The organism is Micromonospora sp. NPDC005215 (assembly GCF_040607915.1).
Taxonomy (GTDB): domain Bacteria; phylum Actinomycetota; class Actinomycetes; order Mycobacteriales; family Micromonosporaceae; genus Micromonospora.
On sequence record NZ_JBEXHQ010000037.1, the window covers coordinates 1 to 54,288 of the forward strand.

Here is a 54,288-nt window from a genome sequence, read left to right on the forward strand (position 1 = left end):
CCCTGCACCTCGGCGTGCTCGCCCTCGATCTGCTCACGCCGCTCCCGCAGCGCCGTCTCGTCGGCCCGACCTGGCGGCAGCCCGCAGCCCCGCCTTTGGTGAGAAGTTCCGGCCCGGCTCAGTCGGCCGCCGGCTGCTCGGCGACGAGCAGCACCCGGCGCAGCAGGTCGGCGAGGTGTCGCCGCTCGGTCGCCGTGAGCGCGCCGAGCAACCGGTGCTCCTCCCCGCCCTGGATCTCCATCGCCCCGCGCCACGCCGCCTGCCCCGCGTCGGTGAGCTCCACATCCACCCGCCGACGGTCGACAGTGGACGGAATGCGGCGCACGAAACCTCGCCGCAGCAGGGCGTCCACCCGCGCGGTGATCGAGGCGGGGGCCATCGCGAGGTCCGCGGCGAGGTCCGAGGGCGCCGCCCGGCCGCGGCGGCCGGCCAGGGCGTGCAGGGTGTCGTACTCGTGGGCCGGCAGGTCGAGATCGACCAGGACCCGTTCCTTGACCGAACGCAGGTGCCGGGTCAGCTTGATCATCCTGGTCACCGCGCCCTCGACGTCCGCGTCGAGGTCGGGCACCACGGGAAGCCAGCGCTCGATGTGCCGGTCGGCGTCATCCGGAGTGATGGTCACCGCACCAGCTTACCTCAGCGTCGAAATATTCATTGCCGAAAGGTTCGGTGTCGAAGTATGTTGTGGTCATGGCTCACCCCCTGCGCATCCCCTCCTTCCGGCTGCTGTTCCTGGGTCGTACCGTCTCGGCTCTCGGCGAGGCGGTGGTGCCCGCCGCTCTGGCCCTGGCCGTGCTGCGGGCCACCGGCTCCACCGGGGCGCTGGCCGTGGTCCTCGCGGCGGCGATGATCCCGCGACTGCTCCTGCTGCCGCTGGGTGGTGTCGTGGCCGACCGGTTCGACGCGCGCCGGGTCGCCATGCTGGCCGACCTGGTCCGCTGTGCGACACAGCTCGCCGTCGGCGTGGAGCTGCTCGGCAGCGACCCGTCGCTGACCACAGTTGTCGTGGCGTCCGCGCTCGGCGGCACCGCGTCGGCGTTCGCCATTCCGACCGCGTCTCCACTGGTCGCCGGCACCGTCGAGCCGGCCGACCGGCAGCGGGCCAACGCCCTGATGGGGATGACCGCCAACACCAGTCGCCTCGCCGGGCCGGCGTTGGCCGGCGCGCTGATCTGGGCCGCCGGACCCGGCTGGGCGTTCATCCTCGACAGCGCGTCGTTCGCGCTCAGCGCCCTCCTGCTGGCGCTGCTGCGGGTCCGCCACGTGCCGGTGCCCCGCCGTTCCGTGCTCGCCGACCTGCGGCACGGCCTCGGGGAGGTGCGCGCCCGGGACTGGTTCTGGACCAGCCTGCTCGGGCACGGCGTGTGGAACGGCGCCGCCGCAGTGCTGATGACCCTCGGCCCGGCCGTCGCCATCGACCGCCTCGGCGGTGAGACGACCTGGGTGCTGCTGTTGCAGGCTGGCGCGATCGGGATGCTCATCGGCTCGCTGCTGGCCGGGCGGGTCCGCCTGCGGCGACCGGTGCTGCTGGCCAACCTCGGGCTGGCCAGCTACGCCGCGCCCCTGTTCCTGCTCGCCGTCGCCGCGCCCGCCCCTGCGGTGATCGTCTCCTACGCGGTGGCGCTGACTGCTCTCGGTTACTTCAACCCGGTCTGGGAGACCGTCGTGCAGCACCATTTCCCACCGGAGGTGCTGGCCCGCGTCACCTCGTACGACTGGTTGGTCTCACTGGGCGCCATGCCGCTGGGATACGCGCTGGCGCCACTGGCCGCCGACGCGTTCGGCGCGCCCGTCCCGCTGGCCGTCGCCGGCCTGCTGGTGCTCGTCTCCTGCGCGGGCACCTCACTCGTCCCCGCCGTGCGCCGGCTCACCTGGCCGACCACCCCGCAGCCGCAGGCGGCCGAACCCGCCGCTGTCCGCTGATCCGGGTCGTGCGCGGTGACCGCCCCACGCAAAAGGCCCCCGACCAGCGCCGGGAGCCTGCTTACGGGGTGGTCGGTCAGCCGGCGTCGCGGGTCATCGCGACGAAGCCACGCCACGACTGCGGGCTGAAGGTCAGCGTGCCGCCGTCGCGATCCTTCGTGTCACGCACGAGGACCACCCCCGGGAGGTTGTCGGCGACCTCGACACAGTCACCGCCGTTGCCGCCGCTCTTCGTGCTCTTACGCCACCGCGCACCGCTCATGTCCATGATGCTGCCGCTTCTCTGAGAAGGTCCAGGGAACGCCCTCGGGGCAGTGCCTCTCCGCGAATACGCTCCCACCGTCGTTCCAGGTTAACAAGCTCCGATGCCTGGTCGAGGATCTGAGCCTGTGCCGGGCCGTCGACGTGCGCGACCCGCGACCCGTCCGGCATGTCGGCGATGGTGAAAGGGCCGTCCAAACCGGGATAGCTGGGCGCGTCCGCCGGAACGATGTGGAGCTGGACGCTGCCCGTCTCGGCGTGCCCGAGCAGGCGGGCGAGTTGCGCCGCCATCAGGGCCCGGTCGTCGCCCACACGTCGCCGGAGCACCGCCTCGTCCAGCACGGCGATCAGCAGTGGTCCACTGTCCCGGGTGAGGATCGCCTGCCGGCCGATCCGAGCCTCGGCGAACTCCCCGACCGCGTCCGGTCTCAGCACCCCACCCGCCAGGGTCGCCCGCGCGTACGCCTCCGTCTGCAACAACCCGGGCACCCAGGCCAGTTGAAACGATCGCAGCGTCACCGCCTCGCGTTCGATATCGACCCACGGCCGGAACCACACCGGCTCGCGACGACGCACGACGTCCGGCCAAAGCGCGTCGGTGTCCTTTGCCAGCAACTCCGCGACGGTCGAGCGGTGACGGCTCTGCGGAATGTGGCCCGGGTTTGCCCATCTCGCGACGGTCTTCGGGTGCACGCCGATGCGACCTGCCAGGCTCTCGGCGGTGTGACCCGCCTCGGCGAGCGCCGCAACAAAGGCGTGGTTCATGCCGCCCCTCCCCTGGAACAAACCAACCGTCCGAAGAAGATTACACAACGCTGTGTGATTGTCCAGCAACCCTCGGCAAGGTGCTGTGTAGACGGCGTGGCCGGCAGGGACCCGAACCCGGCGGACGCGTTCGTAGCGGGGCCGCCCCGACGGGGCGGCCCCTTCCCAACGCCCAGTCAAGGGGGGACATCGATGCCAGCCGAGGAAGCCGGGCCAGCGCAGCCGACAGCCACCGGAGCCGCGATGACCGGCACACTGCGGGCCGGGGACGTGATCCTCCTGACCGCCGCCGCCAGTGTCCAGTTCCAGAAACCGATAGTCGTCCGGGTCATCCGCGAGTTACCCGACCGGCACACCTACCACGGTTGGCTCTGGCTCGACGCCTACGAGCTGAACCCGAAGGGCGAAGCGATCGCCCGGCGCGAGTTGTTCGTCATGCGTGCGGGCGTACAGATCCAGGTGTTGTCCCCGCGCCGCGCCGACGAGACCCGCCGGCCCGCACCGGTCCGGCGTTCCGGTCCGGTGGGGGTCGGCTGATGCCCCAGCGCCCTAAACACTCCCCGCTGCGGCCGTCGTGGCGCTGCCGGGTCTGCGGCATCCGGTGGCCGTGTTCCGCCGCGAAGCTGCGCCTCCTCGGCGAGTACCGCGAGGATCGGCCGGGCCTGTTGGCCCACCTGGCAGAGCTTCAGGAAGCAGCAGAAGCCGACCTCACCACGCTCAACCCGGGCGTCGCGTCGCCCGACCTCACCCCGCGCTTCGTCGGCTGGGCCGAAGCCCGCTGAGCCGTCCGGCCGACGACGGAGCGCGACCAAGCCCGCCGATCAGGTCGGGCCGTCGGTGCGCAGCCGCGCGTGCCGGTGCATGTCGTGCCAGCCGTCGGCGTGGCGCACCGACCCGCGGGCAACGCCCTCCTCGGTGAAGCCGGCCCGCGCGGCCACCCGGCAGGACGCCGCGTTGCCGGTTGAGTGCTCCAGGGCCAGCCGGTGCAACCCGGCTCGGGTGAAACTCCACCTGGTCAGGGCGAGCAGCGCCTCGGCGGCGATGCCCCGCCCGCGTGCGGCGGGCACCACCCAGTACGACACCTGCGCCGACGCCTCGGTCAGCAGCACGTCGCGCAACCCCACCTGACCGATGGGCCGGTCGTCGGCGTCAACGACGGCCCAACTGGCGGCTGTCTCGTCACGCCAACGGTCGGCCCACTGCGCGGTCCACGCCCGCGCCTCGTCGTCAGTGTCCAGACGACGGACGTGCCACCGCTGGATCTGCGGACAGTCGAAGGCGGCCCGGACGGCCGGAGCGTCGTCGTCGCGCCACGGCCGCAGCGCCAGCCCGGGGCGTACCGGAAGGTGGGGTTGCTCCTGGGCGGCGAGGCCCCCGGCGGGCAGGGCCGGCGTGACGAGCAGCGGCATTCGCCCATTATCGAGCCGACGGCCTCACTCCCCGGTCGGGCCCCCGGCGAGTTCGGCGACCACGTCGAGGTGACCGAGGTGGCGGGCGTACTCCTGCACCAGGTGGAACAACACCCGCTCCAGCGACGCCGGGGCCGCGCCGTTCCACCGCGGCCCCGGCGCGCCGACCTCCGCCAGGTCGTGCGCCGTCACCACCGCCGTGGTGTGCGCGCCCTGCGCTCGCAGCGCCGCCACCAGGTCCTCCCGCGTCTCGTCGGGGGCGACATACCAGCGGTCCTCGCGGCGGTCGCCCCACGGCTCGGCGACGTCCCGGCCCTGGAAACCCCACTCGATCCAGCGCCGCTCGACGTGGCGCAGGTGCGTGAGCAGCTCCAACGGGGTCCACCCGGACGGCAGCCGACTGTGCCGCAGCTCCGACTCGGCCAACGCCGACACCCTGGCCACAGTGGACTCGCGGAAGTAGTCCAGGTAGCGCAGGAAGACCTCGGTGCGGCTGCCGGCCGGGGCGGTGGGCTCGGGAAAGGCAATCACGACGTGGTCGGCAGGTCCCGGGCGCGCTGGCGTACACCCGCCCCGCCGTACGGGTAGTCACCCACCAGCGGGGCGCTCGCCTCGTCCAGCAGCCGCATCTGCTCGGCGTCGAGGACCAGGTCGGCGGCGGTCAGGTTGTCGTCGAGCTGCTCGGTGGTACGCGCGCCGAGGATCACCGAGGTGACCGCCGGTCGAGCCGCCAGCCAGGCCAACGCCACCGCCGACAGGGACACGCCACGGTCCCCGGCGACCTGGCGTACCGCGTCGAGCACCCGCCAGGTGCGCTCCTCGGCGTTCCGACCGGCGTACGCCTCGACGCCGCGCTGCGGGTTCTCACCGAGCCGGGTCGCGCCGGTGGGCGTGCTGTCACGCTGGTACTTGCCGGTCAGCCAGCCGCCACCCAGCGGCGACCACGGCAGGATGCCGATGCCCTCGTTCTCGCAGACCGGCACCAGCTCGAACTCGATCTCCCGGGCCAGCAGGTTGTACTGCGGTTGCAGGGTCACGATCGGGGTGAGGTTGAGGTGCTGGGTGAGCAGGGCCGCCTTCTGCAACTGCCAACCGGTGAAGTTGCTGACCCCGGCGTAGCGGATCTTGCCCGCGCGCACCGCGTCGTCGAAGAACCGCAGCGTCTCCGGCAGCGGGGTCAGCGGATCCCAGGCGTGCGCCTGGTACAGGTCCACGGCCTCGACGCCGAGGCGGCGCAGGCTGGCGTCCAGGGCGCGGGTGAGATGCACCCGGGACAGGCCGGCGTCGTTCGCCCGCGGACCCATCGGGAACCGCCCCTTGGTGGCGATCACCAGTCGGTCGCGCAGGTCGGGCCGGCTACGCAGCCAGCGCCCCACGATGTCCTCGGAGACACCGGTGGAGTAGACGTCAGCGGTGTCGACGAAGGTGCCACCGGCCTCGACGAACCGGTCCAGTTGGGCGAAGCTGCCGGCCTCGTCGGTCTCCGCGCCGAAGGTCATCGTGCCCAGGCAGAGGGTCGACACCACAGTGCCGGTGGCGCCCAGAGTGCGATAGCGCATATCGTCCTTTCGGTCCGAGTGACAAAGCCGATCTTCGCACCCGGTTGGGCCACCCGCACACGGAGGCCGCCGGGCCCCGGCACGGGCACCCGCGCCGCCACGTCGCCGGTCATCATGAGCGGGTGAGCGAGCCCGCGATCGACATCGACCGACCGCAGCAGCCAACCCAGTCGCCACCGCCGGCGCAGCCGCCGGAGCCGGGTTCGCCCTCCCGCGGCCCGTGGTTGGTCGCCGCCGCGACGACCGTGACGTTGCTGCTGCTCGCCGGTCGCTACGGCTATCACCGCGACGAGTTGTACTTCCTGCTCGCCGGCCGACACCTCGACTGGGGCTACGTCGACCAGGGCCCGCTGGTGCCGGCGCTGGCCCGGCTGCTCGACACGATCGCCCCGGGCAACCTGGTGGCGCTGCGTACCCCGTCGGCGGTGCTGGCCGGCGTCGCTGTGCTGCTGGTCGCCGCCCTCGCTGGCGAATTGGGCGGCGGCCGGAGCGCACAGATCGTCGCTGCGGTGCTGGCCGCGTTGTCCGGCATCGTGCTCGCCAGCGGGCACCTGCTCAGCACCACCACCGTCGACCTGGTGGTCTGGCTGGTCGCGGCGTGTTGTGCCGTGCGGCTGCTGCGCACCGGTGACAGTCGCTGGGCGCTGGGCATCGGGTTGGCGCTCGGTGTGGGCATGCTCAGCAAGCTGCTGCCGGCGCTGCTGGCCGTGGGCCTGATCGGCGGGGTGCTCATCGCCGGGCCCCGTCGGCTGCTGCGCGACCGCTGGGTGCTCGCGGCCGCCGGGATCGCCGTGCTGCTTGCCGCGCCGAACCTGATCTGGCAGGCGGCGCACGGCTTTCCGCAGCTCGGCGTGGCGGCCTCCATCGCCGACGGCGACAGCTCCTACAGTGGCCGCCTCGACGCGTTGACCCTCCAGTTCGTCATCATCAGCCCGTTCGCCGTACCCATCTGGATCGCCGGTCTCGTCGCGCTGCTGCGCCGACCGGCGTGGCGGGCGTACCGGGCGATGGGCTGGGCCTGGTTGGTGGTGGTCGGCATCGTGCTGATCGCCGGTGGCAAGGGCTACTACGACGCGCCGCTGCTGCTGGTGCTGACCGCCGCTGGCGCGGTGGTGACCGTCGGGTGGGCGGCGCGCGGGTCGGTCCGGCTGCGTCGGGGGCTGCTCGCGCTGGGCGCGGTGCCGTTCCTGCTACCCACCATCGTGCTGCTGCTGCCGGTGCTGCCGGCCGAGCGGTTGCCCGGTTTCGTGGTCGACGTCAACTACGACGCCGGCGAGACGATCGGCTGGCCGGCGTTCGCCGACTCGGTCGCCGCCGTCCATCGTGGGCTGCCGCCGGAGGAACGCTCCCGGGCGGTCATCCTGACCGGCAACTACGGCGAGGCCGGCGCGCTGGCCCGCTACGGTCCGGTCCGTGAGCTGCCCCGGGCATACTCCGGGCACAACAGCATGGTCAGCTTCGGCCAGCCGCCCGCCGACGCGGACGTGGTCATCGCCGTCGGCTGGGAGCGCCCCGACCAGCTCACCACCTGGTTCGACGAGTGCACGCTCGCGGGGCGGGTGGACCAGCGGGTCGAGGTGGACAACGACGAGAACGGCGGCCCGATCCACGTGTGCCGGGGGCTGCGGCGTCCGTGGGCGCAGATCTGGGACACCGAGGTACGCCACACCGGCTGACGATGGTCAGCTGGCTCCGCTGGTCAGCCAGGTCTGGATGCCGGCCAGGGCCTCGGGGCCGGAGTTGGCGTCGACGTCGCGGGCGAGGTCGGCGATCGTGACCGCGCCGAGCGCCTGACGCCACGCGTCCTCGGCGGCCCACATCGCGCGGGCGACCGGGCACGGCGTGGTGCAGGAGTCGGCCGGGGTCGCGAAGGGGCCGCGCTGGCGGATCTCCGTGCAGACGAAGGTCGGGCCGGGGCCGTCGACGGCCCGGACCACGTCGAGCAGGGTGATGCTCTCCGGCGCACGGGTCAGGACGTAGCCGCCCGACTTGCCCTGCACCGAGTGGATCAGGCCGGCGCGGGCCAGCGACTGGAGCTGCTTGGCGAGGTAGCTGCTGGAGACGTCGTGCAGCTCCGCCAACTTGGCCGCCGCGACGGGTGCGCTGCTGGCGGTGAGCACCACGCAGCAGTGCAGCGCCCACTCGACCCCGCCGGACATCTTCATGCGCTCACCCTAGCCACCCCGCTACTCGGACTAATTGTGTCCGAGTATAGTTCCCGGACAAGAGAGGTCCGAGTTTGTCTCGCGTCAGCGACCGGACCGCACAACCAGGGGAAGGTGCATGGGCATGAAGATCGCCGTACTGGGTGGGACCGGGCTCATCGGGTCGCAGGTCGTCAAGATCTTGCAGGCCGCGGGTCACGAGGCGGTGCCGCTCTCGCCGTCCACCGGGGTGGACCTGCTCACCGGGCAGGGCCTGTCCGACGGGCTCACCGGCGCCGAGGTCGTCGTCAACCTGACGAACTCGCCGACCTTCGACGACGCCTCCCCCGCCTTCTTCCAGACGACCATGGACAACCTCCTCGCCGCGGCCGGTCGCGCGGGCGTCGGCCACGCCGTGGTGCTCTCCATCGTCGGCGTCGACCAGGTGCCCGACCTGGCCTACTACCGCGCCAAGGTCCTCCAGGAGGACATCCTCAAGGCCGGTCCCGTCCCGTACTCGATCGTCCGCGCCACCCAGTTCTTCGAGTTCGTCGAGGCGATCCTGTCGTGGACAGCCGACGACACCACCGTCCGCCTACCCAGCGCCCCCGTGCAGCCCATGGCCGCGGCCGACGTGGCGCAGGCCGTCGCCGAGGTCAGCATGGGCGCACCCCTGCGCGGTGTCCGCAACGTCGCCGGCCCCGACGTCTTCGCCCTCGACGAGCTGGGGCGGATCACGCTCGCCGCGCGCGGTGACCAGCGCACCGTCACCACCGACGACAGCGCCGGCATGTTCGCCGCCATACCCGGAGCGGCTCTCCTCGCCGCCGAGGACGCCGTCATCGCGCCCACCACGTACCGGGAGTGGCTCAACCGTCAGGGCTGAGGTGCCCACCGGCCCGCACGCCGCCGTGGCGGTCGAGCACCACGGCGGCGTGCGGGCGCGGTCGGCAGGTCGATCAACGGCGCACCCGAAAGCGCAGGTGAAGCACCCGGTTGCCCTGAATCACCACGTCAGGATCCTCCAACAGGTGCTGCGCGTCGACCGACCCGAAGTAGCGCTTGCCGGACCCGAACACGACGGGTACGACGTCCATGCGCACCTCGTCGATCAGGCCCGCGGCAAGCACCTGGCCACCGACGTCGCCGGCGGCGACCTCGACCACGCGGTCACCCGCAAGCTGCTGCGCCTTGGCCACGGCTGCCTCGACCCCGTCGACGAAGTGAAACGGCGCCTCGGGGTCCCAGCCCTCGGGCGCCGGCCGGTGCGTCACGACGACCACGTGGTCGACCCCGCCCGGAGGCTTCCCGTCCCAGCCGTCCGTCATGTCGAAGACGTGGCGGCCGGCGACTGTCGCTCCGATCTGGTCCCAGTACGGCCGGGTGTAGTCGTAGGACGTCTGCGACACCTTCAACACGCCACTCTCGTCCAACGGGACGTCACCGCTGAGCAACCAGTCGAACAGCGGTCCGGGCTGGTCGTTCTCGTCCGCGACGAAGCCGTCCACCGACACCGAGCTGTACATGACCACCTTGCCCACGGGGCGCTCCTCTGTTTTGGGGTGCCCCCAAATTAGCGTGTCGTGAACTGTCGCTCCTGTAAGAAATCAATCCGCCGGCAGCGGCCAGCCGTCCATCGCGTGGCCGGGATGTTCGCGCATGAACCGCCGCCGGACTTCGACGTACCGGGTCGGCGTGAGCCCGGTGAACGCCCGGAACTCGTGGCCGAAGTGGGCCTGGTCGAAGTAGCCTGCGCCACCGGCGAGGTCGCCCCAGTCGACCGGTCCGGCGGGGTTGATCGCGAACACGGTGGCGGTGAAGCGGTGGGTGCGGGCCAGCCGCTTCGGCGTGACGCCGATGAGTTCCTTGAACCGCTGTGCCAGATGAGTGCTGCTGACACCGGCTGCCACGCTCAGGTCGCCGATCGCCACCGCCCCGCTGGTCGCCGCGATGACGCTGCTCGTATGGCGGACCAGCCCCAGGCCGGTGGTCTCGCAGAGCCGTCGCATCAGCTCCTCCTCGAGCAGCGTCAGCATCTCGTGCGGTCCGTCCGCCGTGGCCAGCCGGTCCCGCAGCTCAGCAACGGCGGGCCGGCCCCAAACCTGTTCTATCGTCACCGGCCGGTCACACAGCTCGGCCGCGGGCATCGGCAGGAACGGCGCCAGCCCCCACGGCTTGACGTGCACGCCGACGGACCGGGTCCGCAGTGGGTAGCCGAACTCCCACGCGCGGGTGGGCGTGGTGACCACGCAGCCGTCGGCGTACTCGACTGTCTCGATGTCGGTGCCGCCGCGAATGCGAAAGGGCGGCCCGAGGTTGACGATGAGCAGCGCCGACGGCGCGGGCGGCAGCGTCAACCGGGCGTACGGCGGCGCACCCTCCAGGTAGTAGAGGTCGTCGATCAGCCCGTCCAGCGGCGGTCGCGGCACTCTGGACACGTACTCCACGCCCACAGCATCGCCGACGCCCCGCCGGCATCGCGCGCCGGGATGGTCCAGCCGCGCTGCCGCCAATCAGGAGTTGGGCGTTACGCCGACGGTCGGGTGAGTTTGGCGGCCACGGCGTCGAGGACCCAGTCCAGGCCGGTCGCGAAGGACGCCTCGGCGTTCACCTCTGCGCCGTCGTGCACGGCCTTGGCCAGCGCCGGGAAGCGGCCCGTGGCCAACATTCTCGTCACGTGCGGGCCGGAGGCGCGCTGCCACTCGCGCTTGGACAGGCCCGTGGCGCGTTCGGCCCGCCGGTTCGCGATCTCGCGCCTGATCGCGCCGATGAGGTAGGCGCTGACAGTTTCCGCGGCGCGCAGGACGGTGTCGATGTCGGCGAGGCCGTCGAGGGCGGCCAGCTTGGCCTCGGTCACGGCGAGGCCGTTCGGGCCCAGAGTCGGACGGCCGCCGAGCAGGTCGGCCAGCCATTCGTGGCGCAGAGCGGCCTGCCTGGTGCGGTGGGCGAGGACGCGCAGCGTCTCCCGCCAGTCACCGGGCTGTCCCCCGGGAAGAATCTCGCCGTGGACCTCGTCCACCATGAGGTCGAGCAGCTCGTCCTTTGTGGAGATGTATCCGTACAGCCGCATCGGACCGGCGTTCAGCCGGGCGGCGACCTTGCGCAACGACACCGCCTCCAGCCCGCCCTCGTCGGCCAGCGCGATGGCGGCGGCGACGATCTGCTCCCGGTCGAGCGGCACGGGGGGATGCGGCGGCTCCGGCCGGTCCCACACAGTCATTGTCACTCCCTGCCGTGGCGATGCGCGGTAAGACCGCGATACAGTGTATCGCTATGAGACATCGTATCGCGGTGGTCGGGGGCGGCCCCGCCGGCCTTACCTTTGCCCGTGTCCTGCACCGCCACGGCCACCCCGTCGTCGTCCTCGAACGCGATGCCGCGCCCGACTCCCGTCCCCCGGGCGGCACGCTGGACCTGCACGAAGGACTGGGCCAGTTGGCCCTGGACAAGGCGGGTCTGCGGGCGGAGTTCCAGGCGCTGTCTCGTCCCGAGGGGCAGGCCATGCGCATCCTGGACGCTGCGGGGACCGTTCTGCGGGACTGGCGACCCGGTCCGGATGAGCAGGCCAATCCGGAGATCGACCGCGGGCAACTCCGTGACCTGCTGCTCGGCCCTCTCGACGTGCAGTGGGGGCGAGAGGTGGCGCAGGTGGTGCCGGGGACCGAGGACGGCGTCCTTGTTCATTTCGCGGACGGGCGGCAGGAGACGTTCGATCTCGTGGTGGGCGCGGACGGCGCCTGGTCCCGGGTCCGCCCGGCAGTCTCGCCGGTGACGCCGCAGTACACCGGCGTCACCTCGGTCGAGACCTCGCTCGACGACGTCGACACCCGCCACCCTGACCTCGCCCAGTTGATCGGCGACGGTTCGGTGGCCGTCTACGGCGTGAACCGATCTCTCGTCGCCCAACGCAACAGCGGCGGTCACGTCAAGGTGTACGCCAAGTTCCGCGCTCCACTGGACTGGCACGCGGAGCTGGACCTGGCCGACGTCGAGGCCGTGCGATCGGGCCTTCTGGCGATGTTCGACGGCTGGGCCGCTCCCGTCCTCGACCTGCTCCGCCACGGCAGCGCTTTCGTCCACCGCCCCTTCTATGTCCTGCCCGAATCCCACACCTGGGCCCACGTCCGCGGGGTGACGTTACTGGGCGACGCCGCCCACCTGATGCCACCGTTGGGGGCAGGCGCGAACCTCGCGATGCTGGACGGTGCCGAGCTCGCGGAGTCCATCGCTGCTGATCCGGCAGATCTGGACGAGGCCGTCCGCGCCTTCGAGGAACAGATGTGCGCACGGGCCGGCAGGTGGGCGAAGATCACGACGGCCGGTCTGGAACGCCTCGTGAGCCCGGACCCCGCCGAAGCCCTCGCTCTCTTCGACCAGGTCCAGCCGTCCTGACCGCCCAACAGCTCGCCAGGGCAGCACGGTCTCGTCGCAGTTCCTGCCGCGCCGACTCGGCCTCGTGGTCCCCGGCGAGAACGGCAGCGGCAGGCCGTCTCGTCGGCGTTCGCCTGGAAACCACGGGCAGTCCTCGTGGGTCAGGGCCACGAAGACGAGCTGCCGATGTCTAGAGTTCGCGTCGTGACTGACACCGGGGGCGAGGTCGACAAGCGTGTTGCCGAGGCGTGGGCGCGGATCGAGGCTGGCCTCGGTCGTGTCCTGCCGTCGTCCCTGCGGCAGCTCAACGCGCCGGCCCCGGCACACGCGATCGACGCGGTGGAAGCCGCCTTGGCCATCACCCTGCCGCCGGATTTCCGCGCCAGTCTCCGCGTTCACAACGGGACCGACCCCGGCGCGACACTGCCGTCCCCGGAGCCCAGCCCGGTGCCGCTGACCAATCTCTGCGACACCGACGAGATCATCGAGATGACCCGGATGTGGCGCGACAACCATCATCCGGAGCCGGACTGGGACGATCCTCAGGTCTGGGCATACCTTGTCGACCGGAAAACGCTCTGCCTGAGCGGGCCGGTGCGGCCGATCGTCGGTTCGCCGGGCGCGGTGGTCGTGGGCGACATGAACGGCGACGTGCAGTGGCTGCTTGACTATGATCCGGCTCCGGGGGGCACACCCGGGCAGGTGGTTCGGGTAGATGTCGAATGCGCCTCGTGGGACGTGCTGGCTCCATCCTGGACGCAGCTGCTTGTCCGCTACGCCGAAGACCTGACACTGTGCACGGCCGACCCGGACAACCCGCCTCTGCAGATCGATCCCCTCCTGGGACCGGCGTGCGAATGGGGCAGCACCCCGTCGGCCTCCTGGGGGACGCGTCCGGCCTGGCTTCGGGACGTGGAATCTCGCAGCCCGTACACCTGATGCCCGCCGGCGAGACCTGAACGGGTTCGCTGCACGCCGTGTCGAGCGGAAGCGGTGGGCTAGGCCCGGGACCGCCAGTCGTGGGCCAGGATCGCGAAGACGAGTTGGTCAGCCCACTCCCCGTCGAACAGGTAACTCTCGACATGGCGCGCCTCCTGACGCATGCCGAGCCGGGCCATGAGACGGGCGGAGGCAGCGTTGCGCCCGTGGCACCGACCGTAGACGCGGTGTAGCCCGAACTCGGTGAAACCCCAGTTCAATATCGCGGTGGCGGCCTCCGTGGCCAACCCGCGACCCCCATGGTCAGGGTGGAAGACGAACCCGATTTCAGCGGTCCGGTCGCGCTCGCTGCGCCACACCAACTCCACGATCCCGATCGTCCCGGCGTCGGTGACCACGGCCGACGTCAGGCAGTCACCCTCCGCGCGCCACGCGTCCTCGCCCGCCATGGCGAGCACCGACGCTCGCGACTGTTCACGGGTACGCGGCTCGGCGCCGAGCATCCAGCGAACGACGTCGGGTCGGCGCTGAAACGCGTACACGTCATCGAGGTCGTCCACCGTAACTGGACGCAGGGTGAGCCGCGCGGTCCGGATCGGGTAGCTCGGCTGGAACATCAGGCGATCGTAGAGACCAGCGCGCCGTGCTCCGGTGCCGGCCCGTGACTAACAAGATCCACGAAAACGGCGCTAGCGATGATCTTGATGATTGTCCGATCTTGGCTCGAACCGTGGAGGACCAGCGGGGCAATAACGATCGTTTTCGCCCCCGTATGAATCGGCAGCCGCATACGCCGCGAACCACCCCCTGAACCGGTAGCAAAACCATGTAGCAAAACTGGTGGGTAGCACAAGAACCTCAACCACCGTTTTCGCTACGTTGAAGCCTCACCGCGCTGGGAGGTCACCATCAAAGATCACGTCATCCTCAGCGACGACCCAGCCGCCCGCGAGAACCTCATCGGGCTGGCCCGGGTATCCACCGACGCACAGGAACTCGCGCGCCAGATCGACGCCCTCAAGACCGCCGGCTGCGCCCGGATCTACCTCGACAAGGCATCCGGCAAGAAGGACACCAGCCGTCCGGGCCTGACCGCCGCCCTCGATCACATGCGCCGCGGCGACACCCTCGTCGTGCTCGACCTGACCCGGCTCGGCCGCGACACCCGCGAACTCCTCGCCATCGTCGAAGACGACCTGCACGCCAACGGCCGTCACTTCCGCACCCTGGACGGAATCGTGCTCGACATGTGCGGTGAACTGATCTTCACCGTGTTCGCCGCGATCGCCAGGTTCCAGCGCCAGCAGATCGTCAAGGGCACCCGTGAGGGCCTCGACGCTGCCCGCGCTCGAGGCCGCGTCGGCGGCCGTCCTCGCGCGCTGACCCCCGAACAGATCGCCGACGCCGGCATCCTGCTCGGCGCCGGACAAACCCGAACCGACGTCGCCGCCAAGCTGCGCGTCTCCCGATGGACACTCAGCCGCGCCCTCGACACCGCGCCACGCTGACGCCCGCCACCGGGTGCCAACGCTTGACCGCAGCGGCCAGCCCCACGCGGAACGCAGATTAGAGTATCGGGAGACGGTTGCTTCATGACTTCGGCGTGGCCGCCGAGTGCCATGCCCGATAGGGTTACGAAGTGACATCTTCGTCCGCGAAAGTCAGTGCAGAACGCCCCTTTTATAGCCTGCACGCTGACGCCTATGACGCGCTGATCACCGATCCGGTCGAGCCGTGGGTCGACGCGATTCATGACCGGCTCGTGCGGGCACACCGACCCCATGCCTCGGTATTGGATGCCGGTTGCGGCACCGGGAGACACGCTGCGGCGCTCATAGCCAAGGGGCATCAGGTCGACGTCGCGGATGCCTCCCGCGAGTTGCTGTCGCAAGCCGGTGAACGCTGCCCCGCCGCCCGTGCGCTGCTTGTAGACCTGTGCACAATGGACATTCCCGCTAGGTATGACGCTGTGACATGCCGGGGCGTCCTCAACGACATGATCACAGACAAGGAGCGCGAATCGGCGGTCGCGTCTCTGGTCGCATGCCTGCGGCCAGGCGGGTTGCTGTTCCTGGATGTCCGAGAAGCTGAAGCCTCGCGGCTACGGGCAGACGACGGTGGTCGGGGCATCGTTGCCGATCTAGGCAACGCCGGCGAACTGAGGTTTTCCACCCGCACCAGCTGGCAACGAGGTTTGCTCCATGTCGAGGAACGGTACGAAGTCGTCACGGAGGGCCGGATTAAGCAGGAATCCATCTATGAATTCACCATGCGGCCGTGGTCAAGAGCTGAGTTGTCATCGGTGCTTCGCCGAAACGGCATGCGACACACCGATATTGCGGGTGGCATTGGCCGCCGTACTTCAGACCGGCTGTTCGTGGTGGCCAGCTCGAATGACTCGGCGGGCCCTGAGTGAACGGCACGTCGTTCTTGATGACCACACTGTCATCGACAGATCCGGCCTTCACCCGCGCTCACTCCTCGTCGGGGTCGGCGTGACCTGGGTCTCGCAGCGGTCGTCGCCCGATGCCTTCGGCCAGTTGCAGCGGTTGGAACGAGTAGTGGCCGTGTACGTTGATGTGGGCGTACCAGTAGGGGTGGATGCGCAGCACGTCCTCGTCGAGTACCGGGTAGCCGGATTCGCGAAGCGTGGCCAGGATGCGGTCCAGATAGACGGTGTTCCATAGGGCGACGCAGTTGACGACGAGGCCGAGCGCGCCGAGCTGGTCTTCCATCCCCGCGTGGTACTTCTCGCGTAGTTCGCCGCGACGGCCGTGGCAAATGTACTTGGCCAGCCGATGGCGCTCTTCTTGCAGGTTGCGCATCCGCTTGATGTCGCGCCGGCACTGTTCCCGGTCGACGTAGGACAGGACGTGCAGCGTCTTGAAGATCCGGCCGAAGTGGGCCAGGGCGTCGCCGAGCTGGGTCGGCGAGTCGCGGGGCGTGCCCGACAGCACGATCCCCGCGGTCCCCACCCCCTGATCGTTGATCATGTTGAGCCAAGTGACGCCCTTCTTGCGGCCGAAGTACTTCGGGTTCGGGCGCGCGTCGATGCTGCGTACCGGGACCACGAACCGGGTGCCGTCCACCGCGGCCACCAGGCCGCCGCCCCACAGCGTCGCGGTGGGGATACCGGCCTGACCCCGGATCAGCGGCGCGTTGGCGGCGGCGTGGCATTCGGGGCGCACGTAGTTCTGGTACACGTGGTTGATCCGCGAGCGGGTTAGTCACGGGCCGTACCGGTCGACCGATGTCCGGGCTGGGGGGCAGCAGCGGGCTGGCGAGGATCAGCAGTCCCGCGACCGTGATCGCCGTACGCGGGGGCCTGCTTCAGCAGGTCGAAAGTGTCGGAGCGCTGGTCTAGCCTGGCGAGATGCTGTCGCAGGTGAAGGGCTTGTCCCGACATTTCACGGAGGAAAGCCTGCGCGCGTACCTCGTCGATCGTTCGGCTCGTCGAGACGACGGCTGCCTGATCGTGTGCGGTTACGGTGACCGGCGGGGCGTGTACCAGAAGGTCGCCGGGAGGGCTTGGGCGCACATCACGGCCTACGTCGTCTTCGTGGGTGGTTACGACCCGAGGTTGGACGTGCACCACCTCTGCGGAGTGCCGGACTGCATCGAACCCACTCACCTACAGCAGGTGACCCACGCCGAGAACTGCGGCAACCGCACCCAGCAACCGCTCTGCCGCAACGGGCACGAGCGAGAAATCGATCCCACGACTGGCCGATACCGCAAGGTATGTCGCCAGTGCAACAGCGATGCCCAGAGAAGGTGGCGTGTCCGCCAAGCCGCAGAGGTTGCCGCAGCACGGGCTGCTTACGGGCGACAGGCGAGCTGAGTACGCACGACGCCGTCTCCGGTTCGTGTCGTGCCACCGGGTCCGCTGAGCAGTACGCCCTGATCCGGTGTGTGGTCGCGCCACCGCGCGCCGGGACTGGATGAGTAGGCACGTGAACGGGCTACGGCCCGCTGATACAACATCCTGATTCCTTACGCACAAGAACTGTCATTATGATGCACGCACCTTTCGCCCTTTTTGTAGGCACGATTTATCGAATTACTGTTAACGACAAACCAGTAACAGACGCGGCGGAGTCGACGACGTCGTTCGCGGGCGGCACGGAGGAGTTATCGCTCCCCAGTCGAGTTGGCGAGTTGGCCTGTCGTGGCGGCGAGAGGTTGGCGAGTTCTGGACTGTGGCGAGCAACGTCAGGCGGGAGCGCGCTTCAGCACGAGATCCGTCTGGGGTCGTGACATCAGCTCAGGTCAGTGACGACCGGTCGGGAGGCAACGACATCTGAGGCCGCACGCCGAAGCTGTCCGCACCGCGGCAGGACCGACGCAGTGAGCGTCGTTAGGGGCGGCGGAGGCGGAGGGCTACGAAGCTCGGACGCTCGGTCAGCCGCTCGTAACGCTCCGGGTCTATCGCGCGAAGCGACTCGACCGCCCTGGGCTCGACCAGCCGCTCCAGCACGAACCCGGCGTCGAGCACCTCGGTCACCAGAGACTCGAGGGTCATCCGCTGGAAGCGCATGGTGATCCCGTCGGCGAGCGGAAACTCGACCCAGCTCTCGTCGAAGTACGATCCGCCGAAGTACCTCCAGTCCGACAGCGGATGTGTCGCCGACAGCAGGAACCAACCGCCCGGCCGCAGCACTCGCCGTACCTCGCCGAGGAACCGGGCCCGGTCGGTCAGGTGGTGCAGCACCAGCGCGCAGACGACCCCGTCGAACGACGCATCGGCCGCGAATTCCAACGGGGCGTCCAGGTCGTGCTGCTGGACTTCGGCGCGATCGCCGAGCAGGACCCGGGCGTGGCCGACCAGCGTCGCGCTGCCGTCCACCGCCACCACCTCGGCTCCCCGGCCGACCAACTCGGCCGCGTAGTGGCCGCCACCGCAGCCGGCGTCCAGGACCCGGAGACCTGCGACGTCGCCCGCGAGCGCGAGCATGGCCGGGCGGTCCGTGTAGGCGTTGTGCGGACCGTCGGCGGCGTAGGCCGCAAAGACGTCACCGGCCTGATCGTGATACGCGTGGGCTGCGGGCACCCGGGAAGCTTGCCCGGGTGGTGGTGTGGCCGCAACCCGAATCGGACCACACCGCGCTACAACGAGGCGGGTTTGCGAGCGTTCGTCGCGTCGTGCTGGGTTGACGGTCGGGTACGGCATGTGGACCGGGCGGTCAGCGATGCCCCACGACGAACGGTCTATCGGAAGTCGGCTGCGTGGTCGGTGGCCCATTGCGTGAATGTCCGCGCGGGTCGGCCGGTCAGGTGCGGGACGATGTCTGCCCACTGCTGGTTCGTCGGGGCGGGATCACGCGCGGACTCCGCCCACATGGTGAAGATCCAGTCGACGAACGTCTCGGGATAGCCGTTGCTGATCCATTCGGCCCGGGCCTCGGCCGGATCGAGTTCGTCGAACCGCACTGTGTCACCGATTGCCGTGCCGATCGCGTTGACCTGCGCGACGGTGGTGAGCGCCTCGGGGCCGGCGAAGGTGTAGGTCCGGCCGGCGTGGCCGTCCTCGACGAGCACCGTCGCGGCGACCGCGGCGATGTCCGCCTCATGAATGGGTTGGGTGACCGCAGCCCCGTATGGGCGGCGGACCACCCGGTCCGCCTTGATAGCTGGGACCGAGTCCAGCCAGTTCGCGGCGAACTCCCCGGGTCGCACGTGTGTCCATTCCAGACCGGAGGCCTCGACCGCACGCTCGACCGCCAGGTACCCATCTTCGCTGTCGTCGGTGTCGGCCAGCGCCCCGGACAGCACGACGATGCGCCGCACGCCGGCCCGCTTCGCAGCAGCAACAACGGCACGCGCCCTGCGTCCGACGGGGAACAGGTACATGCTCTCGACGCCGTCCAGCGACGGCTCCAGAGACGGGGGGTCAGTCAGGTCCCCACCGACGACCTCCACCCCGTCCGGAAGACTCGCCGCCGACGGCGTCCGCGTCAGCGCGCGGACCCGCTGGCCGGTCTTCACCAGTTCGACGACGACGTGTCGGCCCACCATGCCGGTGGCACCCGTGACCAGGATCGTCATCGTGCCACCTGCGGCCGGAAGTCAGCGACGTGGTCGTTGGCCCACTGGGCGAACGGGCGTGGTGGCCGTCCCGTCACCCGCAGATAGGTGTCCGTCGGTGGCAGCGCACCCGTCCCGTCGACCGCGTCGGCAAGCAGTGCGATCATCCAATCGGCGGTCTCCTCGTCCAAGCCGTCGCGCAGCCACTGCGTGCGCGCCTCGGCGGGATCGAGTTCCTCGAACCGCACCTGCGTGCCGATGGCGGCACCGATCGCGGTGGCCTGCTCCGTCTGCGAAACCTTGACCGGGCCGGTGACGGTGTGCGCGGCACCGACTTGGTCGTCGGTCAGCAGTGCCGCGACCGCCACGTCGGCGATGTCGGCCTCGTGGACCACCGGGTAGCCAGCGGCAGCGTACGGCCCGCGCACCATCCGTTCGGTCCGGATCTGATCGGCCCACCGCAGCGCGTTGGCGGCCAACAGGCCCGGCCGCACATGGGTCCACTCAGCGCCGGAGGCCTCCACCAGCAGTTCCAGCCCGCGGTGCGCTTCGCGCTCTTCGGTCAGGTGCCGCCCGAGGGCGCCGTTGCCTCCGGTTCCGGGGGCGAACCCGGCCGCCGCCGCAGAGTGCACGACGAACCGGGTGACGCCGGCCTTGACCGCCTGATCGACGAACCCATGGTCGGTCGCGGTGTACACGAAGGGGAACAGGTACACCGACTGCACTCCGTCCAGCGCCGCTCGCCAGGTCTCGGGACGTTCGAAGTCTCCCTGGACCACCTCGGCACTGTCCGGCAGCCGGCCTGTCTTCGGCTGGCGGGTCATCGCCCGCACCGGTCGCCCGGCCAGGACCAGTTGGGCCACCACCTGGCGACCCACGTTTCCGGTCGCTCCGGTTACTAGAATTGTCACGTTGCTCCTTCTCGAATACCTGGAGTGGGCAATAGACCGCCGCCGCGAATCCACGACCAATGGCGCGGCGGCGGTCACCACACGCAGGCTAGGCGGAGATTTCAAAAGTCGCACATCGTACATATGTACGATGTGCACGGCTGTGCGCCGCCCGCCTCGACGCCGTCCGGCTGCTCGGCCTCGAGGCCCGGGGATGAGACAGCCGCGGGCCAGGAACCTGACGGCGCAACACCCGGCCCGGCTCAAGCCCGAGTGAGTATCCAGATCTGCCGCGATCCGCGCGTGGGGCTGGCCGCTGCGGTCAAGCGTTGGCACCCCGGGTGGCGGGCGTCAGCGTGGCGCGGTGTCGAGGGCGCGGCTGAGTGTCCATCGGGAGACGCGCAGCTTGGCGGGGACGTCGGTTCGGGTTTGTCCGGCGCCGAGCAGGATGCGGGCGTCGGTGATCTGTTCGGGGGTCAGTGCGCGTGGGCGGCCTCCGACGCGGCCTCGGGCGCGGGCGGCGTCGAGGCCTTCGCGAGTGCCCTTGACGATCTGCTGGCGCTGGAACCTGGCGATCGCGGCGAACACGGTGAAGATCAGTTCGCCGGACATGTCGTCGCTGGTGTAGAGCACGATTCCGTCGAGGGTGCGGAAGTGGCGACCGTTGGCGTGCAGGTCGTCTTCGTCGATGGCGAGGAGTCGCGGGTGTCGTGGCCGAGCCGGGTCAGGTCGAGCACGACGAGGGTGTCGCCGCGGCGCATGTGATCGAGGGCGGCGGTCAGGCCTGGCCGGGTGGCGCCCTTGGCCCGGATGCCTTGTCGAGGTAGATCCGGGCGCAGCCGGCGGCCATGAGGGCGTCGATCTGGCGAACCAGTTCCTGGGCATCGGTGGATACCCGCGCCAGCCCGATGAGGTCATCGCGGGCGGCTGGGTCGTCGCTGAGGATGACGTGATCTTTGATGGTGGCCTCCCGGGCCGATCCAAGATCGGACCACGTTCAAGATCATCGCTAACGCCGTTTTCGTGGATCTTGCTAGTCACGGGCCAGCACCACGGCGTTGAGCATCAGTCCGAGCGCGCCGAGCTGGTCTTCCTGCCCGGCCCGGTAGGGCTGCACGATGTCGCCGCGGCGTCCGTGCGGGATGTGCAGTCCCGCGGTCAGGGCCGCAGCCAGCGATCAAACCAGGCGCGGGTACGGCGCAGGACGTCGAGTTGGTGGTTGCGTTCCCGGATCGAGTGGCCCTCCCTCGGGTAGATCACGAACTCGTGCTCGACGTCGAAGTGGCGCAGCGCTCGGTGGAGGTATACGGCCTGTCCGAGGGGAACGTTGGTGTCCTCGGCGCCGTGCAGGATGAGCACCGGAGTGCGGATGCGGCTGGCGAAGGAGATCGGGCTGACCGCGTCATGGGGGTGTGGGCCGATGCCGGACCAGCCGGTGCTGCCACCGAGCGCGGCTTCGAACTGGCCGTTCTCCCCCGTCGCGGCGAGCATTCCCCAGTCGACGATGCCGGCGCCGACCAGCGCGGCGCGGAAGCGGTCGGTCTGGCTGACGGCCCAGGCGGACATGAACCCACCGTGGCTCCAGCCAGCGATGCCCAGCCGGCCCGGGTCGGCGATGCCCTCGCCGATGAGCAGGTCGATGCCGGTCAGGATGTCGGTCCACTCCTGCTGTCCAACCCGGCTGGCGACGCTGGCGGCGAACTGGTGGCCATGGCCCTGGCCACCACGCGGGTTGGGCAGAAACACGGCGTAGCCGGCGGCGGCCAGCCACTGCGCGCTGGGGAACCAGAACAACTGGCAACGGTCGGCGTAGCGATCGTACGGGCCTCCGTGCACGATCGTGACCAGCGGGAACGGGCCTTCCGACGCGGTTCTTCCGACCGGCAGTACGAGCAAGCCGTCCAGGTCGAGGCCGTCGGCGGCACGGTAGGCAAGCGGTCGTTGCGGGCCGAGTGCGATGCCGTCCAGTTCCGGGCGGGTGTTGGTGATTTTTCGCAGCGGCCCGGCTGGCGGTCCGACGTGAACGTTCGGAGGTTGATAGCGGGTGCCGGTCAGGACGGCGATGTCTTCACCGGCGGGGGTGGTGGTGAGGTTGTCGAGGCGTCCCGGGTGCTGCGACAGGGTCGTGAGGTCGGTGGGGTCGAGCCGGGCCAGTGTCGAGTTCAGGCCGTCGGCGAACACAACGAGCGGGGCACCATCGGTCTCACCGAGTGTGGTGGGGCACATCGAGAGACCAGCGGTGCGGTTGCGCAGGACGCGGCTGTCCACGGCCAGGTCGAACACGGCGGTGCCGGCCTGCAGAACCGGTGGGGTGAGCGCGATGTAGCCGAGGTGCCAGCCGTCCTCGCCCGGCCACCAGGCCAGAGATCGTGCGTCGGCTCCGACCGGTCCGAGGTGCTCGGTGGTCCCGGTCGCTGGGTCGAGCAGGTGCAGTTGGCCGGTACGCGGGCCGTAGTCGTTGTCGGCGCTTGCGCCGGTCAGCACGGCAAGTGGCCCGCCGTCGGGACGTTGCCGCAGTTCCATGACGTGCCGGTCACCGAACACGTCCGGGGTGGTGATCCGGCCGGTGCGCAGGTCGAGCAGGCGCAACCGGGCACGCGGTTCGTACTCGCCGACGACAATGGCGTCGTCGCGGTCCCGGGCGCGGCGCGCGTCCTGCTCGGTGGGTTCGTCCTCGGCGAGCAGAGCGACCAGGTCGGGGTCGGCGAGCGGCAGGTGGTCGATGACGCCGGCGCGCCAACTGGTCAACGTGGTCGTCGTGCCGTCGGCGAGGTTGAGCCCGTGCAGCTGCGGGGTACCGCGGCCGGCGCGGTCGGACAGGAAGAACAGCGTCGCCGAGTCGGCCGACCAGCGTGGCCGGGACTCGGTCGCGGTGTCGGCGGTCGCCCGACGCGACGCGACGGCACCTTCGGTGTCGACGAGCCAGAGTTCGGTGTCGAGGCGGTCACCGGTCCGGCTGATGGGTGCGAGGACGTAGCACACCAGACGCCCGTTCGGGGCGAGCGCCGGGGTCCGCGGGTCACGACCATCGACCACGAGCTCGGCGGTCAGACCACTCATGCGATCAGTCTGCCAGCATCGACAGGGCGCTCCGTTGCTGGATCAGCGCACGGGAAACGCGGGCCGGCCTGGTTGGGCGCGCATTCGTGCTCAACCAGGCCGGCTGTGGACGAGTGACCGCTGTCCCGTGCGGTCACTGGGCCGGGCTCACACCGCTTCCACCACCGGCCGTCCGAGCCGCCAATCCGTCAGTGGGTGGGTTCGTCGAACCAGCGGGAGAGGTGGTCGTCCAGGTTCTGCTGGTTGTCGCCGATCCAGGCGACATGGCCGTCGGGGCGCAGCAGGACGCCCGGAGCATCCAACTCCGCGGTGGGATCGGCCAGGTGATCGACCCGGTCTGACCAGCCGCCGACGGTCAGGCGTTCGGTGCGGTCCAGCAGCAGGCCCCGGCCACGGTGCAGCAGACCGTAGAGGTTGCCCTGTTTCACAGCGATGTCGCGCAGGCGGCGGCCGAGCAGGTCGGGGCCTGGGCCGAAGTCGTAGCGGATGCCGACCGCGGTGATCTTCTCGATCAGGTGGCGGTTCACCTCGTCGAGGTCCATCAGTTCGGTGAGCAGCCTGCGCACGGCCCGCGGTCCCGGTTCGGTGGACAGCAGTTCCGTCTGGGCGCGGGTGTTGTCCAGCACGTCCGCGGCGACCGGATGACGTTCGGCCTGGTACGTGTCCAGCAGAGTCTTCGGCGCCCAGCCACGGACCTGCGCGGCCAGCTTCCAGCCGAGGTTGACCGCGTCCTGAACGCCCAGGTTGAGGCCCTGTCCCCCGATGGGCGGGTGGATGTGTGCGGCATCGCCGGCCAGGAGCACCCGACCGACGCGGTAACGGTCGGCCAACCGGGTGGCATCCCCGAAGCGGGACAACCAGCGCGGGGAGTGCACACCGAAATCGGTTCCCGCGATGGCGCGCAACTGTTGTTGGAAATCCTCGAGGGTGGGTGGCACCTCGCGGTCGCTGACTCCCGCGGCGGGGACCACGACGCTGTAGACACCGTTACCGAAGGGCCGGAGCCAGAAGGGATGAATGTCGCGGATCTCGGCCACCTTGGCGGCGATCTCCACCTGCGGCGCGTCTACTTCCATCTCGCCCATCAGCGTCTCGGTGCGCGCGGGCTCGCCGGGGAAGCGGACGCCGAGCAGCTTACGCACCGTGCTGCGCCCGCCGTCACACCCGACGAGATAGCGCGACCGCAGCTGTTCCCCGTCGGCCAGCTCGACGGTCACGCCCTCGTCGTCCTGCTCGATGCCGACGACCGCGCAGCCGCGCCGGACCTGCGCGCCCAGTTCGATCGCGTGCTCTTCGAGCAGGTCGACGATGACCGGCTGCGGGATCCCCAACAGGTAGGCGTACGCGGAATCCAGTCCCTTGGGCACGGGTTTGGCGATCGCGGCGAAGAAGCCGGCGGCCGGACGCTGCCTTCCGTGCGGAAGGACGCGATCCAGCAGTCCGCGCATCGCCATCAGCTCAAGACTGCGAATGTGCAGACCGACGATGCGCACGAACGACGCGGGCGCGGTTTCCCTTTCGAGAACGAGTACCCGCACATCGTGCAGCCGCAGTTCCGCGGCCAGCATGGCACCGGTCGGCCCGCACCCGGCAATGATCACATCGAAGATGAGATGCCCGCGGTCATTCGACGACTGCTCGGCGGTGGATTGCAGAGAACGCATAGGTGTTGCCCTTCGAGAGTGCCTTGTTGGCGAGGCGCTCCCGGCGACACCTACGTCAATCGCCCGGCCATGACGGGAAGGGGAGCACCCACATCGATACAGAGTTCATGGGTCTCACCTCCTCGGGCGGTGTCACGGTCAGCTGCAAGCTACAAGCCGAGCATCAGCCCGTCCAGTGCTTTTACCGCCACGTGATCAGACGTTCCCGTGCGGTGAGGTCAGCGATCGGTGGAGCCACTCCGTCATGAGCGCGCGTTCGGCGTCGGTGAGCCCCGCAAGGTCGGGCACCACCGTGGCGAAGGTGACCGCCACGGCGCTCACTGTCGTGTCGGGTGTCGCCGGAGTGCTCACGAGGATGCTGCCGAGCACGGCGTCGAACATGGCGTCACCCAGGCCACTGTCGCGCTTCTCCGGGGGCGTCGCCAGGAGGGCGAGCACGGTTCCGTTGCCGGCAGCGTGGATCATCATGAGTGCGCGTCGCTCGTCGACAGCCAACAGGCCGGCCACGGCCAGTCGCCGTACGCGGGTGCGCAGCACCTCCATGCCGGCAGTCGTCGCCGGCGACGGCATGTTCGTCATCACCGGCGCCACCGGTCAACTCGGCTCCCAGATCGTCGATCGGTTACTCGAGCGGGTTCCCGCCGAGACCGTGGGCGTCAGCGTGCGCGACGTGACCAGGGCCGCAGGTCTCGCCGCACGCGGTGTACGGGTCCGCGCCGGAGACTTCACCGACCCGACCACGCTGCAACACGCCTTCGAGGATGCCGAAAAAGGTCCTCGTCGTGTCCGCCGCCATTCGCGGCAGCGGCGCGGTGACCGCGAACCGCGCCGCCATCGACGCCGCCCACGCCGCCGGGGCAGTGCCGTCACGGGCCGCACCATCAGGCGTGTCGTAATGGATGACGAGGAGTGGCGGGCCGCCACCATCGCGGGTGGCGGCCCCGCGGCAGCAGCCGACTTCACCCTCGGCATGTACCGCGCGGCTCGCCGTGGTGAATTCGCCGTCACCGACCCGACACTGGAGACCCTCATCGGTCACCGTCCGACGTCCGCCCGTTCGGTGCTCACGGCCATCGCCGCCCAGGCCTGAGGGGCGCAGGCTCACCCGGGGTGTCCCAGCGGATGAGGGTCGACGGCACCGCCTCGTCCTCCGGGAGGTTGGCTGGGCCGCCGACCAGCGGCCGCACCCACCTGAGCAGTCCGGCGTTTTCGGCGACGAGGCCGGCGATGCCAACACCCAGACGCTGCGACCGCGCGGCGGAGCGTGCGCCCCGACGCGGATCGCCGCTCAACTCGCGCCGGCGGGCCGGACCGTTGACGGCGGCATCTCGGTCGTCGCCAACGTCTGGAAGCACGGACGAAGCAGCTCGATGATCTGGTCGGGCGAGGCGTCCGCGAGTCGGCCGAGTCGAAGCAGGTAACGCTCGATGATCACGCCGTGGACGATTGCGCTGAGCAGGCTGGCGCGCAGTTCGGCGTCCTCGGTGGGAATCGCGGCGGTGATCTGGCTGAGCTGGGGCTCGGCGGCGGCTCGGTACCGCTCGGCGGCGTCGCTGTTGGTGAGCATGGAACGCAGCACCGCCAGTGAGGCAACCGGTTCGCCGTCCAGGCGGCTGGAGAGTGAGGCGAGCAGGACTTCGACGATCTCGCCACTGCCGCCGCCGGGCAGCTCGTCGGCGGACAGCTCTTCGGCGGGCAGCTCGGCGGCACGGGAGAAGAGGTTGTCCTTGGTGCCGAAGTAGTGCATCACCAGGCCGGCGTCGACCCCGGCCGCCTTGGCCACGGCGCGGATCGTGGTGCGCTCATAGCCGAGTTCGGCGAACATCTGCCGGGCCGCCACCAGGATGCTCTCTTCGGTCTGGCGGCGCTGCTGGGCTCGAGTCAACCTCGGGCTCGGTTCAGTCACCTGGTCATTCTACGGTTGTTGACCGGCCCGCCCGTTCGTTCTACGCTCGTTCAATCAACGCTTGTTCAACCAATACTGGCCGGGAGGTCGCGATGACAACCTCGTCCCGCACGGTCGTCGAGAAGGTCCTGCGGGCCGGCCGCGAGGTCGACATCGAGACGTTCGTGGAGTTGATGGCGCCGGACGGATACCTCGAGTGGCCGTACCGTCCGCCAGGCGTGCCCGGCCGACTGCGGGGGCGTGCGGAGATTCGTCGTCATCTCACGGAGACAGCCGGCACCTTCATCACGTTCGACGAATACCGCAACGTGGTGCTGCACGAGACCACCGACCCCGAGGTCGTCATCGTGGAGTACGAGGCGTACGGCAGCGTCGTCGCCACTGGCAAGCCGTTCGAGCAGACGGTGATCGCGGTCCTTCGGGTCCGCAACGGTCAGATCCTGTCCTATCGCGACTACGTCAACCCCCTGCCACTGGTCGAGGCGCTGGCCAACGTCACCGCCGCGCGGTCAGACTGACGTCGACAGAGTTCTCGACGACCCGACTGGGAGCCCCACTACGAGCGGAGTTGGGCCGATCCGTCGTTCGCGCGGCCCGGTGGCGAGAGCCTGGACCAGGTGACCGCCCGTGCCGTTGCGGCGGTGCGGGCGCTGGCCACGGCGTACCCCCGTCAGGGTGTCGTCGCGGCCAGCCACAGCACGCTGATCGCCCGAGCGCTCGGCGGTCTCGGCGTTGCCGCGGACTGGGCCTTCGAGCGGCGCATGCCCATGCCGGCGGTCTATCGCCTCCGCTTCACCGACCCGAGCGCCAGGCCGATGATCTGCGGCCCCCACCTCACGGGATCGGCGCATCGCGCCGACGCGGGCGGTCGGCACGGTGGACCCGTCGAGCGTGCGCCACCGAGGCCGCAGGGTGATTTGACCCTCGACCGGGTCGAGGCCCGAGCATCGGCGACATGGACGACCAACCGACACCCGACCCGATAATGACGCGCATCATCGAGGCGGTGCAGCTCGGCCAGTCCGGTCGGCAGGTCCAGGCCCGCGAGCTGCTCGGCGCGTTGTGGGACGAGATCGGCCCCGGCGGCGACCCGCTGCACCGCTGCACCCTCGCCCACTACCTTGCCGATCTCCAGGACACCACCGAGGCGGAGCTGAGCTGGGACGAGCGTGCCCTGGCCGCCGTGTCCGACCTGACCGACGAACGCGCCAAGCGGTACCTGTCCTCGCTCCAGGTCCGGGCGTTCCTGCCGTCGCTGTATCTCAACCTGGCCGACTGTCACCGGCGCCTGGGCAACCCTGCCCAGGCCCGCAAGCACCTGGCCCGGGCCGGTGAGCATCTGGCGCACCTGGCGGACGACCCGTACGGCGAGGCCATTCGCGCGGCCGTTCGCGACTTCGCCGCTGACGACCCGACCGACCGCCGGAGGTAACCCTCGGCGGGGCCGAGACGCCCGGCCCCGGTCAGCTCAGCATCGCCCGGGTCATCCGACGGGTCGCGACAGACATCGCGATCGTGCCGAACGCGGCGAGGTAGACCACCGGGATCAGCAGGTCCCAGCCGAACCGGCCCAAGGCGGGCTCGCGTACCAGCTCGATGCTGTGGTAGAGCGGCAGCGCCTGGATCAGGGGCCGCACCGCCTCCGGATAGACCGACAGGGGATAGAACGTCGTCGCGAACAGATACATCGGCAGCATGAAGAGCTGGATGTACTGGAAGTCGGGGAAGTCGCGCAGGTACGTCGTCACGGCCAGCCCACCCGCGGCGAACGCGTACGCGATCAGCACCGACGCGGGTAGGGCCAGCAGCACCCAGGCCGAGGTGACCAGCCCGCCGACCGCCATGAGGGTGAGGAATCCGATCGAGGTCAGCAGCGCGTTGATCATCGCGCTGCTGACCTCGCCGACGGCGATGTCGGTGACGGACAGCGGTGTCGGCAGGATCGCCTGGTAGGTCTTCTCGATCCTCATCCGGGTGAAGACGCCGAAGCTGGTCTGGTTGAACGCGGTGTTCATCGCGGTCGTGGCCAGAATCGCCGGGGCCACGTAGACGGCGTACGGGACGTCGACCCCGGGTACGGTGCCGACGAGCAGCCCGACGCCGACGCCGATCGACAACAGGTACAGGATCGGTTCGACGAGCGCGTTGAGCAGCGGCGTGACCGACCGACGGTAGATCATGAAGTTGCGTTCGACGAGCGCGAGAGCTCGGCGTCTCGTCCAGGCGGGTACGACGACGGTGCTCATGCTGTCTCCACTGGGCTCGCTGAATGGGCCGTCACGGGTGCAACCGTCGGCGGTAGGTGACCCGGGCGACCAGGAAGCCGCCGACCGCGAGCGTCAGCAGGTAGGCGATGTGGACGCAACTGCCGGTGATCGTCGCCGTGCCGAGGCTGAGGGTGCGGCACAGCTCCACCCCGTGCCACAGCGGCAGCACATAGGACAGCGGGCGGATCCACTCCGGTAGCTGGGAGACGGCGAAGAACGTACCGGAGAGCATGTACAGCGGCATGATGACGAAGCGGAACACGGTGTCGATGTGGCGCAGCTTGCGTACCCCGACCGCCCACGCGGCGGCGGGCGCCGCGAACGCGACCCCGGTCAGTGTCGCGCCGAGCAGGGCGCCGAGCGCCCACCAACCCCCGACCAACCCGAACGCGGCCATCACCGCGACGAAGGCGCCGCTGGCGATGAGCACCCGGAAGGTGATGAAGAGCAGGTGCCCGGCGGCGAGTTGCTCCGGGTCCAGTGGCGTCGGGGTGGCGCTGCGGTAGGCCCCGAAACCCGCGGCCCGGGCGACTCCCCCGGCCCCCTCCAGGAACGCGTTCTGCATCGCCGCGGCGGCCAGCATGCCCGGGGCGAAGAACGCCGCGTAGGAGACACCGGCGATCTGGGCTGGCGCGTTGTCGTCGACGAGGGCGCCCAGGCCGGCGCCGATACCGACGAGGAACAGCAGCGGGTTCAGTACGTTGAGGACGATCGAGCCACGCCAGGTGCGCCGGTAGCGCGTGACCCAGTATCCGAACGCGTGCAGCACCATGGTCTCTCCTGCTACTCGATGAGCGATCGGCCGGTGAGCGTGAGAAACACGTCCTCCAGCGTCGCGCGGCGGACCAGCGCGGTGAGCGGTGTCAGCGACATGGCGTGCACCGCGGCGAGGGCGGCCTCGCCGTCGGCGGTGTAGACGAGCACCCGGTCGGGAAGCGACTCGACGCGGCCGTCGGTGTCGGTGCCGCCGGTGGCCAGGGCCGACGTCCGGAGCTTCTCCGCGACGGTGTCGCGTTCGTCGAGGCGGAACCGCAGTTCCAGGACCTCTCGGGTGGCGTACCTGGTGATCAGGTCCCGCGGGGAGCCCTGCGCGACGATCCGGCCGTGGTCGACGACGATGAGCCGGTCGCAGAGCTGCTCGGCCTCGTCCATGTAGTGGGTGGTGAGGATGAGCGTGACGCCCTCCTGCTTGAGCTGGAAGAGCCGGTCCCACAGGATGTGCCGGGCTTGCGGGTCGAGGCCGGTGGTGGGCTCGTCGAGGAGCAGGATGTCGGGTTCGTTGATCAGGGAACGGGCGATGGTCAGCCGTCGGCGCATACCGCCGGAGAGCGTCTCGACCTGGTCACCGGCCTTCTCCTGAAGTTGGGCAAAGTCCAGCAGACGGGTCGCGCGGTCCCGGATGACGGCCCGTGGCAGGCTGAAGTATCGCCCGTAGATGTGCAGGTTCTCCCGGACGGTCAGCTCGTTGTCCAGGTGGTCGTCCTGCGTCACGACGCCCAACCGGGCGCGGATCTCCGGCCCCTGTCGCATCGGGTCCATGCCGAGCACGCGCAGGCTGCCGCCGCTGATCGGCGACGTCGCGGCGATCATCCGCATGGTGGTGGACTTGCCGGCGCCGTTGGGGCCGAGCAGCCCGAAGGACTCCCCCCGCCCGACCTCGAAGTCGATGCCGTCGACGGCGTGGAACTCCGCTGTGGACCCGCGCGGCGGATAGATCTTGGCCAGTTGTCTCGCGTGGACCAGGGGCTCTGCGATCACCACGGCAGCCTACGGAAATCCAACAGCAGTCTGCAAGATTTGAGCATCACCTTGAAATTTTCGGTGCAACGGTAGATCTCGGTTGCTTCGCCCGACCGGCGCTGCGAGAGTCGTCGGATGTCAGCGATGACCGGTGCGGACCTGCTCCAGGCGGCCGACGAGATGATCAGGGTGTTGCACCCGTACCGCGAGCGCGACTGGTCCGTGCCCGCCGGCCCGCTGACGTGGAGCTGCTGGACCACCGCCGCGCACGTCGCGCACGACCTGCTCGCGTACGCCGGCCAGGTCACCGGCCGCCCGGAGGACGGCTACCTGCCGTACGACCTGCGGGTCTCCCCCGACGCGAGCCCGGCGCAGACCCTCATCGTGGTGCGGGCCTGCGCCGGGCTGCTCGCCGCCGCCGTCGACGCCGCCCCGCCAGGCACGCGGGCCTGGCACTTCGGTCCCTGTGACCCGGCCGGCTTCGCCGCGATGGGGGTGGCCGAGACCCTGCTGCACACCCACGACATCGCCGTCGGTCTCGGCGTGCCCTGGCAGCCGCCGCGGCGGTTGAGCACGGCGGTGCTGCGGCGACTCTTCCCGGACGCCCCGGACGGCGCCGCGCCCGAGGTCCTGCTGTGGATGACCGGCCGCGGTGACCTGCCCGGCCGGGCACGACGCACCTCGTGGCGGTGGCACGCGGCGGTGGGCTGAGCGCTAGCCGGCGCTCAGCGAGTGCCGGTGACCGTCCAGCGGAAAGGGCGGCCGGGCCGGCAGCACCTCCTGGAACACGTAGCCGCTCTTCTGCGCCACCCGGCAGGACGCCACGTTGTCCACCTGGTGCAGCAGGTCGAGGCGCTCCAGCGCGGGAAACTGGCCGAACGCCCACCGGCTGAGCGCGGTGACCGCCCGCGGGGCGACGCCGTGCCCACGTGCCCACGCCGCCGTCCAGTAGCCCACCTCGGGCACGGGCCAGTCCGTGCTGACCTTCTTGAGCACCACGTTCGCCACCAGCCGTGGATCGTCCGCGTCGTCCTCGAGCACCGCGAAGCTGTACCGCCGACCGGCGTCCCAGTCCTGTCGCGTCCGCTCCAGCCACTGCCGGCCCTCGGCCGGGTCGGTCACCGGCATCCGGGTCCACCGGCGCAACACCGGGTCCCGGTACGCGTCCAGCAGGGCGTCCAGGTCGTCGTCCCGCCAGGGGCGCAGGACGAGATCCGGCATCGAGGAGGTGCCGGACGCTCGTAGGTCGATCACCATCGGCACAGTCTGCCGGTGCCGGGCACGGCCGACCAGACCGGTCAGCGCGACCGGTGGCGCCACGGCAGCCACCAGGCGCGACGCGGCCGGTGTGGCCGGACGACGGTCACCCGGTCGGTCGCCGGCGTCGGGAGGCTGGGCGCGCTGTGCTCGGCGCGCCAGCGGCGTACCACCTCGTCGACGTTCACCGGACGCACCGCCACGCGGGGGCCGTCGGGGTTGCGCAGCCATGCCACGATCTGCGCGTTCAACTGCCCCACGACGTCGCGTACGGCCCGTTCGGTGGGCAGGTCGCGGACCTCGTCGGGGACCTGCTCGATGCGTCGGCGCAATTGCAACGGGGTGGGCAGGAGCAGGTCGCTGGGCAGCGCCTCACGCTCCAGAAAGCTCTTGATCCACCACGACTCGTCGTACGGCATCCCTCGGCCGGGGATCGGCTTGCCCATGCCGGGCAGGTCGTCGAACTCGCCGCGTTGCGCGGCTCCCCGGATCTGCGCCTCCACTGCCGCTTCCCACGCCTCGGTCACCCTGCGGCACCTCCCCCCGGCCACCGTAACGTGCCGCCTCGGCCCGGCGACACGCACTCGCACCGGGTCAGCGCGCCCGCGCCCGTGACCATTCCCGGCGCCGATCGGCCGTGGCGGTTTCGGTCCGGGTGACCGGATTCAGGGCCACGACCTGCCAGGTGGCCCTGGGCCGGCGCGGTCACCTCGGCCTACGGTCCGTGCGGGGCTGTCGAGCGGGGGGAAACCATCATGGTGAGCACTGGCGCACTGCTGGGCATCGCGCTTGTCGCGTTGGGGCTGGTGCTCACGCCCGGCCCGAACATGGTCTACCTGGTGTCCCGCTCGGTGGCGCAGGGCCGCCGAGCCGGGCTGATCTCGCTGCTCGGGGTGGCCGCCGGTTTCGGGGTGTACCTGGCCGCGGCGGTCGCCGGCCTGGCCACCGTCTTCGTGCTGGTGCCGACCCTGTACGCCGTGGTGAAGCTGGCCGGGGCCGGCTACCTGCTCTGGCTGGCCTGGCGGACGCTGCGTCCGGGCGGCCACTCGCCGTTCACACCCGCGCCGCTGCCGCCGGATGCGCCCCGGCGGCTGTTCACAATGGGTCTGGTCACCAACCTGCTGAACCCGAAGATCGCGATCCTCTACGTGTCGCTGCTGCCGCAGTTCATCGACCCGGCGCGGGGGCACCTGGCGGTGCAGAGCCTGCTGCTGGGCCTGACCCAGATCGTCGTCGCGCTGAGCGTGAACGCGCTGATCGTGCTCAGCGCCGGCACGTTGGCCGGGTTCTTCGCCCGCCGACCGGGCTGGCTGCGGGTGCAGCGATGGGTGACCGGGACGGCCCTGGCCGCGCTGGCCGTCCGGATCGCCGCCGACCGGTCCCGCGCGGCGGTCGCCACGCCCTGACCGGCCGGGTCACCGCCTGCGGTGGCGGCGGGCCATGGCACACGCCACGCCACGCCCTGACCGCGGAAGCTCACCGTCCCCGGTGGCGGCGGACCATCCCGGCGGCCAGCGGCGCGGCGTCCAGGTCACCGGCGGCGAGCCGGGCGGCGAGGGTACGACGGACCAGCCGGTCGGCCAACGCGGGCGCGTGCCGGCCGACGGCCAGCTCCAGCCGACCACGCGTCGTGGTCGCCACGTCGCGGGGCGCTCGCCGGGCGGCGGCGGTACGCAGGATCGCCGCGACCACCCCCTCGACGGGCTCGGGGCGGGACACCCCCCGCAGGGACAGGCCGGCCTCGGCGGTGCTGTGGTGGATGGGTGAGACGACCATGCTCGGGTAGACGACGCTCACCCCGACGTGCGTGCCCACCTCGTGGCGCAGCGCGTCGGCGTACGCGACAAGCGCCCGTTTGCTGACTCCGTACGCGGCGGCGAGCGGCAGTGGCAGCACCGCCATCCGACTGGCCACGAAGATGACTCGTCCGCGCGCGGCGAGCAGCGGTGGCAGCGCCGCGGCGGTGGTCCGCCAGGCGGCGAGCAGGTTGACCTCCAGCTGTCGGCGGACCATCTCGTCGGGTGGCAGCTCGGCGGGGGCGGGGCCACCGACACCGGCGTTGTTGATCAGCAGGTCCAGCCCGCCGAGCCGGTCGACCGCGGCTCGCACCGCCGGTGCCACGGCGTCCGGGTCGGTCAGGTCGCAGCCGAGCACCGGCAGGTCGCCGTCGGGGCGCTCGTGCAGGTCGAGCCCCACCACCTGAGCGCCAGCGGCGGCGAACGCCGCGCCGAGATGCCGGCCGAAGGTTCCGCTCGCGCCGGTCAGCAGCACCCGGCGGCCGGCCAGCCCGCTGGCCACCCGACCCCTCACCGCTCCACCCCGACCGAGGAGGCCCCACCGGCCCCACCGGTCGCACCGGTCGCGCTGGCGGCACCGGCCCCACCGGCGGCACCGGTCGCACCGGCGGCACCGGTCGCGCCGGCGGCACCGGCGCGGCGGGTTCCGGCGGCCAGCTCGCGGGCCAGTTCGGCCAGGTAGACGTCGAAGTCCACGCGCATCGCCGGGCGGCGCTGGCCCCACCGGGCGGTCGCGGCCCGCAACTCGGCCCGACACGCGGCCCGCTGTCGCTCCGGGTCCGGCAGCGCGTACCGGCCGGCGAGGTGCGCGGCGATCACCTTGGCCTGCGCCTCCACCAGGGGGAACGCGGAACCGGTGGACTGCATCAGCCCCACGAAGCTCAGGCCCGGGGCGTCGGTGTGGAACACGTGCCGGTACAGCGGCAGGGTGTCGGCGCCACCGCCGAGCAGCGCCGGGTCGAGAAAGGGGATCTCCACCCGGTAGCCGGTGCACCAGATGATCAGATCGACGCTGTCGCTGCGGCCGTCGGTGAACTCGACCCGGTCCCCGTGAATGGCGGCGACGCCGGGTCGGGCCTCGACGTCGCCGTGGGTCAGCCGGGACAGCAGCCCGTCGGAGAGCGTCGGATGGTCCTGCAGGAAGCCGTGCATCGGCGCGGGCAGCCCGTAGCGGGCGGGGCTGCCGACGGTGGCGCTCAGCGTCGCCTGGCTGATGCGTTGACGCAGTCGCCACGGCAGCCGCCGGGCCAGCGCCCCGTTCAGGGTGTCCGAGGGGCGGCCCAGCAGGTACTTGGGCACCACCCAGACGCCCCGGCGCAGCGAGAGCAGGGTGCGGGTGGCGGCGTACGAGGCGTCCACCGCGATGTCCATCGCCGAGTTGCCGCCGCCGACGACCAGGACCCGCCTGCCGGCCAGCTGCTCCGGGCCCCGGTAGTCGTGGCTGTGCAACTGCTCGGCGGTGCACCTGCCGGGGTACGGCGGATCGGGCAGCCGGGGCACCCGGTTGTGCCCGTTGGCGACGACCACGGCGTCGACGGTGACAGTGACCGGGCCGTCCGGTCCGCTCGCGGCCACCGTCCAGGTGCCGCCGGGATCCTGGGTGACCCGCTCGACGACGTGCCGCAGCCGGATGTCCTCGCCCAGCCCGAAACGGTCGGCGTAGTCGGCGAGGTAGCCGGCGACCCGGCGGTGGTCGGGGTAGTCGGGCCAGTCCGTCGGCATCGGGTGGTCGGCGAACTGGGTGCGCCCTCGGCTGGTGTTCAGGTGCAGCGTCCGGTACGCGGGCGAGTCGGGTGCCCCGTAGACCCAGAGGCCGCCGACCTGTTCGGCGGCCTCGAAACCGATCACCGGCACCGCGGCGTCGCGCAGTGCCTTGACGGCGGCGAGCCCGGCCGCGCCAGCGCCGATCACCGCCACCTGAGGTGGTACGCCCATCGCCGCCCCCCACTTAATCCAACGTCTGATGGATAATCGTCGGGCGGCGGTGACGCGTCAAGGGGTCGACGACCCGTACAGGCCGTCGAGCAGGCGATGCACGAACGCCCGGAACTCGCGCCGCTCCCGAGCGGCCGGCGCGCCCGCGGCCAGTGCCACCACGTGTGCGTGGGTCGCCCACACCAGGCTGCGGACGGTGATGTGCGGGGTCGGCTCCACCAGCGCCCCGGCCGCCGCGGCGGCGGTGAGCAAGTCCGCGACCAGCCGGTACAACGGCTCGGCGTAGCGCTTGTCCAGCTCGGCGTGCCGCTGCGGTTCGAGCCAGCGACGCAGCCACAGCGCGGTGGTCTCCGGGCGGTCCTCCAGGAAGTCGACGAAGACGTCGACCAGCTCGTGCAGGGCGCTGCGGGCCGCGTCCGGCCCCGCGTCGAGGGCCGCGCGGGCCTGCTCGGCGGCCTGGGTGAGCACCTCCTGCTCGGCGGCGAAGACCCGGGCGAAGCAGGCGTCGTAGAGCGCCGCCTTCGTACCCGTGTGGTGCGCGACAGTGGCGACGTCGACCCCGGCGGCGGCGGCGACCTCCCGCAGCCCGACGGCGTCGAAACCACGCTCGGCGAACAGCGCGGTCGCCGCGGTGAGCACCACCTCGCGGGTGGGCCGGGTCTCGTCGCGGCGGGGCCGACCGGGACGGCGTCGGGGCATGGTCATGGCCGCCATTCTGCCCCTACAATCCAGCAACCGTTGGATTACCGAGGGGACGCGGCGATGACCGGGCTCGACCGACGGCCCGTGGCCGCCACCGACGCGACGCTTGCCCGGGGCCCCCTGGCGGGCTTCGCGACCGGCTCGCTCGGCATGGGTGTCTGGGTGACAGTGCCCGGCCTGCTGCTGCTGTACTTCCTCACCGACGTGCTGGCGGTCGGGCCGTGGCTGGCCGGCCTCGCGCTGCTGCTGCCGAAGATCGCCGACGTGCTGCTACACCCCTGGGTGGGGCACCGCGCCGACGTCGAGCAGGCCCGCCGGGGCGACCGGCGTCGCCTGCTGCTGCTCGGCTGCGCCCTGCCGATCGCGTTCGCCGCGCTCTTCGCGGTGCCCGGCGGGCTGACCGGCGTGGCGGCGGCCGCGTGGGTGGCGGTGTTCTTCGTCGCCGGCAACCTGCTCTTCGCCGCCTACCAGGTCCCCTACCTGGCCACCCCGGCCGACCTGCGGATCGGTTATGACGAACGCACCCGGCTGATGGCGTTCCGGATGGTCGTGCTGACCCTGGGCATCCTGCTCTCCGGGTTGCTGGCCCCGCTGCTCACCGGCGGCGACGCCGCGACCCGGGGCGGCTACCAGCGGATGGGCGTGATCCTCGCCGTCGGGATGCTGGCCGCCATGCTGGTCGGTGTCGCCGGCATCGCCCGGCTGCGCGGCGGCGCGGCGGACCCCACCCCGGCGGGGCACGGCGGGCGGCGGGCCCTGCGCACCGCGCTGCGCGACAGGCAGTTCCGCTGGCTGGTGACCGCGTACCTGGCCATGTCCACCGCCACCCACCTGGTGCTCGCCGGGGTGCCCTACTACGCCGAGTACGAGCTGCGCGCGCCCGGTCTGACCACGGTGCTGGTGGCCGCGTTCGTGGCGCCGGCGTTGCTGGTGACCCCGGCCTGGCTGGTGGTGGCCCGCCGCGTCGGTAAGCAGCGGGCGTTGCTCGGCGCGCAGGGCGCCTTCGCGGTCGGCTCGCTGGTGCTCGCGGTGGGTCGCCCGGCCGGCCTGCCGGTGCTGATCGGCGCGGTGGCGGTGCTCGGGGTGGCGTTCGCCGGTATGCAACTGCTGCCCTTCTCGATGCTGCCCGACGTGATCCGCGCCGCCACCACCGAGCGCGCGGCGACCGCTGGCAGCACCCGCGCCGCCGAGCCGACCGGAGCCGGCACCTACACCGGGGTGTGGACGGCCACCGAGGCCACCGGCGCGGCGCTGGGCCCGTACGCGTACGCGCTGTGCCTGGCCGTTGGCGGTTTCGTGGCCTCCACGGCCGGTGAGTCACCGGCGCAGCCCGACGCGGCGCTGGCGGCGGTCCGCTACGGCTTCGGGGTACTGCCGGCGGTGGCGATGCTCGCGGCGCTGCTGCTGCAACGCCGCTACACCCTGGACGCGAGCGCCCGCGCCGCGAGCTGACCCCGGCGCGGTGCGCCGGGCGGCGCCGCGGCACTAGACTGCCACCTCGATGGACGCCCAGCCCACCACCACCGAGACCCGCCCGTGCGCCCACTGTGGACAGCCGGTGGCGCAGCGTGTCGGCGCGGGCCGACCATTTCGGTACTGCCGGGACAACGACGGCGCCTGCCAGCGTGCCTCCCGCAACAGCCGGATGCGCCACCGCAACGCCCCCGGCCTGCCCGGGCAGGTGGCCCGCACCTGGGAGGCGGTGGACCGTCTCGACCAGATCGTCGAGACGTTGACCGAGTCCCTGCACGCCGAGTTGTCCCCGGTCGGTGTGCAGCGCCAGATCGCCCAGGCTCGCGCGGAGGCCGCCACCGAGGTCGCGGCGGCGCAGACCGAACGCGACGAGGCCCGCGACGACGCCGAGACCGCCACCGCCGACGCGGCGCGTGCCCGTGAGCAGGCCCGCACGGCTCTCGCCGAGGCCGACGAGGCCCGGCGGCGCGCCGAGCAGGCGCACCAGCAGGCCACCGCCGCCGACGAGCGGGCGCGGCACGCCGAGGCCGCCCGCGACCAGGCGCGCCACGACGTCAGTGCCGCCGAGGCGTTGCGCGCCCAGGCCGAACGCGACAGGGACCAGGCCCGCGCCGAGGTGCGCGACCTGCGCACACAACGCGACGCCGAGCGGCAGCGGGTGGCCGACCTGACCGGTGAACGCGACGCGGTCCGCGCCGACGCCGAGCGGGCCACCCGGGTCGCCGCCGACGCGACCGAACGGGCCGGGCGGTGGCAGGCCGAGGCGCAGGACGTGCGGCGCCAGATCGAGCAGGCCCGCGCCGACGCCGCGCGCGCCCGCGCCGAGGCCGCCGACGCCACTCGCGCGCGGGAGCAGGCCGACCGGGCCCGCGACCGCGCCCAGGTCGCCGCCCGCCAGGTCGACGACGCCCGGCAGGAGGTCGCCGAGGTGGCGGCGCGGCTGCGCGCGGAGCTGGCCGCCACCGCCGCCCAACGGGACACGCTCACCGCCGAGCTGAGCGCCGCCCGGCAGGCCGCGGCCACCGCCGAGAGTCAGGTCACCGCCCTGACGGTACGGCTCGACGCAGCCGAAGGTGACCGGGACCTGGCCCAGCGGCGGGTGGCGCAGCTCGGTGACCAGGTCAGCGACCTGGCGGTGGCGCTGGCCCGGCTCGGCTCGGTGCCCACGACCGGTTGAGCCCCACCGGGGCGCAACTTTCACTGCCCCCGGGCGGTTAACCTCCCCGGTGGCAGCGGGTCGGCATCCCCGTTGCGACCCGCCTGGGGATCACCTGGCCGGGTGCGCGCCCCGGCCGGCTACCCTTGGTCGCGGCCCACCCGTGGACGCCTCACGCCCTCGGGCGGGAATGGCTCGACGGGAACGCACCGTTACACCCAGAAGACCAGCACCACGAACGAGGGGAAGTCGATCATGGGCGAGCGTATGCTGCGCGGAAGCCGCCTTGGCGCGGTGAGCTACGAATCCGACCGCAACACGGAGCTCGCGCCGCGTCAGACCCGCGAGTACCTCTGCGCCAAGGGCCATCAGTTCGAGGTGCCGTTCGCCGTCGACGCCGAGGTCCCGATGACCTGGGAATGCAAGTTCGACGGCAGCGTCGCCCGACTCGTCGACGGCAACGAGCCGGAGCAGAAGAAGGCCAAGCCGCCGCGTACCCACTGGGACATGCTGCTGGAGCGGCGCTCGATCGCCGAGCTCGAGGACATCCTCGAGGAGCGCCTGCAGGAGGTCCGAACCCGCCGCGGCCGCGCCTGAGCCGCACGACAACAGCGCCCCCGGGGTCATCCCCGGGGGCGCCGTCGCGTCTGCGTGCGGCCTACTGGCGACCGGGCTCGATGATCTCGCCCTCGATGGCGCGACCGCCGTCGACCACCACCGGCTGCTGCGGCTGCGGGGCCGGTTGCGGCGCACCCTGGCGCACCCGCACCGTACGGGGGCCGAACAGGTCACCGGCGACCATCGAGGACACCCGCCGCTCGGTGGCACGTCGCACCCCGGCGCGGGCCAGTCGACGCACCGGTGGCACCAGCAGCAGCAACCCGACCAACCCGCTGACCAGACCGGGAGCCGCCAGCAGCAGGGCGCCGGCCAAACCCACAAGCCCGTCGGTGACCTGCCCACCCGGTGGCTGCCCGGCCGCCGCGGCGGAGCGGAACCCACGCCAGGCGCGCATCCCCTCCCGGCGCAGCAGCACCAGCCCCAGCAGGGACGCGGCGAACACCAGCAGCACCGCCACCCCGAACCCCAGCGCCCGCCCGACCCCGACGAACACCGCCAACTCCAGCACCACCGCCAGCAACAGGGCCAACGGCACGAACCTCAGTCCTCGGCGCATCTCACCTCATCGCCATTCCCGCGGGCACCTTGGGCGTGTCCCGCTCATCCAGCATGACACGGCGGCGCTCACGGCCACCGCGCCTGACCGGTCGAGGTGCCGTGCAGGCCACGGCGTACCGCCTGCCGCCGGTCGCGCACACCCCAGGCAGTGATCCGCCACAGCGCCTCGGCCACGATCCGCGGGCTCATCTTGCTGTCCCCGCGTTCCCGTTCGGCGAAGGTGATCGGCACCTCCACGATCCGCACCCCGGCCCGGTGCGCCAGCCGGGACAGCTCCACCTGGAACGAGTAACCCTGCGACGTCACCGACTCCAGGTCGATGGCGTCCAACGCGCTGATCCGGTAGACCCGGTAACCGCCGGTGGCGTCCGAAACGGGCATGCCCAGGGCGAGGCGCGCGTACAGGTTGCCGCCGCGCGACAGCAGCAGCCGCCGCAGCGGCCAGTTGAGCACCCGCGCGCCGCTGGTCCACCGCGACCCGATCACCACGTCGGCGTCGCGGGCGGCGTCCAGCAGCGCCGGCAGGTCCTCCGGCGCGTGCGAGCCGTCGGCGTCCATCTCCACCACCGCCTGGTAGTCACGCTCCCGGGCCCAGTCGAACCCCGCCAGATACGCCGCGCCGAGGCCCTGCTTGCCCTGGCGGTGCAACACCTGCACGTGCGCGTCGCCGTCGGCGAGGGCGTCGGCGATCGCGCCGGTGCCGTCGGGGCTGTTGTCGTCGGCGATGAGGACCCGCACCGCCGGAACGGCACGCCGGACCCGGCCCACGATCGCTGCGATGTTGTCGGCCTCGTTGTAGGTGGGGATCACCACCAGCACCCGGCCCACACCCGGCACCTCGTCCGGGCGTCGGATCGTATCGGTCGCCTGGATCACGGTTCCTCCGCTCCCGCCGGCGTACCGGCTGTTGCTATCCGGGCACGACCCGCTGCCGCCGGCGCAGCACCGCCGCGCCGACCAGGGCCGCCGCGGCCAGCGCGGCGAGCGTCACCTCCGGCCACCAGCCGAGGCGGGTGGCGAGGGTACGCCCGTCGTCGAGCCGCAACTGCCGCACCACGACCTCCCGGGTGTTGAACCCGGTGGCATCGCTTACCCGCCCGTCGGGTGCGACGAACCCGGACACACCGACCGTGGACGCCATCAACGCCGGCCGGCCGTGCTCCACCGCCCGCAGCCGCACCATGGCCATCTGCTGGCGGGCCTCCGCCACGTTGAAGGTGGCGTTGTTGGTCTGCACGACCAGCAGCTGCGCGCCGCCGGTGACGGTGTCGCGGACCACGTGGTCGTAGGCGACCTCGAAACAGATCACGTCACCGAGCACGGCCGGGCCGGCGCGTACCACGCCCGGGGTGCTCCCGGCGACGAAGTCGGCGCGGATCAGGTCGACCTGCTTGCTGACCATCCGGGCGATGTCGCGCAGCGGCACGTACTCGGCGAACGGCACCGGATGGCGCTTCGTGTACAGCTGACTCAGGTCCGCGCCGGTGCCGGGCCGCCACAGGATGCCCGCGTTGCGGACCTGCCCGGGGCCGGGGCCGAGCAGCACCGCCCCGACGAGGATCGGCGCGCGGATCGTGTCGGCGGCCTGAGAGATCCGCGCCCCGGCGGCCGGGTTGCGCAGCGGGTCGATGTCGCTGGAGTTCTCCGGCCACACCACCAGGTCGGGTTGACGTTCCTGACCGGCGGCGACCCGCGCGGCCAACTCGATGGTGGCGTCGGCGTGGTTGTTGAGCACCGCCTGCCGTTGGGCGTTGAAGTCCAGGCCCAGCCGCGGCACGTTGCCCTGCACGATGGCCACGGTGGCGGTGGCGCCCGACCCGGCGGTGGCCAGCGGCACCAGCAGACCGGCCCCGGCCAGCGCGACCGCGGCGACGGCCGGCACGGCCACCGGCGCCCACCGCCGCGCCGACACGGCGCCGCTGGGCCGAGTGGCCGGTTCGCCGGGGCGGCTGGTCGGCTCGATGCCGGTGGGACGAGTGGCCGGTTCGATGTCACTGGTGTCGCGGGGGTGGCTGGTCGCGTCGGTGTCGCCGAGAGCGCCGGTCGGGTCGGTGTCGGTGTGGCTGGTGGGGCGCAGGGAGACCCAGCCCCGCCACACGGCGGTGACCAGCAGCCCGCCGAGGAGCGCCACGGCGAAGGTCACCAGCGGCGCGCCGCCCAGCGCCGCGAGGCGCAGCAGCGGGGAGGTGTCCTGGCTGAACGCCAGCCGCCCCCACGGGAACCCACCGAACGGGGTGCGGTCGCGCAGGGCCTCCTGCCCGACCCACAGCAACCCGGTCAGCACCGGCCACGACCAGCGGACCCGGTCGACAAGCGGTGACACCCAGGCGGTGGCCGCGCCGAGCAGCGCCAGGTAGCCGGCCTGCAGCAGCGACAGGAGCACCCACGGCAGGTAGCCGGTGTGCAGGTTCGTCCAGGCCAGCAGGGGGGCGAAGAACGCCACCCCGGTGAGGAAGCCCAGACCGGCGCCGGCGCGCAACCGCCGCCGGTGCGCGGCGGCGGCCAGCAACGCCACCCCGACGGGCGCGAGCGGCCAGACCCCGTACGGGGGGAACGCCACCAGCAGGGCCAGCCCGGCGGCGATCGCCAGGGGTGCGGCGACCCGTAGCGGCAGGGGGCGACCGGCGACGACCGGCGCGCTGATCCCCGTGGGGGCGTGGGTTTCATCCCGGTCCAGCATCGTCACCGCAGCTTCACCTCGATCACCCGGCGAAGGCTACCTGGCTGACGGTCCCGGCGGCCGCATCGGGCGGCCGGAAGTGAGCGGAGGGGCGCGATGATCAGATGATGAAAAAGAGGTCGAGGAAGGTTGGTGGGCCTACTTTTCGTCACCTGATCAAGGAAAGCGGCACTGGCGCGACAGTGGGTTCACGGCGACGTACGCGCTCGACGCCCCAGCGACAATGAAATCGGGGCGCGGCTCGCGCCGCGCCCCGATGCTCCCAGGCCCTTCCCGGCCGGTGTGGCGAGGATGGGGCACGACGACCTTCGGACCGACCAGACGTGGACTGGCTGCCCCCGCCGGGCCGTTGTCTACTGGCCGTGCACCTCACCCTGCCCGTACACCGGTAACCGCGGCCGGTTCGCGCCGCCCCGCCGACCCCCGCCCGCTGGACCTGGCCGCCGCGACGATGACGCTCAAAAATGTCGCTCGGCCAGCGGACGAGAGGACGAAGCGAACAACAGCCGCTTCCCGTGGTAGGACTCAAAGACGGTACGTGCCGACCCCCGTCGGTTGTCAACCCACCCCCGGCCTGTCGTGTGTTGCGCCACGGCGTGTCGGGTCGGCGAGTCTCAATGCGTGCGCAGATGGTGGCGCAGCAGCGCCCCCGCCGCCACCCGGTGCTCCTCGGCGAGCAGGCCCCCGGCGGCCAGCACGTAGTCGGCGTCGACGACCGCGGCGGCGGCGCGGGGCAACGCCCACCCGCCGGCGTGGTCGGCGAGGACCGCCGCCAACACCTGCCCGGACGTGTCCGTCGGCGCGTGCCGCAGCACCCCACCGGAACCCACAAGCAGCCGCACGTCGCGCAGGTCCCGCCCGGCCCGTTCGCCGGTGGCAGCACCCCGGGCGTGCCGGCGCAACGCCACCGTCGCCGCGAGGGTGGCGATGCGGGCGTCGACGGCCCGCTCGACGGCGTCGGCGGCCAGGAACGCCGGGTCGGCGGCCCGGCGCGCCGCGGCGGCGCCCAGGTCGTCGGACTCGTCCGCGGTGAGCAGCCGCTCCTCGGCGGCGGCCCGCACGACCCCCGGGGCGCTCCACCGCATGCCCAGGTCACCCTCCACCGTGCGGGCCCGCCACAGGCTGCCGGCGACCTCCCGCGCGGGCCCGGTGGCCCGCTCGTCGGGGGTGAGCACCGAGTACACGTCGGTGGTGGCGCCACCCACGTCGACCACGGCGAGGTCACCACCGAGGGTGTCGGCGAGCACCTCCACACCGGTGAGCACCACGTCGGGCGTGGCCGCCCGCACCAGCCGCGCGAACCGGGCGCCCTTCGACAGCCGCTTACCACCGATGACGTGGCGCAGGAACACCGCGCGGATCGCCGCCCGCGCCGACGCCGGGGCGAGCACCCCGATGCGGGGCAGGACGTTCTCCGCGCCCGTCACCGGCACCCCGGCGGCCTCCAACAACCCGGTCAGCTGCGCGCGCACGTCACCGTTGCCGGCGAACACCACCGGCACCCGCCACCGGGCCCGAGCCAGCCGGGTCGCGTTGTGGGTGATCGTCTCGGCGTCACCGCCGTCGGTGCCACCGACCAGCAGCACCACGTCCGGTCGGGCCGCCCGCAACGCCACCAGGTCCGCCGCGGCGAGCCGACCGGCCGCCACGTGCACCACGTGCGCGCCGGCGGACAACCCGACCCGCCGGCCCGCCTGCGCGGTGACCAGCGGCTCGTAGCCGATCACCGCCAGCCGCAGCCCGCCACCGGCCGACGAGCACACGTACCACGGCGCGTCGCGCACACCCAGCCCGGCGCTGGCCGCCGTGACCGCGGCGTCCAGGCCGTGCAGCACGTCGCTGCCCACCGTGGTCGGCGCGGCCGCCGCTCCCACCAGCACACCGGCGGTCAGGTCCACCACCGCCACCTTGGTGTACGTGGACCCGACGTCCGCGCAGACCGCCAGGCTCACGACGCGGCGGGAACGACCACGGTGCCGGTCGCGGTGACCGCCACGATCGGCGGGTCGAGGACCTCCGCGGCGGACGCGGAGCGGTCCGGGCGACCCCGGCACACCACCGCGCAGGACAACTCCAGGGTGCGGCTGCGCGTGCCGACCCGGGACACCCGCGCGGTGACCTCCACCACGTCACCAGCCCGGATCGGCGCGGTGAACCGCACGTCGGCGTACCCGGCGAACAGACCCTCGTCGCCGTCGGTGCGGATGCACACCTCCGTGGCGACGTCCCCGAACAGGGCCAGGGCGTACGCCCCGTCGACGAGGTTGCCGGCGTAGTGGGCGTGCGAGTACGGCACATACCGCCGGTGCGTCACCGTCAACCCGAGCCGTGCGTCGGTCATGCCATCGCCTTCCGCTGCGTGATCAGGGCGTGCACGAGGTAGCTGGCCACCTCGCCGGGCGTGGTACCCCGACCGAAGATCCGGTCCACGCCCAACTCGTCGGTCATCGTCTCGTCGAACCGGGGCCCGCCCACGATCAGCAGCGGCCGCCGGCCCGCCGGCATCGCCTCCCGGAACGCCGCCGACATCTCCCGGGTGTTGTGCAGGTGCGCGTCGCGTTGGGTGACCACCTGCGACACCAGCACCGCGTCGGCCTTCTCCACCCGGGCGGTCTCCACCAACTCCGGCACGCTGACCTGCGCACCCATGTTGGTGACCTTCAACTCCCGGTAGTACTCCAGGCCCTTCTCCCCCGCGATGCCCTTGACGTTGAGGATCGCGTCGATGCCCACGGTGTGCGCGTCGGTGCCGATGCACGCACCGACCACTGACAGCTTGCGCCGCAACCGCTGCTTGATCACCGTGTTGACGTCCTTCGCCGACAGCAACGCGAAGTCGCGTTCCACCACCTGCACCGCGTTCAGGTCGACCAGGTGGTTGACCCGCCCGTAGACCACGAAGAACGTGAACCCGTCACCCATCGGCTTGGCGTGCACCACCATCGCCGGGTCGATGCCCATCTTGTTGGCCAACTGCACCGCCGCGCCCTCGGCCCGCTTGTCGTGCGCCACCGGCAGCGTGAACGACACCTGCACCATCCCGTCACCGGTGGTGTCCCCGTAGGGCCGCACGATCTGCTTACTCGGCTGGCCGGTTCGCTCGCTCACGCCACCGCCTCCAGGATGTCGGTGGCCGGGTTGTAGTAGTCCGCCTCGTGCGCGGCGACCCCGGCCAGGCCCTTACCCCGGTCCGCGGGCCGCTTCATGATCCCGAACGTGCCCTCGGCGATCGCCGTGAGCAACGTCTGCTCCCCGATGCGCTCCAGCAGATCCAGCGCCTCACCGAGGACCTGGTTGGCGCGGCGACGGATGAACCCGCCGGGCGCCGGCACGAAGTCCTCGTGCAGCCCACCGGCGGCGCCCAGCACGTACCGCACGTTCTGCACCGCGATGTCCCGGTCCGACAACCACGGCGTCACCACCGCCTCGGTCATCATCCCCACCAGCAGGATCCCCTGACCGGTCAGCGCCCCCGCCAGGTTGAAGAACCCGTCGAGCAGGTTGCCCCGGAACACGTCACCGGTCATGTGCTTCGTCGGTGGCATCCACTTCAACGGCGCGTCCGGGAACAACTCCCGGGCCAGCAGGGCGTGGGCCAACTCCAGGCGGAACGACTCCGGCACCTCCGGGTTGATCTCGAACGCGTGCCCCAACCCCAACTGCCAGTCCGCCAACCCCGCCTCGTGCGCGAAGAACTCGTTGAGCAGCTGCGACACCGTCACCGTGTGCGCCTCGTCGACGGCGTCGGCGGTGGTCAGGTAGTTGTCCTCACCGGTGTTGATGATGATCCCGGCGCGGGCGTGCACCTGCCGGGAGAACCGCTGGTCGACGAACGTGCGCACCGGGTTGATGTCGCGGAACAGGATCCCGTACATCGAGTCGTTCAACATCATGTCCAGGCGTTCCAGCCCGGCCAGGGTCGCCATCTCCGGCATGCACAACCCGGACGCGTAGTTGGTCAACCGCACGTAGCGGCCCACCTCCCTCGACGACTCGTCCAACGCCGCGCGCATCAGCCGGAAGTTCTCCTGCGTGGCGTACGTGCCGGCGAACCCCTCCCGGGTCGCGCCCTCGGGCACGTAGTCCAGCAACGACTGCCCGGTGGAGCGGATCACCGCGATCACGTCCGCACCCGCCCGCGCCGCCGCCTGCGCCTGCGGAATGTCCTCGTAGATGTCACCGGTCGCCACGATCAGGTAGATCCACGGCCGCTGCTTCGGGTCACCGTGGCGCTTCACGAGCCGATCCCGCTCGGCGCGCCGCCGGTCGATGCGCCGGATACCCGCGCCGACCGCCCTGCGCGCCGCCGACCGGGCGGCCGTGGCGGCCCGACCCGACGGCACGGCGAACCGCACCGACCCGGCGGCGGCCTTCTGCGCCAGCAACGTCACGTCCGCGCTGCCCTCGCGCACCAGCGCGTCGAACACCGGCACCGCCACCCCGTGCCCCAACCCCACGTCCGCGACGACCGCGTCGACGAGCCGGTTCACCCACGGAATACCGTCCGGGTCCGCACCCGTCACCCCGGCCAGCCGCAGCACGGCCCGCTCCACCGACACCGTGGTGTGGCTGCGCGCCAGGTCCACCACCGGCTGCCCGGCGCGGCGCGCCAACTCCCGCGCCCGCGCCACCAGCACCGGATCCAGATCAAGCTTCCCGGTCACAACGACCCCTCCTCGTAGATGACCTCACCGCGCAGCACCAGCCGCCGGCACACCGGCAACGGCGTCGGGTCGTCCGGACCCCGCACCTCCGGGTCCTCGGCCAGCAGCACCGGCAGGCCCCGCTCCACCCCCGCCGGCGTCGACCACACCGCGAACGTCGCCGGCGCACCCAACGCGAGGACCCCCTCGACGTCCAGCCGCACCGCCCGCCACCCACCACGGGTGTGCGCGGCGAACGCCGCCCGCACACTCATCCGCTGCGCCGGGTTGTGGTGCGCCGCCGCCGCCCGCACCGACCCCCACGGATCCAGCGGCGTCACCGGCGAATCCGACCCGAACGCCAACGTCACCCCCACCGAGTGCATCGCACCCATCGGGTTCGACTCCAACGACCGGTCCAACCCCAACCGCGACTCGTACATCCGCCCCGCCCCACCCCACAACCTGTCGAACGCCGGCTGCATGCTCGCCACCACCCCGTACTCCACGAACCCGGCGATCAACCGCTTGTTCATGATCTCCGCGTGCTCGATGCGGTGCCGGGCCGCGCGCAGCCGCTCCACACCCAGCGTCCGCGCCGCCCCCGCGAAACCGTCAAGCACCGTGCCGATCGCCGCGTCACCGATCGCGTGGAACCCGCCCTGCAGGCCGTGCGCCGCGCAGTCCAACAGGTGATCACGCACCTGCTCGGCCGTCAGGTACCCGTGCCCGCAGTCGTCACCGTCGCCGTACGGCTGCGACACGTGCGCCGTGCGCGCACCCAACGCGCCATCGGCGAACAGGTCACCGCCGGCGCCCACCGCACCCAACTCCCGGGCCCGCGCCGCGCCACCCAACTCACCCCAGTACCCGTACACCTCCGGCAACCCCGCACCCGAGATGCCCAGCAGGCCGGTGAAGTCCTCCTCGTCGGAGATCTCCGGGCCACCACACTCGTGCACCGCAGCGATCCCCAACGACGCCGCGTGCGACAGGGCCACCCGCTGCGCGGCGACCCGCTGCGCCCGACTCACCGACCCCTGCGCCGCCGCCCGCACCACGTGGTGCGCGTCGCGACGCAACCAACCCGACGCGTCGTAACCGGCCGCCCGCACCACCTCCGGGCACGCCGCCAGCAGCGCCGACGACACCAACGCCGAGTGCAGCGACGCCTGCGACAGATACACCCGCCGGCCACCGGCCGCCCGGCCCACCGCCGCCGCGTCCGGCAACGTCGCATCCGACCAGCCCGACTCGTCCCAGCCGTGCCCCAACACCACGGCGTCCGCCGGCAGACCCGCCGCGAACCCGGCCACCGCGTCCAGCAACTGCCCAGCCGACCGCACCCCGGCCACATCCAGCCCGGACAACGCCAACCCGGTGTCGGTGGCGTGCACGTGCGCGTCGACGAACGCCGGCGTCACCAACGCCCCACCCAGATCCACCACCCGGTCGGCCGGCGGCGCGTCACCGTCGGTCCCCAACCAGGTGATCCGCCCACCGGACACCAGCAGCGCGGTGGCGCTCGGGTCGGCGGGGCAGTGCAGCACGCCGCCGCGGTACAACGTCGAGGGGTTCGTCATGGCCTCAGTCTGCCGCGATCCGCGCCGCGAACAGCTGACGCACCCCCGGCTCGGCCCGCAGCAGGCCCAGCGCCAACTCCGCGTGCCCCGGCACGTACCCGTTGCCCACCAGCATCGTCACGTCCGCGGCCAACCCCTCGGCGCCCAACGCCGCCGCCGCGAAGCTCGTCGCCATCGAGAAAAAGATCACCGTGCCGCCGTCCGCGGTGGCCAACACCGCCCCGTGCTCACACCCCGGCACGTCCACGCACACCACAGTGACGTCCGCCGGGGCGCCCAGGGCCACGGTCACCGCCGTGGACAACCCCACCGGGTCCCGCGCGTCAGCCAACACCACCACCGACGCCAGGCCAACCGCCGTCAGCGCGTCGCGCTCCGCCGCCACCGGCACCACCCCGACGGTACGCGCGGCACCGGCCCGCCGCGCCGCCACGAGGGACAGCGACCCGCTCTTGCCCGCCCCGCCGATCACCGCGACCCGCACCGGCGTCGGGTCACCGAGGCGACCGCGCTCCTCGACGTAACGCGACACCACCCGGGCGGTCAGCGCGGGCGCCCCGCACACGTCCAGCACCGCCAGGGACAACTGCGGGTCCTCGTCGTCGGGCAGCACCGCGGCGATGGACCGCGCGAACAGGATCGCCCACCCGTCGCACGGCACCTGCTCGCTGCGCCCGTCCCAGCGGGCCAGCCCGTCGGTCACGACGAGGGGGGTCAACGTCAACGACACCAGGGTGGCGACCCGCTCCCCCGCCTTGAGCCCGAGCGGGGACCGCCGGCCAGCCTCCTCGACCGTGCCGATCAACATCCCACCCGACCCGGTCACCGGGTTCTGCATCTTCCCCCGGGTCCTAATGATCTCCAGCACCTCGGCGCGGACCGCGTCACCGTTCCCGCCGTGCTTCTCCGACAACTGCCGGAAACTCGCCGCGTCCAGGTTGAGCCGCTGCACCCGGATCCGCACCTCGTTCGGCGCGATCGCCGCGGACGTGTCCAGCCGCCAGGCCGCCTGCGGCAGCACCCCCGCCGGTTGCACGACGCGGTGCAGTCCCACCGGTGACGTCACGCCGACCTCCCCTGTCCAGCCGTTCGAAGCCTCGGCCAAGGCTCGCGTAACGGGAAAACTTACGGCAGACTAGTTTCTGTACCGAATATTTTCCAGTAGCCTTCGGGCTTCGATGATCAGCCGCACCACCGAGGAGGGGCCGTGACCCAGACCATCCCGCAACCCCGTCACGCCCCGGTCGCCGTACCGACCGCCGGGCAGCCCTACGAGTACCACCGCCGCCCCCTTGTCGAACCGGACTGGACCCGCTTCCCCGGCTGGCGCCACGTCACCCGCGACCAGTGGGAATCCGCCCAGTGGCAACGCGTCAACTGCGTCAAGAACACCAAGCAGCTCCGCGCCGTCTTCGGCGACCTGATCGACGAGACCTTCTACGCCGACCTCGAGGCCGACCAGAAGGCCCTGGCCACCATGTCGATGCTGGTGCCACCCCAAATGATCAACACGATGGTGCCGTTCGCGACCCTCACCACCGAGGCCCTGCTCGCCGACCCCATCCGCCGCTACATGATCCCGGTCGCCTCCGACCGACGCACCGACTGGCCCTCACACCCCTACGCCAGCCGCGACAGCCTCCACGAGCACGACATGTGGGTCGCCGAAGGCCTCACCCACCGCTACCCCACCAAGGTCCTCGCCGAGCTGCTCTCCACCTGCCCGCAGTACTGCGGGCACTGCACCCGGATGGACCTCGTCGGCAACTCCACCCCCACCGTCGACAAACTCAAGCTCACCCTCAAGCCCGTCGACCGCTACGACGCCCACATCGCCTACCTCAAGGGCCACCCCGGCGTCCGCGACGTCGTCGTCTCCGGTGGCGACGTGGCCAACGTGCCGTGGCGCAACCTCGAGTCGTACCTCATGCGCCTGCTGGAACTGGAAACCGTCCGCGACATCCGGCTCGCCACCAAGGCCCTCATGGGCCTCCCCCAACACTGGCTGCAACCCGACGTCGTCGAAGGCCTGGAGCGCGTCGCCCGCACCGCCGCCCGCCGCGGCGTCAACCTCGCCATCCACACCCACGTCAACCACGCCCAGTCGCTCACCCCACTGGTCGCCAAGGCCGCCCAGACCGCCCTCGACGTCGGCGTCCGTGACGTCCGCAACCAGGGCGTGCTCATGCGCGGCGTCAACGCCACCACCCCGGAACTGCTCGACCTCTGCTTCGCCCTCCAGGGCGAAGCCGGGATCCTGCCGTACTACTTCTACATGTGCGACATGATCCCCAACGCCGAACACTGGCGCGTCCCGGTCTGGCACGCCCAGCAGCTCCAGCACGACATCATGGGCTACCTCCCCGGCTACGCCACCCCCCGCATCGTCTGCGACGTCCCCTTCGTCGGCAAGCGCTGGGTGCACATGCTCACCGACTACGACCGCGAACGCGGCATCTCCTACTGGACCAAGAACTACCGCACCTCCATCGAATCCGCCGACCTGGAAGCCCTCAACAAGCGCTACGCCTACTACGACCCGATCGACACCCTCCCCGCTAACGGCCAACAGTGGTGGACCGACCACCGCAACGACTAAACCCCCACCCCCACCCCACCCCACCCCCCGACGCTGTTGATCAAGAGGTTCGCGTCAGCTTTGATCTCCTGCTTGACGCAAACCTCTTGATCAACCGAACGGGGTGGGGCTGGACGCAGAGCGCTCAGGCGGCGGCCAACACCTCGGACAACGGTGCTGGCACCAACCCACGCTCCCGTAGCCCCTCCAGGATGTGCGGCAACGCCTCATCCGTCATCGCGGCGTTCGCCTCGGTCACGTGCATGATCACCACCGACCCGGGGCGGACGTGGTCCAGCACCGCCCGCACCAACGGCTTCCACGCGGTCGCGAACGGATCGCCGCTGACCACGTCCCCGTCGACCACCGTCACACCCAGCGGCGCCAGCGCGTCCAGCGTCGCCGCGTCGTGGCAGAGCCCCGGAAACCGGAAGTAACGGGTCTGTCGACCCCCGTACGGCTTGATCACTTCGAAGGTCTTCGCCACGTCCCCGGCCAACTCGTCGACGGGCTGCGAGGGCAGGTCGTAACAGTCCCCGGTGAACGCCGCATGCCCATAGGTGTGGTTGGCCAACTCGAAGCGCGGGTTCCCGGCGATCCGCCGGGTGACGTCCGGATAGCGCTGCACCCACTTGCCGGTCAGGAAGAACGTGGCCGGCACCTGCTCCCGCTCCAGCAGGTCGAGGATGCGCAGGTTGGCGTACGACTTCACCCGGCCGGCGCGCAGGTTGCCCAACATCCCGTCGGTCATGTCCGCGTCGAACGTCAGCGCGACGCGGTTGCCGGCACGCGGGCCGTGCTCCACCACCGGTGGCAGGCTTCCCGCCGCAGTCGCGCCCGGCACGGTTGTCGTGCCCGGCACGGTGGCCTCCGACGGGGACGCCTGCCCAGTAGCGCTGGCACCACCCGCCGGGCGCGTGGGAATGGGACTCGCGGCCACGACGGACGGGCCAACGAAGGTCGGCGCCTCCGACGGGGACGCCCCGGAGCACCCGACCGCGGCGCTGCCGACGAGGGCCGCCGCGACCAGTACACCGAGCAGCGGGCGGAGCCGGGATCGGATCACGCCGGTGATCATCGCAAACGTGAAGGCGAAACGTTGTCCCGTCTTCGGCCACGCCACCCGCACACTGCCACGAAGCTCGCACGTCCTAGCACGATCCTGCCGCTGACCAGCGGTCCCCGCGCGTCTCATGCTGCACTCGGGACATGCTGGACGAACTACGCGACCTGTTGGAACGGCACGTCCGCCCCGACCTGACCACCGGCATCGACGGCGTCCGGGTCTGCCGGATCGACCAGACCGCCTCCCCGGTCTCCTCCATGTCCGGCAAGGTACTGGCGGTCATCGCCCGGGGCGGCAAGCGGCTCGCCCTCGGCGACCAGGTCTACGAGTACGGCCCCGGCCAGTACCTCGTCGCCTCGATCGACCTTCCGGTGACGGGGCACGTCATCGACACCGCCCCGGGCGACCCCGCACTCGGCTTCGGGATGACCCTGGACCCCGCCACCATCGCGGAGCTGCTGCTGCAGGCAGGCCCGGGCGATCTGCCACGTTCCCCTGGCACCGCGCGGCCCGGAATCGCGGTCAGTGACGCCCCGGACGCGCTGCTCGACGCCATCGTGCGGCTGCTGCGCCTGCTCGACCGTCCACAGGACCGCAGGACACTGGCCCCCCTGTTCAAGCGCGAGATCCTCTGGCGGTTGATGACCGGCGAACAGGGTGACGTCGTCCGGCAGATCGGCCTCGCCGACAGCAGCCTGAGCCACATCGCCCGGGCGGTCCAGTGGATCCGCGAGAACTACACCCGGCCGTTCCGGGTCGACGAGATGGCACAGCTTTCCGGGATGAGTGTCTCCGCATTCCACCGAAACTTCCAGGCGGTGACGGCGATGAGCCCCATCCAGTTCCAGAAGCACATCCGCCTGCAGACGGCGAGACTACTGCTGGCAAACAGCCCCAACGAAATCACCCGCGTCGCCCATCGCGTCGGTTACGACAGCCCGTCCCAGTTCACCCGCGAATACCGGCGACTGTTCGGTGCTCCGCCCAGCATCGACGCGCCGCGCATACGGGCCGGATCCGAAAATGCGGGCTCCGCCCTCCCCTGACCTCTGACGAAGAGGATCGTGCAACCAGACGAGACGATTTCACTAGTTCCACCCCTTTCGCGGTGCTTCCATGGAGTCACCGGAACAAACCACTCCGAAGGACAACAGTGAAATACCGCAACCTGGGCCGGACCGGAATCGAAGTCAGCCCGTACTGCCTGGGCGCCATGATGTTCGGCGCCATGGGAAACACCGATCACGACGACTCCATCCGAATCATCCACAAAGCCCTCGACGCCGGAATCAACTTCGTCGACACCGCCGACGTCTAC

General features: G+C 71.3%; 60 protein-coding genes and 4 pseudogenes (1 of these 64 only partly in view). 23 read left to right on the top strand and 41 right to left on the bottom strand.

The genetic code is table 11. The features are described from left to right. Positions 1 to 118: 118 nt before the first annotated feature. Positions 119 to 622, bottom strand: coding sequence for a MarR family transcriptional regulator (locus tag ABZU25_RS24380; protein ID WP_355031684.1), 504 nt, complete (start codon positions 620 to 622; stop codon positions 119 to 121). Positions 623 to 690: 68 nt separating this feature from the next. On the opposite strand from ABZU25_RS24380, the gene ABZU25_RS24385 reads away from it, so the two are divergent. After that, on the top strand, positions 691 to 1,923 hold the full coding sequence (locus tag ABZU25_RS24385; protein ID WP_355031685.1) for an MFS transporter: 1,233 nt from the start codon (positions 691 to 693) through the stop codon (positions 1,921 to 1,923). A 76-nt stretch (positions 1,924 to 1,999) separates the two neighbouring features. On the opposite strand, the gene ABZU25_RS24390 is transcribed toward ABZU25_RS24385, so the two are convergent. Both ABZU25_RS24390 and ABZU25_RS24395 read right to left on the bottom strand, forming a co-directional pair. Then, complete coding sequence (locus tag ABZU25_RS24390; protein WP_355031686.1) at positions 2,000 to 2,191, bottom strand: DUF397 domain-containing protein; 192 nt, start codon at positions 2,189 to 2,191, stop codon at positions 2,000 to 2,002. Further along, complete coding sequence (locus tag ABZU25_RS24395) at positions 2,182 to 2,949, bottom strand: DUF5753 domain-containing protein (RefSeq protein WP_355031687.1); 768 nt, start codon at positions 2,947 to 2,949, stop codon at positions 2,182 to 2,184. The genes ABZU25_RS24390 and ABZU25_RS24395 overlap by 10 nt, the downstream gene beginning before the upstream one ends. A gap of 243 nt (positions 2,950 to 3,192) precedes the next feature. Between ABZU25_RS24395 and ABZU25_RS24400 the strand changes: the two genes are divergently transcribed. Together ABZU25_RS24400 and ABZU25_RS24405 are read left to right on the top strand one after the other, a co-directional pair. Next, a complete protein-coding gene (locus ABZU25_RS24400; RefSeq protein ID WP_355031688.1) occupies positions 3,193 to 3,486 on the top strand; it encodes a hypothetical protein in 294 nt (97 codons plus the stop codon). Beyond that, positions 3,486 to 3,731: a flavin reductase gene (locus ABZU25_RS24405; protein WP_355031689.1), complete on the top strand. Its 246-nt coding sequence runs from the start codon at positions 3,486 to 3,488 to the stop codon at positions 3,729 to 3,731. Before ABZU25_RS24400 ends, ABZU25_RS24405 begins: the two co-directional genes overlap by 1 nt. 39 nt (positions 3,732 to 3,770) lie before the next feature. Here ABZU25_RS24405 and ABZU25_RS24410 read toward each other — a convergent pair whose 3' ends face one another. Genes ABZU25_RS24410 through ABZU25_RS24420 form a run of 3 tightly spaced genes read right to left on the bottom strand, consistent with a single transcriptional unit; the run spans position 3,771 to position 5,917 of the window. After that, positions 3,771 to 4,358 carry a GNAT family N-acetyltransferase gene (locus ABZU25_RS24410; protein ID WP_355031690.1) on the bottom strand — a complete coding sequence of 196 codons (588 nt, stop codon included), beginning with the start codon at positions 4,356 to 4,358 and terminating at the stop codon, positions 3,771 to 3,773. A 24-nt stretch (positions 4,359 to 4,382) separates the two neighbouring features. Further along, a complete protein-coding gene (locus tag ABZU25_RS24415) occupies positions 4,383 to 4,889 on the bottom strand; it encodes a DUF664 domain-containing protein (protein WP_355031691.1) in 507 nt (168 codons plus the stop codon). Then, complete coding sequence (locus tag ABZU25_RS24420; RefSeq protein ID WP_355031692.1) at positions 4,886 to 5,917, bottom strand: aldo/keto reductase; 1,032 nt, start codon at positions 5,915 to 5,917, stop codon at positions 4,886 to 4,888. The genes ABZU25_RS24415 and ABZU25_RS24420 overlap by 4 nt, the downstream gene beginning before the upstream one ends. A 122-nt stretch (positions 5,918 to 6,039) precedes the next feature. On the opposite strand from ABZU25_RS24420, the gene ABZU25_RS24425 reads away from it, so the two are divergent. Continuing rightward, on the top strand, positions 6,040 to 7,593 hold the full coding sequence (locus tag ABZU25_RS24425; RefSeq protein ID WP_355031693.1) for a glycosyltransferase family 39 protein: 1,554 nt from the start codon (positions 6,040 to 6,042) through the stop codon (positions 7,591 to 7,593). A gap of 6 nt (positions 7,594 to 7,599) precedes the next feature. Here the strand turns inward: ABZU25_RS24425 and ABZU25_RS24430 are convergent, their stop codons facing one another. Beyond that, positions 7,600 to 8,082, bottom strand: a complete 483-nt coding sequence (locus ABZU25_RS24430; protein WP_355031694.1) for an Rrf2 family transcriptional regulator — start codon at positions 8,080 to 8,082, stop codon at positions 7,600 to 7,602. A 124-nt stretch (positions 8,083 to 8,206) separates the two neighbouring features. Between ABZU25_RS24430 and ABZU25_RS24435 the strand changes: the two genes are divergently transcribed. Beyond that, positions 8,207 to 8,947 carry an NAD(P)H-binding protein gene (locus ABZU25_RS24435; protein ID WP_355031695.1) on the top strand — a complete coding sequence of 247 codons (741 nt, stop codon included), beginning with the start codon at positions 8,207 to 8,209 and terminating at the stop codon, positions 8,945 to 8,947. A 73-nt stretch (positions 8,948 to 9,020) separates the two neighbouring features. Here ABZU25_RS24435 and ABZU25_RS24440 read toward each other — a convergent pair whose 3' ends face one another. The 3 genes from ABZU25_RS24440 to ABZU25_RS24450 all read right to left on the bottom strand — a co-directional run bounded on the left by ABZU25_RS24440 (position 9,021) and on the right by ABZU25_RS24450 (position 11,281). Then, entirely contained in the window at positions 9,021 to 9,602 is a 582-nt protein-coding gene (locus ABZU25_RS24440) for a dihydrofolate reductase family protein (RefSeq protein WP_355031696.1), read from the bottom strand. Between the two features lie 66 nt (positions 9,603 to 9,668). Further along, the gene (locus ABZU25_RS24445; RefSeq protein ID WP_355031697.1) at positions 9,669 to 10,508 is read right to left on the bottom strand and encodes a helix-turn-helix domain-containing protein; all 840 of its coding nucleotides are present in this window, start codon (positions 10,506 to 10,508) and stop codon (positions 9,669 to 9,671) included. An 80-nt stretch (positions 10,509 to 10,588) separates the two neighbouring features. Continuing rightward, complete coding sequence (locus tag ABZU25_RS24450) at positions 10,589 to 11,281, bottom strand: TetR/AcrR family transcriptional regulator (protein ID WP_355031698.1); 693 nt, start codon at positions 11,279 to 11,281, stop codon at positions 10,589 to 10,591. 53 nt (positions 11,282 to 11,334) lie between these two features. Between ABZU25_RS24450 and ABZU25_RS24455 the strand changes: the two genes are divergently transcribed. Continuing rightward, positions 11,335 to 12,453: an NAD(P)/FAD-dependent oxidoreductase gene (locus ABZU25_RS24455; protein WP_355031699.1), complete on the top strand. Its 1,119-nt coding sequence runs from the start codon at positions 11,335 to 11,337 to the stop codon at positions 12,451 to 12,453. A gap of 135 nt (positions 12,454 to 12,588) precedes the next feature. After that, complete coding sequence (locus ABZU25_RS24460; RefSeq protein WP_355031700.1) at positions 12,589 to 13,371, top strand: SMI1/KNR4 family protein; 783 nt, start codon at positions 12,589 to 12,591, stop codon at positions 13,369 to 13,371. Positions 13,372 to 13,430: 59 nt separating this feature from the next. Here the strand turns inward: ABZU25_RS24460 and ABZU25_RS24465 are convergent, their stop codons facing one another. Next, positions 13,431 to 13,988: a GNAT family N-acetyltransferase gene (locus tag ABZU25_RS24465; RefSeq protein ID WP_355031701.1), complete on the bottom strand. Its 558-nt coding sequence runs from the start codon at positions 13,986 to 13,988 to the stop codon at positions 13,431 to 13,433. A gap of 348 nt (positions 13,989 to 14,336) precedes the next feature. Here ABZU25_RS24465 and ABZU25_RS24470 point away from each other — a divergent pair, with 348 nt between their 5' ends. Continuing rightward, positions 14,337 to 14,879, top strand: a complete 543-nt coding sequence (locus ABZU25_RS24470; protein WP_355031749.1) for a recombinase family protein — start codon at positions 14,337 to 14,339, stop codon at positions 14,877 to 14,879. A gap of 203 nt (positions 14,880 to 15,082) precedes the next feature. Then, positions 15,083 to 15,457 (top strand): annotated as a pseudogene (locus tag ABZU25_RS24475) (class I SAM-dependent methyltransferase); the annotation flags it as partial. A gap of 388 nt (positions 15,458 to 15,845) precedes the next feature. Here the strand turns inward: ABZU25_RS24475 and ABZU25_RS24480 are convergent. Further along, complete coding sequence (locus tag ABZU25_RS24480) at positions 15,846 to 16,328, bottom strand: Tn3 family transposase (RefSeq protein ID WP_355031750.1); 483 nt, start codon at positions 16,326 to 16,328, stop codon at positions 15,846 to 15,848. Then, positions 16,311 to 16,586 (bottom strand): annotated as a pseudogene (locus tag ABZU25_RS24485) (Tn3 family transposase); the annotation flags it as partial. The gene ABZU25_RS24480 and the pseudogene ABZU25_RS24485, both read right to left, overlap by 18 nt. Positions 16,587 to 16,744: 158 nt before the next feature. Between ABZU25_RS24485 and ABZU25_RS24490 the strand changes: the two are divergent. Further along, entirely contained in the window at positions 16,745 to 17,212 is a 468-nt protein-coding gene (locus ABZU25_RS24490; protein ID WP_355031702.1) for an HNH endonuclease, read from the top strand. A gap of 516 nt (positions 17,213 to 17,728) precedes the next feature. Here ABZU25_RS24490 and ABZU25_RS24495 read toward each other — a convergent pair. The 9 genes from ABZU25_RS24495 to ABZU25_RS24535 all read right to left on the bottom strand — a co-directional run bounded on the left by ABZU25_RS24495 (position 17,729) and on the right by ABZU25_RS24535 (position 25,588). After that, positions 17,729 to 18,421 carry a class I SAM-dependent methyltransferase gene (locus tag ABZU25_RS24495; protein ID WP_355031703.1) on the bottom strand — a complete coding sequence of 231 codons (693 nt, stop codon included), beginning with the start codon at positions 18,419 to 18,421 and terminating at the stop codon, positions 17,729 to 17,731. Positions 18,422 to 18,579: 158 nt separating this feature from the next. Next, positions 18,580 to 19,416, bottom strand: a complete 837-nt coding sequence (locus ABZU25_RS24500) for an NAD(P)H-binding protein (RefSeq protein ID WP_355031704.1) — start codon at positions 19,414 to 19,416, stop codon at positions 18,580 to 18,582. After that, the gene (locus ABZU25_RS24505; RefSeq protein WP_355031751.1) at positions 19,413 to 20,306 is read right to left on the bottom strand and encodes an NAD(P)H-binding protein; all 894 of its coding nucleotides are present in this window, start codon (positions 20,304 to 20,306) and stop codon (positions 19,413 to 19,415) included. The genes ABZU25_RS24500 and ABZU25_RS24505 overlap by 4 nt, the downstream gene beginning before the upstream one ends. Before the next feature lie 330 nt (positions 20,307 to 20,636). After that, on the bottom strand, positions 20,637 to 20,975 hold the full coding sequence (locus ABZU25_RS24510; RefSeq protein WP_355031752.1) for a recombinase family protein: 339 nt from the start codon (positions 20,973 to 20,975) through the stop codon (positions 20,637 to 20,639). After that, positions 20,882 to 21,124, bottom strand: a complete 243-nt coding sequence (locus ABZU25_RS24515; protein WP_355031753.1) for a recombinase family protein — start codon at positions 21,122 to 21,124, stop codon at positions 20,882 to 20,884. The genes ABZU25_RS24510 and ABZU25_RS24515 overlap by 94 nt, the downstream gene beginning before the upstream one ends. Continuing rightward, on the bottom strand, positions 21,064 to 21,246 hold the full coding sequence (locus ABZU25_RS24520) for a recombinase family protein (protein ID WP_355031754.1): 183 nt from the start codon (positions 21,244 to 21,246) through the stop codon (positions 21,064 to 21,066). Before ABZU25_RS24520 ends, ABZU25_RS24515 begins: the two co-directional genes overlap by 61 nt. A gap of 197 nt (positions 21,247 to 21,443) precedes the next feature. Further along, positions 21,444 to 23,345, bottom strand: coding sequence for a prolyl oligopeptidase family serine peptidase (locus ABZU25_RS24525; protein ID WP_355031705.1), 1,902 nt, complete (start codon positions 23,343 to 23,345; stop codon positions 21,444 to 21,446). Positions 23,346 to 23,533: 188 nt separating this feature from the next. Next, on the bottom strand, positions 23,534 to 24,955 hold the full coding sequence (rox, locus tag ABZU25_RS24530) for a rifampin monooxygenase (protein ID WP_355031755.1): 1,422 nt from the start codon (positions 24,953 to 24,955) through the stop codon (positions 23,534 to 23,536). 249 nt (positions 24,956 to 25,204) lie between these two features. Then, entirely contained in the window at positions 25,205 to 25,588 is a 384-nt protein-coding gene (locus tag ABZU25_RS24535; RefSeq protein ID WP_355031760.1) for a hypothetical protein, read from the bottom strand. On the opposite strand from ABZU25_RS24535, the pseudogene ABZU25_RS24540 reads away from it, so the two are divergent. After that, a pseudogene (locus tag ABZU25_RS24540) lies at positions 25,578 to 25,718 on the top strand (SDR family oxidoreductase); the annotation flags it as partial. The gene ABZU25_RS24535 and the pseudogene ABZU25_RS24540 overlap by 11 nt on opposite strands. A gap of 186 nt (positions 25,719 to 25,904) precedes the next feature. After that, positions 25,905 to 26,099, top strand: coding sequence for a hypothetical protein (locus tag ABZU25_RS24545; RefSeq protein ID WP_355031761.1), 195 nt, complete (start codon positions 25,905 to 25,907; stop codon positions 26,097 to 26,099). A gap of 198 nt (positions 26,100 to 26,297) precedes the next feature. Here the strand turns inward: ABZU25_RS24545 and ABZU25_RS24550 are convergent, their stop codons facing one another. Then, positions 26,298 to 26,915: a TetR family transcriptional regulator gene (locus ABZU25_RS24550; protein WP_355031706.1), complete on the bottom strand. Its 618-nt coding sequence runs from the start codon at positions 26,913 to 26,915 to the stop codon at positions 26,298 to 26,300. 92 nt (positions 26,916 to 27,007) lie between these two features. Here ABZU25_RS24550 and ABZU25_RS24555 point away from each other — a divergent pair, with 92 nt between their 5' ends. The 3 genes and pseudogenes from ABZU25_RS24555 to ABZU25_RS24565 all read left to right on the top strand — a co-directional run bounded on the left by ABZU25_RS24555 (position 27,008) and on the right by ABZU25_RS24565 (position 28,347). Next, positions 27,008 to 27,433, top strand: a complete 426-nt coding sequence (locus tag ABZU25_RS24555; RefSeq protein ID WP_355031707.1) for a nuclear transport factor 2 family protein — start codon at positions 27,008 to 27,010, stop codon at positions 27,431 to 27,433. Positions 27,434 to 27,472: 39 nt separating this feature from the next. Then, positions 27,473 to 27,901, top strand: a pseudogene (locus ABZU25_RS24560) (histidine phosphatase family protein); the annotation flags it as partial. Next, on the top strand, positions 27,871 to 28,347 hold the full coding sequence (locus ABZU25_RS24565; protein ID WP_355031708.1) for a hypothetical protein: 477 nt from the start codon (positions 27,871 to 27,873) through the stop codon (positions 28,345 to 28,347). The pseudogene ABZU25_RS24560 and the gene ABZU25_RS24565, both read left to right, overlap by 31 nt. A gap of 31 nt (positions 28,348 to 28,378) precedes the next feature. On the opposite strand, the gene ABZU25_RS24570 is transcribed toward ABZU25_RS24565, so the two are convergent. From ABZU25_RS24570 to ABZU25_RS24580, 3 genes are read right to left on the bottom strand one after another with little or no spacing between them, the layout of a single operon-like run. Next, positions 28,379 to 29,161: an ABC transporter permease gene (locus tag ABZU25_RS24570; protein WP_355031709.1), complete on the bottom strand. Its 783-nt coding sequence runs from the start codon at positions 29,159 to 29,161 to the stop codon at positions 28,379 to 28,381. 31 nt (positions 29,162 to 29,192) lie between these two features. Then, positions 29,193 to 29,954, bottom strand: coding sequence for an ABC transporter permease (locus tag ABZU25_RS24575; RefSeq protein WP_355031710.1), 762 nt, complete (start codon positions 29,952 to 29,954; stop codon positions 29,193 to 29,195). A gap of 11 nt (positions 29,955 to 29,965) precedes the next feature. Next, positions 29,966 to 30,943: an ABC transporter ATP-binding protein gene (locus ABZU25_RS24580; protein WP_355031711.1), complete on the bottom strand. Its 978-nt coding sequence runs from the start codon at positions 30,941 to 30,943 to the stop codon at positions 29,966 to 29,968. A gap of 123 nt (positions 30,944 to 31,066) precedes the next feature. Between ABZU25_RS24580 and ABZU25_RS24585 the strand changes: the two genes are divergently transcribed. Continuing rightward, complete coding sequence (locus ABZU25_RS24585; protein ID WP_355031756.1) at positions 31,067 to 31,633, top strand: maleylpyruvate isomerase N-terminal domain-containing protein; 567 nt, start codon at positions 31,067 to 31,069, stop codon at positions 31,631 to 31,633. 3 nt (positions 31,634 to 31,636) lie between these two features. On the opposite strand, the gene ABZU25_RS24590 is transcribed toward ABZU25_RS24585, so the two are convergent. Together ABZU25_RS24590 and ABZU25_RS24595 are read right to left on the bottom strand one after the other, a co-directional pair. After that, the gene (locus tag ABZU25_RS24590) at positions 31,637 to 32,242 is read right to left on the bottom strand and encodes a GNAT family N-acetyltransferase (protein WP_355031712.1); all 606 of its coding nucleotides are present in this window, start codon (positions 32,240 to 32,242) and stop codon (positions 31,637 to 31,639) included. After that, positions 32,221 to 32,706, bottom strand: a complete 486-nt coding sequence (locus ABZU25_RS24595; protein WP_355031713.1) for a DUF1992 domain-containing protein — start codon at positions 32,704 to 32,706, stop codon at positions 32,221 to 32,223. The genes ABZU25_RS24590 and ABZU25_RS24595 overlap by 22 nt, the downstream gene beginning before the upstream one ends. A gap of 228 nt (positions 32,707 to 32,934) precedes the next feature. Here ABZU25_RS24595 and ABZU25_RS24600 point away from each other — a divergent pair, with 228 nt between their 5' ends. Beyond that, on the top strand, positions 32,935 to 33,585 hold the full coding sequence (locus ABZU25_RS24600) for a LysE family translocator (protein ID WP_355031714.1): 651 nt from the start codon (positions 32,935 to 32,937) through the stop codon (positions 33,583 to 33,585). Between the two features lie 70 nt (positions 33,586 to 33,655). Here ABZU25_RS24600 and ABZU25_RS24605 read toward each other — a convergent pair whose 3' ends face one another. From ABZU25_RS24605 to ABZU25_RS24615, 3 genes are read right to left on the bottom strand one after another with little or no spacing between them, the layout of a single operon-like run. Continuing rightward, entirely contained in the window at positions 33,656 to 34,489 is an 834-nt protein-coding gene (locus ABZU25_RS24605) for an SDR family oxidoreductase (RefSeq protein ID WP_355031715.1), read from the bottom strand. After that, positions 34,486 to 35,910 carry an NAD(P)-binding domain-containing protein gene (locus tag ABZU25_RS24610; protein ID WP_355031716.1) on the bottom strand — a complete coding sequence of 475 codons (1,425 nt, stop codon included), beginning with the start codon at positions 35,908 to 35,910 and terminating at the stop codon, positions 34,486 to 34,488. Before ABZU25_RS24610 ends, ABZU25_RS24605 begins: the two co-directional genes overlap by 4 nt. Positions 35,911 to 35,967: 57 nt before the next feature. Next, entirely contained in the window at positions 35,968 to 36,615 is a 648-nt protein-coding gene (locus ABZU25_RS24615; protein WP_355031717.1) for a TetR/AcrR family transcriptional regulator, read from the bottom strand. 57 nt (positions 36,616 to 36,672) lie between these two features. Here ABZU25_RS24615 and ABZU25_RS24620 point away from each other — a divergent pair, with 57 nt between their 5' ends. The 3 genes from ABZU25_RS24620 to ABZU25_RS24630 all read left to right on the top strand — a co-directional run bounded on the left by ABZU25_RS24620 (position 36,673) and on the right by ABZU25_RS24630 (position 39,838). After that, entirely contained in the window at positions 36,673 to 38,064 is a 1,392-nt protein-coding gene (locus tag ABZU25_RS24620; RefSeq protein ID WP_355031718.1) for an MFS transporter, read from the top strand. A 49-nt stretch (positions 38,065 to 38,113) separates the two neighbouring features. Continuing rightward, positions 38,114 to 39,262: a hypothetical protein gene (locus ABZU25_RS24625; RefSeq protein WP_355031719.1), complete on the top strand. Its 1,149-nt coding sequence runs from the start codon at positions 38,114 to 38,116 to the stop codon at positions 39,260 to 39,262. Positions 39,263 to 39,496: 234 nt separating this feature from the next. Then, entirely contained in the window at positions 39,497 to 39,838 is a 342-nt protein-coding gene (locus ABZU25_RS24630; protein WP_030489777.1) for an RNA polymerase-binding protein RbpA, read from the top strand. A gap of 61 nt (positions 39,839 to 39,899) precedes the next feature. Here the strand turns inward: ABZU25_RS24630 and ABZU25_RS24635 are convergent, their stop codons facing one another. The 9 genes from ABZU25_RS24635 to ABZU25_RS24675 form a co-directional block, all read right to left on the bottom strand. Then, complete coding sequence (locus tag ABZU25_RS24635; protein WP_355031720.1) at positions 39,900 to 40,418, bottom strand: FxsA family protein; 519 nt, start codon at positions 40,416 to 40,418, stop codon at positions 39,900 to 39,902. Between the two features lie 68 nt (positions 40,419 to 40,486). Beyond that, positions 40,487 to 41,296: a polyprenol monophosphomannose synthase gene (locus ABZU25_RS24640; RefSeq protein ID WP_355031721.1), complete on the bottom strand. Its 810-nt coding sequence runs from the start codon at positions 41,294 to 41,296 to the stop codon at positions 40,487 to 40,489. Between the two features lie 34 nt (positions 41,297 to 41,330). Next, positions 41,331 to 43,100 (bottom strand): apolipoprotein N-acyltransferase, encoded by a 1,770-nt coding sequence (gene lnt, locus ABZU25_RS24645; protein ID WP_355031757.1) that lies wholly within the window; start codon positions 43,098 to 43,100, stop codon positions 41,331 to 41,333. 614 nt (positions 43,101 to 43,714) lie between these two features. Continuing rightward, positions 43,715 to 45,052 (bottom strand): glutamate mutase L, encoded by a 1,338-nt coding sequence (locus tag ABZU25_RS24650; protein WP_355031722.1) that lies wholly within the window; start codon positions 45,050 to 45,052, stop codon positions 43,715 to 43,717. Next, positions 45,049 to 45,441: a hotdog domain-containing protein gene (locus tag ABZU25_RS24655; RefSeq protein WP_355031723.1), complete on the bottom strand. Its 393-nt coding sequence runs from the start codon at positions 45,439 to 45,441 to the stop codon at positions 45,049 to 45,051. The genes ABZU25_RS24650 and ABZU25_RS24655 overlap by 4 nt, the downstream gene beginning before the upstream one ends. Beyond that, on the bottom strand, positions 45,438 to 46,208 hold the full coding sequence (locus ABZU25_RS24660) for an OAM dimerization domain-containing protein (protein WP_355031724.1): 771 nt from the start codon (positions 46,206 to 46,208) through the stop codon (positions 45,438 to 45,440). Before ABZU25_RS24660 ends, ABZU25_RS24655 begins: the two co-directional genes overlap by 4 nt. After that, positions 46,205 to 47,764, bottom strand: coding sequence for a lysine 5,6-aminomutase subunit alpha (locus tag ABZU25_RS24665; RefSeq protein ID WP_355031725.1), 1,560 nt, complete (start codon positions 47,762 to 47,764; stop codon positions 46,205 to 46,207). Before ABZU25_RS24665 ends, ABZU25_RS24660 begins: the two co-directional genes overlap by 4 nt. After that, entirely contained in the window at positions 47,761 to 49,326 is a 1,566-nt protein-coding gene (locus ABZU25_RS24670) for an amidohydrolase family protein (RefSeq protein ID WP_355031726.1), read from the bottom strand. Before ABZU25_RS24670 ends, ABZU25_RS24665 begins: the two co-directional genes overlap by 4 nt. Positions 49,327 to 49,330: 4 nt before the next feature. Beyond that, positions 49,331 to 50,380 carry a zinc-binding alcohol dehydrogenase gene (locus ABZU25_RS24675; protein WP_355031758.1) on the bottom strand — a complete coding sequence of 350 codons (1,050 nt, stop codon included), beginning with the start codon at positions 50,378 to 50,380 and terminating at the stop codon, positions 49,331 to 49,333. A gap of 153 nt (positions 50,381 to 50,533) precedes the next feature. Between ABZU25_RS24675 and ABZU25_RS24680 the strand changes: the two genes are divergently transcribed. Continuing rightward, positions 50,534 to 51,925, top strand: a complete 1,392-nt coding sequence (locus ABZU25_RS24680) for a lysine 2,3-aminomutase (RefSeq protein ID WP_355031727.1) — start codon at positions 50,534 to 50,536, stop codon at positions 51,923 to 51,925. Between the two features lie 124 nt (positions 51,926 to 52,049). Here the strand turns inward: ABZU25_RS24680 and ABZU25_RS24685 are convergent, their stop codons facing one another. Continuing rightward, the gene (locus tag ABZU25_RS24685) at positions 52,050 to 52,970 is read right to left on the bottom strand and encodes a polysaccharide deacetylase family protein (RefSeq protein WP_355031728.1); all 921 of its coding nucleotides are present in this window, start codon (positions 52,968 to 52,970) and stop codon (positions 52,050 to 52,052) included. Positions 52,971 to 53,113: 143 nt separating this feature from the next. Between ABZU25_RS24685 and ABZU25_RS24690 the strand changes: the two genes are divergently transcribed. Beyond that, positions 53,114 to 54,016 (top strand): AraC family transcriptional regulator, encoded by a 903-nt coding sequence (locus tag ABZU25_RS24690; RefSeq protein WP_355031729.1) that lies wholly within the window; start codon positions 53,114 to 53,116, stop codon positions 54,014 to 54,016. A 107-nt stretch (positions 54,017 to 54,123) separates the two neighbouring features. Continuing rightward, positions 54,124 to 54,288 carry the 5' end (the start) of an aldo/keto reductase gene (locus ABZU25_RS24695; protein ID WP_355031730.1) on the top strand. The gene runs 864 nt beyond the window's last position, so the window shows 165 of its 1,029 coding nt (coding positions 1-165); its start codon is at positions 54,124 to 54,126; the stop codon falls past the right edge of the window.

Bases quoted from the DNA above. Each gene is read 5' to 3' on its own strand.
- ABZU25_RS24385 (WP_355031685.1), top strand. From the start codon at position 691: ATGGCTCACCCCCTGCGCATCCCCTCCTTCCGGCTGCTGTTCCTGGGT.
- ABZU25_RS24390 (WP_355031686.1), bottom strand. From the start codon at position 2,191: ATGGACATGAGCGGTGCGCGGTGGCGTAAGAGCACGAAGAGCGGCGGC.
- ABZU25_RS24395 (WP_355031687.1), bottom strand. From the start codon at position 2,949: ATGAACCACGCCTTTGTTGCGGCGCTCGCCGAGGCGGGTCACACCGCC.
- ABZU25_RS24400 (WP_355031688.1), top strand. From the start codon at position 3,193: ATGACCGGCACACTGCGGGCCGGGGACGTGATCCTCCTGACCGCCGCC.
- ABZU25_RS24405 (WP_355031689.1), top strand. From the start codon at position 3,486: ATGCCCCAGCGCCCTAAACACTCCCCGCTGCGGCCGTCGTGGCGCTGC.
- ABZU25_RS24410 (WP_355031690.1), bottom strand. From the start codon at position 4,358: ATGCCGCTGCTCGTCACGCCGGCCCTGCCCGCCGGGGGCCTCGCCGCC.
- ABZU25_RS24420 (WP_355031692.1), bottom strand. From the start codon at position 5,917: ATGCGCTATCGCACTCTGGGCGCCACCGGCACTGTGGTGTCGACCCTC.
- ABZU25_RS24430 (WP_355031694.1), bottom strand. From the start codon at position 8,082: ATGAAGATGTCCGGCGGGGTCGAGTGGGCGCTGCACTGCTGCGTGGTG.
- ABZU25_RS24435 (WP_355031695.1), top strand. From the start codon at position 8,207: ATGAAGATCGCCGTACTGGGTGGGACCGGGCTCATCGGGTCGCAGGTC.
- ABZU25_RS24450 (WP_355031698.1), bottom strand. From the start codon at position 11,281: ATGACTGTGTGGGACCGGCCGGAGCCGCCGCATCCCCCCGTGCCGCTC.
- ABZU25_RS24455 (WP_355031699.1), top strand. From the start codon at position 11,335: ATGAGACATCGTATCGCGGTGGTCGGGGGCGGCCCCGCCGGCCTTACC.
- ABZU25_RS24465 (WP_355031701.1), bottom strand. From the start codon at position 13,988: ATGTTCCAGCCGAGCTACCCGATCCGGACCGCGCGGCTCACCCTGCGT.
- ABZU25_RS24490 (WP_355031702.1), top strand. From the start codon at position 16,745: ATGCTGTCGCAGGTGAAGGGCTTGTCCCGACATTTCACGGAGGAAAGC.
- ABZU25_RS24500 (WP_355031704.1), bottom strand. From the start codon at position 19,416: ATGACGATCCTGGTCACGGGTGCCACCGGCATGGTGGGCCGACACGTC.
- ABZU25_RS24525 (WP_355031705.1), bottom strand. From the start codon at position 23,345: ATGAGTGGTCTGACCGCCGAGCTCGTGGTCGATGGTCGTGACCCGCGG.
- ABZU25_RS24535 (WP_355031760.1), bottom strand. From the start codon at position 25,588: ATGACGAACATGCCGTCGCCGGCGACGACTGCCGGCATGGAGGTGCTG.
- ABZU25_RS24545 (WP_355031761.1), top strand. From the start codon at position 25,905: ATGGATGACGAGGAGTGGCGGGCCGCCACCATCGCGGGTGGCGGCCCC.
- ABZU25_RS24555 (WP_355031707.1), top strand. From the start codon at position 27,008: ATGACAACCTCGTCCCGCACGGTCGTCGAGAAGGTCCTGCGGGCCGGC.
- ABZU25_RS24565 (WP_355031708.1), top strand. From the start codon at position 27,871: ATGGACGACCAACCGACACCCGACCCGATAATGACGCGCATCATCGAG.
- ABZU25_RS24570 (WP_355031709.1), bottom strand. From the start codon at position 29,161: ATGAGCACCGTCGTCGTACCCGCCTGGACGAGACGCCGAGCTCTCGCG.
- ABZU25_RS24575 (WP_355031710.1), bottom strand. From the start codon at position 29,954: ATGGTGCTGCACGCGTTCGGATACTGGGTCACGCGCTACCGGCGCACC.
- ABZU25_RS24585 (WP_355031756.1), top strand. From the start codon at position 31,067: ATGACCGGTGCGGACCTGCTCCAGGCGGCCGACGAGATGATCAGGGTG.
- ABZU25_RS24600 (WP_355031714.1), top strand. From the start codon at position 32,935: ATGGTGAGCACTGGCGCACTGCTGGGCATCGCGCTTGTCGCGTTGGGG.
- ABZU25_RS24610 (WP_355031716.1), bottom strand. From the start codon at position 35,910: ATGGGCGTACCACCTCAGGTGGCGGTGATCGGCGCTGGCGCGGCCGGG.
- ABZU25_RS24615 (WP_355031717.1), bottom strand. From the start codon at position 36,615: ATGACCATGCCCCGACGCCGTCCCGGTCGGCCCCGCCGCGACGAGACC.
- ABZU25_RS24620 (WP_355031718.1), top strand. From the start codon at position 36,673: ATGACCGGGCTCGACCGACGGCCCGTGGCCGCCACCGACGCGACGCTT.
- ABZU25_RS24625 (WP_355031719.1), top strand. From the start codon at position 38,114: ATGGACGCCCAGCCCACCACCACCGAGACCCGCCCGTGCGCCCACTGT.
- ABZU25_RS24630 (WP_030489777.1), top strand. From the start codon at position 39,497: ATGGGCGAGCGTATGCTGCGCGGAAGCCGCCTTGGCGCGGTGAGCTAC.
- ABZU25_RS24635 (WP_355031720.1), bottom strand. From the start codon at position 40,418: ATGCGCCGAGGACTGAGGTTCGTGCCGTTGGCCCTGTTGCTGGCGGTG.
- lnt (WP_355031757.1), bottom strand. From the start codon at position 43,100: ATGCTGGACCGGGATGAAACCCACGCCCCCACGGGGATCAGCGCGCCG.
- ABZU25_RS24655 (WP_355031723.1), bottom strand. From the start codon at position 45,441: ATGACCGACGCACGGCTCGGGTTGACGGTGACGCACCGGCGGTATGTG.
- ABZU25_RS24670 (WP_355031726.1), bottom strand. From the start codon at position 49,326: ATGACGAACCCCTCGACGTTGTACCGCGGCGGCGTGCTGCACTGCCCC.
- ABZU25_RS24690 (WP_355031729.1), top strand. From the start codon at position 53,114: ATGCTGGACGAACTACGCGACCTGTTGGAACGGCACGTCCGCCCCGAC.